General features: G+C 59.0%; 50 protein-coding genes (2 of these 50 cut by a window edge). 29 read left to right on the top strand and 21 right to left on the bottom strand.

Going from position 1 to position 57,671, the window contains the following annotated elements; genetic code table 11:
* From trpA to HDF09_RS16860, 5 genes are all read left to right on the top strand, one after another.
* On the top strand, positions 1-107 hold the end of the coding sequence (gene trpA, locus HDF09_RS16880) for a tryptophan synthase subunit alpha (protein WP_183768459.1). The gene continues 655 nt to the left of window position 1, outside the view; 107 of the gene's 762 nt are visible here — the last part of the coding sequence; its start codon lies beyond the left edge, outside the window; it ends in the stop codon at positions 105-107.
* Between the two features lie 115 nt (positions 108-222).
* Positions 223-486 (top strand): chorismate mutase, encoded by a 264-nt coding sequence (locus tag HDF09_RS16875; RefSeq protein ID WP_183768457.1) that lies wholly within the window; start codon positions 223-225, stop codon positions 484-486.
* A gap of 87 nt (positions 487-573) precedes the next feature.
* Entirely contained in the window at positions 574-1,593 is a 1,020-nt protein-coding gene (aroF, locus tag HDF09_RS16870; RefSeq protein WP_183768455.1) for a 3-deoxy-7-phosphoheptulonate synthase, read from the top strand.
* Positions 1,594-1,611: 18 nt separating this feature from the next.
* A complete protein-coding gene (locus HDF09_RS16865; protein ID WP_221270186.1) occupies positions 1,612-2,466 on the top strand; it encodes a prephenate dehydrogenase in 855 nt (284 codons plus the stop codon).
* A gap of 49 nt (positions 2,467-2,515) precedes the next feature.
* A complete protein-coding gene (locus tag HDF09_RS16860; RefSeq protein WP_406704915.1) occupies positions 2,516-3,757 on the top strand; it encodes a threonine ammonia-lyase in 1,242 nt (413 codons plus the stop codon).
* A 37-nt stretch (positions 3,758-3,794) separates the two neighbouring features.
* Here the strand turns inward: HDF09_RS16860 and HDF09_RS16855 are convergent, their stop codons facing one another.
* Positions 3,795-4,430: an energy transducer TonB gene (locus HDF09_RS16855; protein ID WP_183768453.1), complete on the bottom strand. Its 636-nt coding sequence runs from the start codon at positions 4,428-4,430 to the stop codon at positions 3,795-3,797.
* Between the two features lie 48 nt (positions 4,431-4,478).
* Positions 4,479-5,678, bottom strand: a complete 1,200-nt coding sequence (locus HDF09_RS16850) for a D-alanine--D-alanine ligase (protein ID WP_183768451.1) — start codon at positions 5,676-5,678, stop codon at positions 4,479-4,481.
* A gap of 292 nt (positions 5,679-5,970) precedes the next feature.
* Between HDF09_RS16850 and HDF09_RS16845 the strand changes: the two genes are divergently transcribed.
* Together HDF09_RS16845 and HDF09_RS16840 are read left to right on the top strand one after the other, a co-directional pair.
* A complete protein-coding gene (locus HDF09_RS16845) occupies positions 5,971-6,381 on the top strand; it encodes a DUF3253 domain-containing protein (RefSeq protein ID WP_183768449.1) in 411 nt (136 codons plus the stop codon).
* A gap of 51 nt (positions 6,382-6,432) precedes the next feature.
* Complete coding sequence (locus HDF09_RS16840; protein ID WP_183768447.1) at positions 6,433-6,888, top strand: MmcQ/YjbR family DNA-binding protein; 456 nt, start codon at positions 6,433-6,435, stop codon at positions 6,886-6,888.
* A 152-nt stretch (positions 6,889-7,040) separates the two neighbouring features.
* Here HDF09_RS16840 and HDF09_RS16835 read toward each other — a convergent pair whose 3' ends face one another.
* Entirely contained in the window at positions 7,041-8,543 is a 1,503-nt protein-coding gene (locus HDF09_RS16835; RefSeq protein WP_183768445.1) for a B12-binding domain-containing radical SAM protein, read from the bottom strand.
* 269 nt (positions 8,544-8,812) lie between these two features.
* Between HDF09_RS16835 and HDF09_RS16830 the strand changes: the two genes are divergently transcribed.
* From HDF09_RS16830 to HDF09_RS16820, 3 genes are all read left to right on the top strand, one after another.
* A complete protein-coding gene (locus HDF09_RS16830) occupies positions 8,813-9,853 on the top strand; it encodes a cytochrome P450 (protein WP_183768443.1) in 1,041 nt (346 codons plus the stop codon).
* Positions 9,854-9,970: 117 nt separating this feature from the next.
* Positions 9,971-10,426: a VOC family protein gene (locus tag HDF09_RS16825; RefSeq protein ID WP_183768442.1), complete on the top strand. Its 456-nt coding sequence runs from the start codon at positions 9,971-9,973 to the stop codon at positions 10,424-10,426.
* Positions 10,426-10,827, top strand: a complete 402-nt coding sequence (locus tag HDF09_RS16820) for a DUF1801 domain-containing protein (RefSeq protein WP_183768440.1) — start codon at positions 10,426-10,428, stop codon at positions 10,825-10,827. Before HDF09_RS16825 ends, HDF09_RS16820 begins: the two co-directional genes overlap by 1 nt.
* Positions 10,828-10,846: 19 nt before the next feature.
* Here HDF09_RS16820 and HDF09_RS16815 read toward each other — a convergent pair whose 3' ends face one another.
* Complete coding sequence (locus tag HDF09_RS16815) at positions 10,847-11,233, bottom strand: DoxX family membrane protein (protein ID WP_183768438.1); 387 nt, start codon at positions 11,231-11,233, stop codon at positions 10,847-10,849.
* A 90-nt stretch (positions 11,234-11,323) separates the two neighbouring features.
* Between HDF09_RS16815 and HDF09_RS16810 the strand changes: the two genes are divergently transcribed.
* The 8 genes from HDF09_RS16810 to HDF09_RS16775 all read left to right on the top strand — a co-directional run bounded on the left by HDF09_RS16810 (position 11,324) and on the right by HDF09_RS16775 (position 18,333).
* Complete coding sequence (locus HDF09_RS16810) at positions 11,324-12,127, top strand: SDR family NAD(P)-dependent oxidoreductase (protein WP_183768436.1); 804 nt, start codon at positions 11,324-11,326, stop codon at positions 12,125-12,127.
* Between the two features lie 11 nt (positions 12,128-12,138).
* On the top strand, positions 12,139-13,011 hold the full coding sequence (locus tag HDF09_RS16805; RefSeq protein WP_183768434.1) for a hypothetical protein: 873 nt from the start codon (positions 12,139-12,141) through the stop codon (positions 13,009-13,011).
* 63 nt (positions 13,012-13,074) lie between these two features.
* A complete protein-coding gene (cysK, locus tag HDF09_RS16800; RefSeq protein WP_183768432.1) occupies positions 13,075-14,130 on the top strand; it encodes a cysteine synthase A in 1,056 nt (351 codons plus the stop codon).
* Positions 14,131-14,259: 129 nt separating this feature from the next.
* On the top strand, positions 14,260-14,781 hold the full coding sequence (gene fabZ, locus HDF09_RS16795) for a 3-hydroxyacyl-ACP dehydratase FabZ (protein ID WP_183768430.1): 522 nt from the start codon (positions 14,260-14,262) through the stop codon (positions 14,779-14,781).
* Positions 14,778-15,563, top strand: coding sequence for an acyl-ACP--UDP-N-acetylglucosamine O-acyltransferase (gene lpxA, locus HDF09_RS16790; protein WP_183768428.1), 786 nt, complete (start codon positions 14,778-14,780; stop codon positions 15,561-15,563). The genes fabZ and lpxA overlap by 4 nt, the downstream gene beginning before the upstream one ends.
* 50 nt (positions 15,564-15,613) lie before the next feature.
* Entirely contained in the window at positions 15,614-16,771 is a 1,158-nt protein-coding gene (locus HDF09_RS16785) for a Gfo/Idh/MocA family protein (RefSeq protein WP_183768426.1), read from the top strand.
* Between the two features lie 21 nt (positions 16,772-16,792).
* Positions 16,793-17,659: an LpxI family protein gene (locus tag HDF09_RS16780; RefSeq protein ID WP_183768424.1), complete on the top strand. Its 867-nt coding sequence runs from the start codon at positions 16,793-16,795 to the stop codon at positions 17,657-17,659.
* Positions 17,660-17,784: 125 nt separating this feature from the next.
* The gene (locus HDF09_RS16775) at positions 17,785-18,333 is read left to right on the top strand and encodes a peroxiredoxin (protein ID WP_183768422.1); all 549 of its coding nucleotides are present in this window, start codon (positions 17,785-17,787) and stop codon (positions 18,331-18,333) included.
* A gap of 76 nt (positions 18,334-18,409) precedes the next feature.
* Here HDF09_RS16775 and HDF09_RS16770 read toward each other — a convergent pair whose 3' ends face one another.
* The 3 genes from HDF09_RS16770 to HDF09_RS16760 form a co-directional block, all read right to left on the bottom strand.
* Entirely contained in the window at positions 18,410-19,222 is an 813-nt protein-coding gene (locus tag HDF09_RS16770) for a hypothetical protein (protein ID WP_183768420.1), read from the bottom strand.
* 157 nt (positions 19,223-19,379) lie between these two features.
* Positions 19,380-21,260 carry a transglycosylase SLT domain-containing protein gene (locus tag HDF09_RS16765; RefSeq protein WP_183768418.1) on the bottom strand — a complete coding sequence of 627 codons (1,881 nt, stop codon included), beginning with the start codon at positions 21,258-21,260 and terminating at the stop codon, positions 19,380-19,382.
* Between the two features lie 147 nt (positions 21,261-21,407).
* Positions 21,408-22,691 (bottom strand): GAF domain-containing SpoIIE family protein phosphatase, encoded by a 1,284-nt coding sequence (locus HDF09_RS16760; protein ID WP_183768408.1) that lies wholly within the window; start codon positions 22,689-22,691, stop codon positions 21,408-21,410.
* A gap of 240 nt (positions 22,692-22,931) precedes the next feature.
* On the opposite strand from HDF09_RS16760, the gene lepA reads away from it, so the two are divergent.
* Positions 22,932-24,734: a translation elongation factor 4 gene (gene lepA / locus HDF09_RS16755; protein WP_183768406.1), complete on the top strand. Its 1,803-nt coding sequence runs from the start codon at positions 22,932-22,934 to the stop codon at positions 24,732-24,734.
* A 423-nt stretch (positions 24,735-25,157) separates the two neighbouring features.
* Here the strand turns inward: lepA and HDF09_RS16750 are convergent, their stop codons facing one another.
* Positions 25,158-25,838 (bottom strand): OmpH/Skp family outer membrane protein, encoded by a 681-nt coding sequence (locus HDF09_RS16750; RefSeq protein WP_183768404.1) that lies wholly within the window; start codon positions 25,836-25,838, stop codon positions 25,158-25,160.
* 211 nt (positions 25,839-26,049) lie between these two features.
* Complete coding sequence (locus HDF09_RS16745; RefSeq protein ID WP_183768402.1) at positions 26,050-26,760, bottom strand: OmpH/Skp family outer membrane protein; 711 nt, start codon at positions 26,758-26,760, stop codon at positions 26,050-26,052.
* 1,045 nt (positions 26,761-27,805) lie between these two features.
* On the opposite strand from HDF09_RS16745, the gene HDF09_RS16740 reads away from it, so the two are divergent.
* Positions 27,806-28,945 carry a response regulator gene (locus tag HDF09_RS16740; RefSeq protein ID WP_183768400.1) on the top strand — a complete coding sequence of 380 codons (1,140 nt, stop codon included), beginning with the start codon at positions 27,806-27,808 and terminating at the stop codon, positions 28,943-28,945.
* A gap of 154 nt (positions 28,946-29,099) precedes the next feature.
* Here HDF09_RS16740 and HDF09_RS16735 read toward each other — a convergent pair whose 3' ends face one another.
* From HDF09_RS16735 to HDF09_RS16725, 3 genes are all read right to left on the bottom strand, one after another.
* A complete protein-coding gene (locus tag HDF09_RS16735) occupies positions 29,100-29,468 on the bottom strand; it encodes a histidine triad nucleotide-binding protein (protein ID WP_183768398.1) in 369 nt (122 codons plus the stop codon).
* Entirely contained in the window at positions 29,468-30,784 is a 1,317-nt protein-coding gene (locus HDF09_RS16730; protein WP_183768396.1) for a M48 family metallopeptidase, read from the bottom strand. Before HDF09_RS16730 ends, HDF09_RS16735 begins: the two co-directional genes overlap by 1 nt.
* A gap of 82 nt (positions 30,785-30,866) precedes the next feature.
* Positions 30,867-31,325 carry a DUF6249 domain-containing protein gene (locus HDF09_RS16725; protein WP_183768394.1) on the bottom strand — a complete coding sequence of 153 codons (459 nt, stop codon included), beginning with the start codon at positions 31,323-31,325 and terminating at the stop codon, positions 30,867-30,869.
* 99 nt (positions 31,326-31,424) lie between these two features.
* On the opposite strand from HDF09_RS16725, the gene HDF09_RS16720 reads away from it, so the two are divergent.
* From HDF09_RS16720 to HDF09_RS16705, 4 genes are all read left to right on the top strand, one after another.
* Positions 31,425-31,982, top strand: a complete 558-nt coding sequence (locus HDF09_RS16720; protein ID WP_183768392.1) for an RNA polymerase sigma factor — start codon at positions 31,425-31,427, stop codon at positions 31,980-31,982.
* Positions 31,967-32,308, top strand: a complete 342-nt coding sequence (locus HDF09_RS16715) for a hypothetical protein (RefSeq protein ID WP_183768390.1) — start codon at positions 31,967-31,969, stop codon at positions 32,306-32,308. The genes HDF09_RS16720 and HDF09_RS16715 overlap by 16 nt, the downstream gene beginning before the upstream one ends.
* A 157-nt stretch (positions 32,309-32,465) precedes the next feature.
* On the top strand, positions 32,466-34,223 hold the full coding sequence (locus HDF09_RS16710) for a metallopeptidase TldD-related protein (RefSeq protein WP_183768388.1): 1,758 nt from the start codon (positions 32,466-32,468) through the stop codon (positions 34,221-34,223).
* A 113-nt stretch (positions 34,224-34,336) separates the two neighbouring features.
* Entirely contained in the window at positions 34,337-35,908 is a 1,572-nt protein-coding gene (locus HDF09_RS16705) for a metallopeptidase TldD-related protein (RefSeq protein ID WP_311719779.1), read from the top strand.
* 36 nt (positions 35,909-35,944) lie between these two features.
* On the opposite strand, the gene HDF09_RS16700 is transcribed toward HDF09_RS16705, so the two are convergent.
* Positions 35,945-36,727, bottom strand: coding sequence for a septal ring lytic transglycosylase RlpA family protein (locus tag HDF09_RS16700; RefSeq protein ID WP_183768384.1), 783 nt, complete (start codon positions 36,725-36,727; stop codon positions 35,945-35,947).
* The gene (locus HDF09_RS16695) at positions 36,727-36,978 is read right to left on the bottom strand and encodes a hypothetical protein (protein ID WP_183768382.1); all 252 of its coding nucleotides are present in this window, start codon (positions 36,976-36,978) and stop codon (positions 36,727-36,729) included. Before HDF09_RS16695 ends, HDF09_RS16700 begins: the two co-directional genes overlap by 1 nt.
* Before the next feature lie 313 nt (positions 36,979-37,291).
* On the opposite strand from HDF09_RS16695, the gene HDF09_RS16690 reads away from it, so the two are divergent.
* Together HDF09_RS16690 and HDF09_RS16685 are read left to right on the top strand one after the other, a co-directional pair.
* A complete protein-coding gene (locus HDF09_RS16690) occupies positions 37,292-38,194 on the top strand; it encodes a hypothetical protein (protein ID WP_183768380.1) in 903 nt (300 codons plus the stop codon).
* 302 nt (positions 38,195-38,496) lie between these two features.
* Complete coding sequence (locus HDF09_RS16685; RefSeq protein ID WP_183768378.1) at positions 38,497-40,605, top strand: radical SAM protein; 2,109 nt, start codon at positions 38,497-38,499, stop codon at positions 40,603-40,605.
* 77 nt (positions 40,606-40,682) lie between these two features.
* Here the strand turns inward: HDF09_RS16685 and HDF09_RS16680 are convergent, their stop codons facing one another.
* From HDF09_RS16680 to HDF09_RS16665, 4 genes are all read right to left on the bottom strand, one after another.
* Positions 40,683-41,711, bottom strand: coding sequence for a TolB family protein (locus tag HDF09_RS16680; RefSeq protein ID WP_183768376.1), 1,029 nt, complete (start codon positions 41,709-41,711; stop codon positions 40,683-40,685).
* Positions 41,712-41,820: 109 nt separating this feature from the next.
* Positions 41,821-42,384, bottom strand: a complete 564-nt coding sequence (locus tag HDF09_RS16675) for a hypothetical protein (protein ID WP_183768374.1) — start codon at positions 42,382-42,384, stop codon at positions 41,821-41,823.
* A 220-nt stretch (positions 42,385-42,604) separates the two neighbouring features.
* Complete coding sequence (locus HDF09_RS16670; RefSeq protein WP_260181400.1) at positions 42,605-43,369, bottom strand: YcbK family protein; 765 nt, start codon at positions 43,367-43,369, stop codon at positions 42,605-42,607.
* Between the two features lie 196 nt (positions 43,370-43,565).
* Positions 43,566-44,486, bottom strand: a complete 921-nt coding sequence (locus tag HDF09_RS16665) for an ornithine cyclodeaminase family protein (RefSeq protein ID WP_221270185.1) — start codon at positions 44,484-44,486, stop codon at positions 43,566-43,568.
* A 203-nt stretch (positions 44,487-44,689) separates the two neighbouring features.
* On the opposite strand from HDF09_RS16665, the gene HDF09_RS16660 reads away from it, so the two are divergent.
* From HDF09_RS16660 to HDF09_RS16650, 3 genes are all read left to right on the top strand, one after another.
* Positions 44,690-45,277 (top strand): DUF480 domain-containing protein, encoded by a 588-nt coding sequence (locus HDF09_RS16660; RefSeq protein ID WP_311719773.1) that lies wholly within the window; start codon positions 44,690-44,692, stop codon positions 45,275-45,277.
* A complete protein-coding gene (locus tag HDF09_RS16655) occupies positions 45,274-48,309 on the top strand; it encodes a PAS domain-containing sensor histidine kinase (RefSeq protein WP_183768370.1) in 3,036 nt (1,011 codons plus the stop codon). The genes HDF09_RS16660 and HDF09_RS16655 overlap by 4 nt, the downstream gene beginning before the upstream one ends.
* Before the next feature lie 188 nt (positions 48,310-48,497).
* A complete protein-coding gene (locus tag HDF09_RS16650) occupies positions 48,498-50,360 on the top strand; it encodes a glycoside hydrolase family 2 protein (protein WP_183768368.1) in 1,863 nt (620 codons plus the stop codon).
* A gap of 418 nt (positions 50,361-50,778) precedes the next feature.
* Here HDF09_RS16650 and HDF09_RS16645 read toward each other — a convergent pair whose 3' ends face one another.
* The 3 genes from HDF09_RS16645 to HDF09_RS16635 all read right to left on the bottom strand — a co-directional run.
* Positions 50,779-54,372 (bottom strand): TonB-dependent receptor, encoded by a 3,594-nt coding sequence (locus HDF09_RS16645; RefSeq protein WP_183768366.1) that lies wholly within the window; start codon positions 54,370-54,372, stop codon positions 50,779-50,781.
* Positions 54,373-54,893: 521 nt separating this feature from the next.
* Positions 54,894-55,574 (bottom strand): Fe2+-dependent dioxygenase, encoded by a 681-nt coding sequence (locus HDF09_RS16640; RefSeq protein WP_183768363.1) that lies wholly within the window; start codon positions 55,572-55,574, stop codon positions 54,894-54,896.
* A 163-nt stretch (positions 55,575-55,737) separates the two neighbouring features.
* Positions 55,738-57,671 carry the 3' portion of a TonB-dependent siderophore receptor gene (locus tag HDF09_RS16635; RefSeq protein ID WP_183768361.1) on the bottom strand. Its footprint extends 718 nt past the window's final position, so the window shows 1,934 of its 2,652 coding nt (coding positions 719-2,652); its start codon lies beyond the right edge, outside the window — the gene reads right to left on this strand; it ends in the stop codon at positions 55,738-55,740.

The following is a 57,671-nucleotide window of genomic DNA, read 5'->3' as shown; positions in this document are numbered from 1 at the left end:
CCGATGCGGCCATTATCGGAAGCGCTATTGTGGCTCTTATCGAGAAGACTCCACCTGCCGATGCCGCGACTGCGGTTGGGCAGTTCATCGCGGGGTTGAGAGCATGAGGACCGCTGAGTTGTCCGGGCAAAGCGGCGCGATGGGACGTTTATCATTGTCTGTACAAAATACTTTGCAGCGAGCTGCGTTCAGGCGTGGTCGGCTGCACTGCGAGGCGAATGGATGGATATCTCCGACTGGAGACGGAAGATTGATGAGCTGGATGTTGAGATCGTTCGACTCATCAGCCAGCGGGCAGAGGCTGCACGCGCGATTGGCGAGATCAAAAAGACCGCGGACCTGCCGGTCTATGAGCCTCGGCGGGAGCAGGAGGTCTTCGACCGTGTCCGCAAGGCGAATCCGGGACCGTTGGCGGACGCTGAGTTGCTCCATGTCTACGAGCGAATCATTGACGTGATGCGGACGCTACAGCGAAGAGATCTTTAGCTGGCCCGCACGGGAGCCGGAAGTTTGCAATCTGCCGGATTGATTTGTAGCTAATTTTGTTACGTAAAAGAGAGTGAAGCGAAGAAGATGATAGTTGCGATGCATGACCAGGCGACGGAAGAGAATATTCAGCAGGTGATTGAACGGATGGTGGAGCTTGGCTTCAACGTTCACCGGACAACGGGCGCGGTACAGACGATTCTGGCGGGTGTGGGGACGCCGGAACACTTCGACGTCGCCGAGTTCAAGGTGCTGGCCGGCGTCTATGACGCTTATCGGATCTCGTCGCCATACAAGCTGGCGGGGCGGAGCTTCCGGCCGGAGGGAACCACGGTTACGTTTCCGAACGGCGTGGTGGTGGGCGGAAAGGAAGTGGTGGTGATGGCGGGGCCGTGCTCGGTGGAGTCTCGGGAGCAGATCCTGACCAGCGCGAAACAGGTTGCTGCTGCGGGCGCGAAGTTTCTGCGGGGAGGCGCGTTTAAGCCGAGAAGCTCGCCCTACAGCTTTCAGGGTATGGGGCTGGATGGGTTGAAGCTGTTGCGCGAGGTCTCGGATGAGACCGGGCTGCTGGTGATCACAGAGGTGATGGAGATCTCGCAGATTGAGCTGATGCTCCCCTTTATCGACTGCTTTCAGGTGGGTGCGCGCAATATGCAGAACTTCAATCTGCTGCGCGAGCTTGGGCATGTGCGCAAGCCGGTGCTGATGAAGCGCGGGATCTCGGCGACGATTGAAGAGGTGCTGTTGAGCGCGGAGTACATTCTCTCGGGCGGCAACTATAGCCTGATGCTGTGTGAGCGGGGGATTCGGACGTACGAGACTTATACGCGGAATACGATGGATATCTCGGCGATTCCGGTGCTGAAGAAGCTCACGCATCTGCCTGTGCTGGGCGATCCATCGCATGGCGTTGGGATTCGCGATCTTGTGCCGCCGATGGCTCTGGCGAGTGTCGCGGCTGGGGCGGATGGACTGCTGATGGAGATGCATCCGAACCCCGATAAAGCGATGAGCGATGGAGCGCAGAGTTTGTATCCTGAACAGTTACAAAAACTGATGGCGCAGCTGAAGTTGCTGGCTCCAGTGGTGAACAGGGTCATGGCGTAAGGCGAGGATTCGGGCATAATGGAGCGGGTTTTCATCATTGGGACGGGATTGATTGGCGCTTCGACGGGCCTGGCGCTGCGTGCGGCTGGCTTTGGGGGGCGCATCGACGGATGGGATACCAGCCAACTCGAGATGGCGTCCGCAGTGCAGATGGGTGCGATCGACGGCAGGGCGGCGAGCCGCGAGAACGCTCTGGAGCTGGCGAGGCTGGCGGATGTAATTGTGCTGGCGGTGCCGGTACTTGCGATCAAAGACTGGATGCAACAGCTGGCGCCGGTGCTACGTTCGGGGCAGCTGGTGACCGATGTCGGGAGTACGAAGCTCGAGATTGTGGAGTTGGCGCGGGAGTTGTTCCCTGGAGACAGTACGGCTGTTTTTCTCCCTGGACATCCGATGGCGGGCAAAGAGTCCGGAGGGGCTTTGCTGGCGGAGGGAGGACTTTTTGACGGCGCTATGTGGTTGTTCACGCCGATCACGCTCGAGATGACCGCGATGGAGAGAGAGTGGCGCGGATGGATTGGGTGCTTCGGGTCGCGGATGCTGGACATGGATGCGACGCGGCACGACGAGATGTGCGCGTGGGTGAGTCACCTGCCGCAGATGCTCTCGACTGCCCTGTCGGCGCTGCTGGAAGAGAGGTTTGGCGATGCTCCGGAGATTGCGGCGATCGGGGGCCGTGCGCTGCGGGAGACGACGCGGTTGGGAGCGAGCCCGTACAGCATGTGGCGGGATGTCGCGATGACCAACTCGGGGCCGGTCGCGGATACTCTGCTCGCGCTCGAGCAGCGGTTGCAGCATGTGCGGGAGAATCTGCGGACGCCGGAGTTGCGGGATGAGTTTACGCTGGCAAACCGGTTTCGTCAGCGGCGATGATTAGTTTTTTACGCTAGAAGATTGATGTTTGCGAGTTTGAAGAGAGATCATGATGCCTGTGAAGGATTCGATAAGCCAACTGAGTATCAGCCTTGCCGATGTGGCCGCAGCGAGGGAGCGGGTGCGTGAGGCGATCTACTACTCGCCCTGTCCGCACTCGCAGATGCTGTCTGCTCTAACGGGGCAGCAGGTGTATTTGAAGCTGGAAAACCTGCAGATGACGGGCTCGTTCAAAGAGCGCGGGGCGCTGAACCGGCTTGCGCTGCTGACGCCGGAGCAGGCTGCACGGGGGGTGGTCGCTGCCAGCGCGGGGAACCATGCACAGGGCGTTGCCTATCATGCGACGAAGCGGGGGATTCGTGCGCTGATCGTGATGCCGCTGGCGACGCCGCTGGTGAAGGTTACGGCGACGCGGGGATTTGGAGCAGAGGTGGTGCTGCACGGGGCCAACTACGACGAGGCTTGCGAGGAGGCTACCCGACTCTGCGAGGCGGAGGGAATGACGTTTATTCATCCGTTCGACGATGCGATGGTGATGGCGGGGCAGGGCACGATTGGGCTTGAGTTGCTGGAGCAGGTGCCTCAGCTGGAGGCGGTGGTGGTGCCGATCGGCGGCGGCGGCCTGATTGGCGGGATCGCCTGCGCGATCAAAGAGTCGCGGCCCGAGATTCGCGTGATCGGGGTGCAGACGTCCAGATTGCCTTCGATGGTGGAGGCGCGGACGTTGGGTCATCCGGTGACGCTGGAGGCCTCGACCACGATTGCTGATGGTATCGCGGTGCGGCGTGCGGGAGATGTCACGTTTCCCGTGGTCGAGCGGTATGTCGATGAGATTGTCACGGTGGACGAAGATGAGATTGCTTCGGCGATTCTTGTTCTGCTCGAGCGCGAAAAGACGCTGGCCGAGGGTGCGGGAGCGGCGGCGCTGGCGGCGTTATTGCAGAAGAAGACGACGTTGAACGGGGCGCATACCGCGGTGATGGTGTGCGGCGGAAATATCGATGTGACGTTGCTGAGCAGGATCATCGAACGCGGCCTGGTGCAGGATGGAAGGATGATCCGGCTACGGATTCACCTGCTGGATAAGCCCGGGGCGCTGGCGGAGCTGACGCTGTTGATTGCGAAGTACCGCGCGAACATCGTGGATACGCTGTACAACCGGGCGTATTACGGTGTGAACCTGGGCGATACGACGATCGATATCACGATGGAGACGCGCGGGCGAGAGCAGGTAGAGGAGTTGCTGGCTGCGATGACTGCCGGCGGTTACAGGTACAGCCAGGTGGTCTAGCGATCTGGGCTTGGCGTCTGGGCCGGCGCTTTGGCGGTCAGGCCTTTTCGTAGTGGAAGTGAAGCTCCTGCTCGCTCGCTACGGGCTGGCCGTCTTTGGTGGCGGGGTGGAAGGTCCACTGCTGGACGGTTGCGATGACGTTTTCGTCGATGCCGTGACCGAGGCCACTGGTCATCTTGATGTCGGCGATCTTGCCTGTGGTGTCGATGACGATGTCGAGGATGACGTCGCCTTTGGTGCCGCGGGGAAGGGCGGTGAGGTCGGGTTTGGGCGTGGGAAAGTAGCTGAGCAGGGCGATGTTGATGTTGCCCGAGCCGAGGGAGTCGGCGCCTGCGGCAGAGTCTGGCTGGGTGGAGGCTGGGGAGCTGATGTTGGGAGAGGCGGTGGCGTCTTTCGGCTTTTGCGTGGGTGTCGTTGGCAGCGGAGTGGTGGATTGGGCCTGTCTGGGCTGGGTTTTGGGGTTGGGGGCGGAGGTTTGTAGCGGGGCCTTGCCGGGGGAGTACGTCAGCAGGAGATTGGTTCCGTGGGGGCTGCCGGGTAGGCGGATGGGGGCGATCCATGAGGCGCTCTGGTGGATGAGCGCGGCGAGGAGGAGCAGATGGAGGAGGGAGGAGGCCAGGGCGTAGTTCGGCGTGCGGCGTGGAGCTGTGACTGGTTTACCGTTGGTGTCCATGCCTCCTCCTTTCTCTTTTTCTGTCATGTGACCGCGATGCGATTGTGGTTAGACGCGGGTAAAGGTGGTCTGTTGTTTTTCTTCGTGGCGTTCGGCGGCAAGGGCTATGAGGCGGTCGATGAGTTGTCTGTAGGGCATGCCGGTGGCCTCCCATAGCTTGGGGTACATGCTGATGCTGGTGAAGCCGGGCATGGTGTTGATTTCGTTGAGGTAGATGCGGGCGGGTTTTGATTCCCTGCCCTTCTTGTTTACAACTGCTGGATCCATGAGGAAGTCGACGCGGGCGAGGCCGGCGCAGTCGCAGGCGCGGAAGGCGGCGATGGCCATCTCGCGGATCTGTTTTGATTCGGACTTGGAGAGCTTGGCCGGGATGATGGGGATGGAGGTGTCGGAGTGGTACTTGGCGTTGTAGTCGTAGAACTCGGCGCCGGGGACGATCTCGCCGACGACGGAGGCTTCGGGGGAGTCGTTGCCGAGGACGGCTACTTCGAGTTCGCGAGGCTTTGCGCCGGGGCCGCCGACTCCCTGCTCGATGATGAGCTTGCGGTCGTAGCTGGCGGCGAGGTCCATGGCGGGTGCGAGTTCGCTGCGGTCGTGAACTTTGCTGATGCCTACGGAAGAGCCTAGATTCGCGGGTTTTACGAAGACGGGATAGTCGAGCTTCTTTTCGATGCGCTTGATGCAGCGTTTGGCGTCGGCCTTCCACTCGCTGCGCAGGAGGTTGACGTGCGGGGTTTGCGGCAGGCCGGCGGCGGCGAAGAGCTGCTTCATGGCGGACTTGTCCATGCCGGTGGCGGAGCCGAGGACGCCGGAGCCTACGTAGGCGATGTCGGCTAGTTCGAAGAGGCCCTGGATGGTGCCGTCTTCGCCGAAGGTACCGTGGAGGACGGGGAAGATGACGTCGAGGGATTGGGCGAGGGAGCCGTTCTGCTGGGCGAGATTGGCGCTGGCGCGGAGTTCGATTGATTCGGTGGTGGCGCGTTTCTTCTGGATTGGCGCGGGTTTTGTGTTACCTGCGAGGAGGTGCTGGGCGGCGGCGGAGGTGAGCCACTGGCCTTGTTTGGTGATTCCTATGGGGATTACTTCGTATTTTGACTGGTCGATGGATTTGAGGATGGAGGCGGCGGAGAGGAGGGAGACCTCGTGCTCGCCGGAGCGGCCACCGAAGAGGATGCCGACGCGGAGTTTTTTGGGGGAGGGCTTGCTGGTCTGTTTGGTCTGCTTCTTTTGTTTCGTCGTTTTCGTCATGGATAGGTACAAGTCTCTCCTAAATTTGGAGGGTTCCGCGGAAAAAAAAATGTTGGGTATCGAAGTGGTCTTTTGCTGGGGGTTTTGCGAATTCTGGTGTGTTTTGTAGTGGTTTTTTGTGGTGAAGTTGTGGTGATTTGCGTGGCTGATGTGGTGTTTTAGCCGTCACTTTCGAGGTCGAAAAAATACGCCAACTTTTTGTAAGATTTTTTCAGGGATTTGCACCGGGCGCGTGGTGGCTCTGCGGCTCCCTGCATCTTCTTTTTTATGGGTTCCCTGCTCGTTCTTTTTTATGCCGGACCGTCGACGCAAACCCGAACGCACTACTCCGCACAGGGACAAGATCTGCAAGACGTGTGGGCGCAGCTTTGCGTGGCGCGAGAGGTGGGCGCAGGACTGGGATGTGATCAAGTACTGCAGCGATGAGTGCAGGGGGTATAGGCCGGGGGAGTTGGACGCTGAGCTTGAGGCGGCGATCCTTGAGCTGCTGGCGGAGCGGGGGCAGGATAAGACGATCTGTCCGTCGGAGGCGGCGAAGGCGGTGGGTGGGCTGGAGAGTCGGCGGGACTGGGAGGGTCTGATGGAGCCGGCTCGGGCTGCGGCTCGGCGGTTGGTGGCTGCGGGGAGGATCGTGGTGACGCGTCATGGGCACATGGTTGATCCTTCGACCGCGAAGGGAGCTATTCGTTTGCGGTTGCGTTGAAGTTTACGGTTGCGGGGCGAATTTAGATCGGCCGCGTTTTATACTCCGGGGATGGATATTGAACGGATTCGCAGCTATCTGCTGGGTCTGCCGCATGTGCTTGAGACGGCGCAGTGGGGTGGGCTTGTCTTTTGGGTGGGAGATAAGGCGATTGGCGGCAAGATGTTTGCGATGATGCGACTGGACGAGAACGAGAGCCTGGAGCGGAGTGAGAAGAGCCGCGTGATCTCCTATTCTGCAGGGCCGGAGCGCTACTCGGAGTTGATTGAGGTCGATGGAATTTTTCCTGCTCCTTATTCGGCTCGTATTTTTTGGGTCGCGGTGTCTGGTTGGGATGTGTTTCGCAAGACGGAGTGGGAGCGGGAGCTGAGTGCGGCGCATGCGCTTACGCTGGCGAAGCTGCCACCGAAGGTTCGGGCGGTGCTTGAGATGCCTGCGGCTCAGCAGAAGCGGTTGATCGCGGAGCGGAGGAAGTTGTTGGCTGCGAAGGCTGCTAGAGGACGGTGAGCCTAGAAGCTCTGTCCTGCCGGACTGGCGCCCTGCGCGGGCAGCGGTCACTTCGTGACTTGTATACCCCTTCGGTTGGCGCTCCCGTTGGTCGCGAGCCATCTTTCTTCCGGCCAACGGGAGGACCCACCGCATTGCTGCAACTGCGGAGATCAGCAGACCTTCGCGGCCCCGACCGGAAGCTCCTGTCCTGTAATGAGGGAACGGCGTCTCACTAAATGCTCTGATAGCTTTGAGAGCCATAGCTCCCAAGGAAAGGAAAAAAGACTCCATTGAAGCCGCCAACGAATCGTCGTTTCGAGTATCAGGTTGAATACTCGTTTTGTGAACGTAGCTTCCTCAGAATGCTTGCGCAGCTGATTTAGAAGAAGGAAAAAAGAGAGTACCCGCTCGAAGTGGCTAAACTCGGGCCCTTGGAGCCAGGGTAAAAGATTCGCACCCAGTGGCATATCCATCCATTCCTGCAGGGTCTTCGGTTCTACCACTCCCAGTTCGCGAAGCTGAGGCCAAATAGGAATTCCGGGGTAGGGGGTGAAGATGTTGGGTGAGAAGCGCATGTTGCCGAATCTTCTACCGATATCGCTCATGGTTCGGAAGGTAATCAGCCGATCCTCATCGGTTTCGCCAGGATAGCCAAGGATGAGATTGAAGGTGACGCGAATGCCGGCCAGGCTCGTCTTGCGCGCTGTCTCGTACATCTCGTCGACGCGCTGGTGCCGCTTATTCATCAGCTTCAGTACGGCTTTCGATGTGGACTCTGTGCCAAAGCCCATATGAGTGACGCCGCTGTCAGCCAGTAGTTGAACCTCTTCCTGACTCATGCGGCAGATAAAATCGGTAGAGGCCTGAAAGGTCCAGGTGAACTTTACGCCTGAGTCACGAATGCCCTGAGCGATGGCAATCGCCCGCCGCAAATCGACGGGAAAGTTGGAGTCGAGCAACGCGACGTGGGTAATACCATACTGCTTGACAAGCCCAGTCAACTCTCCAACGACATGCTCCGCTGAATATGCATTGAAGCGTCGCTTATAGACCACCATGTCGGTGCAGTAGTTGCATGCATACGGACAGCCTACGCTGGTTGCGTAGGCCAGCTCTCGTTTTCCGGAGGCCTTTTCATAGGCATCGAAGTCGATTAGCTCGTAGGCGGGAAGAGGAAAGGTGTCGATTGGTTGCACGCGCCGTTCGAGGTTTTCGATCAGGCGGCCGCCCTTCTTCCAGGACAACCCCTGAATGAAGTCCAGAGGCTTGTTGCCGGCAAGCGCCTCTGCAAGCTCGACGATCGTGATTTCACCCTGCCCACGCACCACCACATCGACGAACTCTTCTTGAAGAGTCGACTCCGGACAGAGTGTAGGATGCCAGCCGCCAAAGACGACGCAGACATTAGGCGTATGTTTTTTGATGTGTTGGGCAGCCTCGATCGCACCGCGAATCATTGGGCCGGTTAGCACAGAGATACCTATGCAAAGGGCGAATTGGCATTCTTCTTCAATACGCAACAGATAGTTGGGCTCGATCGCCGCATCAATCAGGACAACTTCGAATGACGCGGCTCGAAGAGTACCAGCTAGAGCAAGAAGTGAAAGGGGCGCTCCAAGAGGTGGTCCGTCGTATGGCGGATAGAAGAGGACGACCTTTCCACGTGTCATCATGGCTGATCGGTACCACACTTTCCATCTGAGGATCGGTCGCTAAGCACAGAGACGTGTCAGCCTGGTGTAATCGTGTTGTAAGCAGATTGTCATCGGTGTCCTGCATCGCGCATGTGGCTGTAATTATGAAGCATGTCGCGTATCTCGAGGACTGCACTAACGCCTGGGCCCTGTTATGCACTCCTGTGATCGGCGGCAGTCTTTTTCGCGGAGGACGAGTTGCTATGAGTCTCTCGGATCCTGTCGTACACGAAACTACGAACTCTCCAATGCAGGAGAGACGGTCTGCGTCGGAAGATGATTGGTTAGGGGCTCGCAGTCATCCACGAGTTCAGCCTGCTTATTTCGATTCGAAGGCCGATTGTTGGATACTGAGCCGTTACGCCGACGTCGTTGCAGCACTTCATTCTCCCGAGCTCTTGTTGGTCGGCCCTTCGCACAAGAAAGGCGAGTTGATAGTCGATGAAGATGCCAGACTTGGTATGAGATTAGAGACACGCGAGGCACTTTCGTCAAAAGTATTGCGCTCGGTGCGAAGACAGATGTTCGAAGATGCCAGAGCGCAGCTTGCAAGTCTCCACTGGGGACAGCCTGTTGATCTGATCAAGGATTACGCAGAGCCTGTCTGCCTTGCGCTTGCGCTGCAAGTGACGCAACCCTCCTGTAATGACATCGACTCGCTCAATCAGTTGGCCAGGCAGGTCTCCGCCTCGTCCGCCGACCCCTTTGCGCTTGAACTTAAATCAAGATCCAAGGCGGCCTCTGCGGCGTTGTGTCCTTACTTTGCCTCAGGCCCAATGCCTTTGCGTGAGTCTGGTTTTGTGGCACTCTCGCAGACCATGGTGCACCTGCTGGGGAATGTATGGTTCGGGCTCATCAATCATCCTGAAGAATGGAGTCGTCTTCATTGCCAACCTGCTCTGATTGCACGAGGGGTAGAGGAGTTGTTGCGCTTTGCTGGATTGACGCGATTTGTCTATCGACGAGCCCAGGCAGATACGATGGTCAACGGAATCTGCATTCGCCATGGAGAGCGGCTTACGCTACGCATCTTCGCAGCGAACCGAGACCCTGATCGCTTTTCCAATCCAAACGAGGTGTCTGTCATGCGTCGGGGCCTGGGACAGGTCAGCCTTGGCGCTGGGCGGCATGCATGCGTCGGGGCACCACTTATCCGCACCGCCACTGTTGCCGCCACCTACACGCTCGTCGAGCGTCTTCCAAAGGTGCGCCTTCTCTCGCCTATAAGCTGGCGCGGTGGCGATGGCTTCCGATCGCCCTCCTCTTTACCTGTCGTCGCTTCTCTGTAAGAGATTGCAGCCACGTAAGTATCGCCACACGATTCAGCGCGTATCGAGAAGGGCCATTGGATTGGTACTGATAAGTCGGCTTGTCGTCGCGGACGTCTCGTTGCTACCATGCCAGCCATGAACAAAGTTGCGCCATTCCTCTGGTTCGATGACAACGCGGGAGAAGCCGCCGAGTTTTACCTCAGCGTCTTCCCGCATGCGCGCAGGCTCGATGAGCTGCGTTCGAAGGGCGTCGGTCCGTGGCCCGTGGGCAAGATTGCCACGATCACGATCGAGCTGGAAGGCCAGGAGATGGTCTTTCTCAACGGCGGCCCTGCGCATCAGCTCAACCCGGCCTTCTCGTTCTTCGTCCGCTGCGACTCGCAGGAAGAGATCGACGGCTACTGGGACAAGTTGATCGAGGGCGGCAAACCGATGGCCTGCGGCTGGCTGACAGACCGCTTCGGCCTGTGCTGGCAGATTGTGCCACGCAATATCGGCGAGTTGATCAGTCACCCCAAAGCGATGGAGGCCATGATGGGGATGGTCAAGATGGACCTGCCCGCGTTGGAAGCCGCTGCGCGCGAGAGCTGATGAGAACGGAGTTGCTGCGATTCGACGGCGCCGTCGAACACGATCCCTCCATCGATGCTTGGATGAAAGAGCATGGCGGGGAGTTGGGATTCATCGCGCAGGAGTGGTTTGAGAGGATGCGACGATGCGGGGACGAGGTCCGGGAGCTTGTGCATGACGGATGTCCGGTGGCGTGTCTGGGAGATGCGCCGTTCGGCTACGTGAATGTCTTCGCTTCGCACGTCAACGTGGGATTCTTTCATGGCGCAGCGCTGGCGGATCCGGCGCGCTTGTTGCAGGGCACCGGCAAGTTCATGCGCCATGTGAAGCTACGACCGGGAACGGCAACAGACGCCGCATCGCTCGGCAGGCTGATCGAGATGGCGTACTCGGATATAAAGGCTCGCGTAGAGAACGGGTAGGCAACAGCCGCGGAGGTAGCTAGGCTCGGCGGCCGTCTGAAGTGAAGATTCCTTCGAAGGCTGGCCAGTAGGCCCAGATGAGGAAGAGCTCGAGGAGGGTGCAGAACAGGCCCATGCCGATGCCGGACGGCGCCAGGGTGATGTGAAAGACGAGGATGTTGACCAGGATTGGGCCTAGGATCACCAGGCCTACGGGGACGTAGCGGCCTACGATCAGCAGGATGCCAGCGATGGTGTAGAGGAGGCCGTGGAAGGTGAGCCAGCCGTGGGTGTACATGAGGGTGGCCATGACTCCGGCGTCTCCGGGGATGGTTTGCATGGGGATGAAGTGGAAGAAGGCGTTGAGACCAAATACGAGAAAGACTAGTCCAAGCAGGATGCGTGCGATGAGGACGGCGATTTTCATAGGCGGCTAACTCCTTCGAGGGGATCTGGTAGAGAATTCTCTGTGTGTGGTTGAATGGCGTCAAGAAGAATCATGGGATGTGTCTAATCTATGTTGAATAGCGGTAGCTCTGGTGTCACGATGTCGCTGGCCGGGAGGGTTGCGCTGATTACGGGCGGCTCGCGCGGGATCGGCGCGGCGACGGTGCGGATGTTTCGGCAGGCGGGGGCGAAGGTGGTCTTCAACTATCGGTCGGCGGCGAAGGAGGCCGAGGCGATTGTGGCGGAGTGCGGCGGCCCTGAGGTGTGTCGCGCGGTGGAGCAGACACTTTCTACCCCGGAGGACGGTGCGGCGCTGGTGCGCGCTGCGGTGGCGGCGTTCGGGCGGGTGGATTGCGCGATTCTGAATCATGGCGTGTGGCCTGCGCAGGATGCGCCTATCGCCGAGATGACGAGTGCACAGTGGCGTTTGACGATGGGGACGAATCTGGATAGCGTGTTTGGGGTGGTAAGGGCTGCTGTGGCCCAGATGAAGGTTCAGCCGCAGACCGGCTCTGCGCGTGGGCATATTGTTTTGATCAGCTCTACGGCAGGGCAGAGGGGCGAGGCGTTCCATGCCGACTACGCGGCTACGAAGGGGGCGCTGATCAGCTTGACCAAGAGCCTTTCGACGGAGCTGATCGGCGAGGGGATTTATTGCAACTGCGTTGCGCCGGGGTGGGTGGCGACCGATGCTTCGGCTGGGGTGCTGAACGATCCAGAGGTCTCGAAGAAGCTGCTGTCTCTGATTCCGCTGGGGCGTCCGGCGCATGTGGAGGAGATTGCTGCTCCTGTACTTTTTCTTTGTACGCCGTTCGCTGGGTTTATCTCGGGCGAGATCTTCAATGTGAATGGCGGCGCGGTGCTGGTGGGATGAGTGGAGTCTCGATGAAGCAGATTGTGGTTAGAATCGGCGTTGCGGTTGGGCTTGGATTGAGCCTTGGATTGGGGACGACTCAGTCGCTGTGGTCGCAGGCCAGCGAGATTCCCAGCGCTGCTCCGGTGACGCCTGCGGGACAGACGCCGGAGCAGCGTGGACACAAGCTGCTGGATGAGATGGTGGAGGCGCTGGGCGGGGACGCATGGCTGCATCGGCGCAATATGCGCGAGCTTGGGCATGTTGGGCGCTTCTTTCGGGGCACGCCGACGGGCATCGTGATTGACTTTACTTCGACGCGCCAGTTTGCGACGGCGAATCGGTTCGAGGCGCTGCGGGTGGGATTTATTACGGACAAGAGCATTCTTCTGCCGGGGAAGAAGATCGATATTGTGCAGATATGGACGGCGGGCAAGGGGTACGAGGTGACCTACAAAGGCCGGACCGAGCTGCCGAAGGATCAGGTGACGGACTTTTATCGGCGGCAGGAGCACTCGGTGGAGGCGGTGGTGAATACGTGGCTGAAGGCTCCGGGCGTGGTGGTGGTGTATGAAGGGACGAGCATGGTGGAGCGGCAGCTGGCCGAGAAGGTCTCGATTCTTTCTGCGGAAAACGACGGGGTGACGCTGTACCTGGATGCTACGACGCACCTGCCGCTGCGGCGTACCTTTGAGTGGAGGAATGAGACCTTCAAGGACTTCGACGAAGACGCGGAGGAGTATGCGGACTACCACACGATCCAGGGGCTGCCGACGGCGCTTACGATCAGCAGATATCACAATGGGGATCTGGCGAGTCAGACGTTTCTGCTGAAGGTGGAGTATGACGTGGATGCTTCGCCGGATATGTTCAATCCGGATGTGTTGTTGAAGAAAAAACAGTAAGAAAAAACAGTAAGAACGACCGGGCCTGAGTAGACTCTGTGCAGACCAAAGGAGCGAGACGATATGAAACGGAAGTTCGCAAATATTCTGGAGACAGTGGGGAATACGCCTGTGGTTCGCATCAACAAGCTTGCGCCGCCGGATGTGGATCTGTATGTGAAGGTGGAGGCGTTCAATCCGCTGGGGTCGGTGAAGGACAGGCTGGCGCTGGGCGTGATTGAGGACGCGGAACGGCGCGGGACGCTGAAGCCGGGGCAGACGGTGATTGAAGCTACGAGCGGGAATACGGGCATTGGTCTGGCGATGGTGTGCGCACAGAAGGGGTATCCGCTGGTGGTGGTGATGGCGGAGACGTTCAGCATTGAGCGGCGGAAGCTGATGCGGTTTCTGGGGGCGAAGATTGTGTTGACGCCGGCGGCGGAGAGGGCGGTGGGAATGATCAAAAAGACGAATGAGCTGGCGGAGAAGCATGGGTGGTTCAGGACGCTGCAGTTTGAGAATGAGGCGAATGCGGAGATGCACTCGCGGACGACGGCGCAGGAGATTCTGAGGGATTTTGAGGGCGACCGGCTGGACTACTGGGTGACGGGGTTTGGTACGGGTGGGACGCTGAAGGGAGTGGCGCGGGTGCTGGCGGAGAAGCGTCCGGAGACGAAGATTGTGGTGTGTGAGCCGGATGCGGCGCCGATGATCTCGAGCGGGGAGGCGCAGCCGCGGAATGCGGATCGGACGCCGTCGGGGAGCCACCCGGCGTGGACTCCGCACCCGCAGCAAGGGTGGAGCCCGGATTTTATCTCGAGCCTGACGCAGGATGCGATTGATGACCACAGGATTGATCAGGTGCTGCGGATTGGGAACGCCGATGCGATCAAGTGCAGCCAGGAGTTGGCGCTGAAGGAGGGGATCTTCGTGGGGATTACGTCGGGGGCGACCTTTGCCGGGGCGCTGAGGGTGTGTGCGGAGGCGGCGAAGGGCTCGACTGTGCTGTGCATGCTGCCGGATACTGGGGAGCGGTACCTGAGTACGCCGCTGTTTGCGGATATTGCGGTGGATATGACGCCGGAGGAGCTGGAGATCTCGCGGTCGACACCGGGGGCGCAGCTGCAGGGGGCGGGGTGAGTCCTGCCGGACGGGCCCGCTACGCGCGGGGCGATCACTTCGTGACCCCTTCGGTTGGCGCTCCCGTTGGTCGCGGAGATAGCAGTTTCGTTCGATTGGCGTGGTTCGGCGTTTATACTCATCCTTGCCATGAGTGAGACTACGACGGATCAGATTGCCGACGAACAACCAGCGGCACGCACTACGATGGACATTCTCGAGATCATGTCCCTGCTGCCGCACCGCTATCCTTTTTTGCTGATCGACCGCGTGGTCGAGATGGAGCGTAAGCAGCGGATTGTGGCGATCAAGAATGTGACGATCAATGAGCCGCACTTTCAGGGGCACTTTCCGGACTACCCGATCATGCCTGGGGTTTTGATGGTGGAGGCGATCGCGCAGACGGGTGGGGCGCTGCTGCTGACCGAGATTCCCGACCGCGACCAGAAGCTGATGGTGTTTACGGGGATTGAGAATGCGCGGTTTCGCCGGCCGGTGCTGCCGGGGGATCAGCTTCGCATCGAGGTGACGGTGCTGCAGTGGCGGAGCCGAGCGGTGAAGATGCTGGGGAACATCACGGTGGATGGCAAGCTGGTGTGCGACGCTACGGTGATGTGCCAGGTGGTGCCGCGAGTGGTGAAGAAGGCTGCGCCGGAGACTCCGGCAGAGTGAGCATCCATCCGACAGCCATCGTTGCGGCGGGTGCGCAGATTCCTGCGAGCTGCACGGTTGGTCCTTACTGCACGGTTGGTCCTGATGTTGTGCTGGGCGAGGAGTGTGAGCTGGTCTCGCACGTGGTGCTCGATGGGCACCTTACGATGGGACGTGGGAATCGTGTCTTCTCGTTTGCATGCATCGGGATCTCGCCGCAGGATTTGAAGTATGCGGGGGAGCCGACGCGGGTGGAGATCGGCGACGGCAATATGATTCGCGAATATGTAACGATTTCGCGCGGGACCAAGGGTGGCGGGGGAACTACCAGGGTTGGGAGTGAGTGCCTGATTATGGCGTATACGCACATTGGGCATGACTCGCAGATTGGTAATGGATGCATTCTGGCCAACTCGGCTACGCTGGCGGGACATGTGACGGTGGAAGACTATGCGGTGGTTGGGGCGCTGTGTCCGGTGCATCAGTTTTGCAGGATTGGGCGGTACGCTTACATCGGCGGTGGGACGACGATTACGCAGAACGTTCTTCCTTACTCGCTCACCTCTATAGAACGGAACAACCATGCTTACGGGCTGAATAAAGTTGGTTTGGAGCGGCGGGGATTTACGCCGCAACAACTGAAGGAGCTGCGCGCGGCTTATCGCACGCTGCTTGCTTCAAAGCTTAATATCTCCGATGCGCTGGCGGCCATTCGCGAGACGATTGCCTCCGGCGGCGCGGGAGAGCATGTTGCGTATCTCGCGGACTTTATCGCCAACAGCGAGCGTGGGATTATCAAGTAGGCGCTTTAGGTAGTGTCTGGCACAGAGCATCAGATTGGAGTTGGCCCGTTATGATCTTGTCGGTTTCGAATCGTTTCGTCCTCGCTGCTTCCCTTTTTGCTGCAACTTTTTCTTTTTCTGCGAGCGCAGAGGCGCAGGCGGCTCCGCCTCTGCGTGTGGCGATCGTTGGACTGGTTCATGGGCACGTGCAGGGTTTTCTGGGGAAGCTTGCGGCTCATCCTGAGATTGCGCTGGTGGGTGTCTCCGATCCGGACCCGGCGCTGCGCCAGAAGTATATTGCGAAGACACACCTTCCTGGGAGTATGTTCTTCGCGACCGAAGCGGAGATGTTGAAGCGTACGCAGCCGCAGGCGATTCTGGTTTACACCTCGATTGCGGGGCATCGTGCGGCGATTGAAGAGGCTGCGCCGCTGCATATCGCTGCGATGGTGGAGAAGCCGCTGGCCACTACGGTGGAGGACGCGCTCGCGATCCAGGCGCTCTCGGAGAGGTACAACGTTCCGGTGCTGACCAACTACGAGACGACCTGGTACAACTCGAACACCGCTGCGGTGAAGATGCTGGAGGAGGGGAAGATTGGCGATCTGCGCAAGCTGGTCGTGCATGACGGTCACGAGGGGCCGAAGGAGATCGGGGTTGATCCGGAGTTTTTGAGCTGGCTGACGGACCCGAAGCAGAACGGCGCTGGGGCGCTCTTCGACTTTGGTTGCTATGGAGTGGATCTGGCTACGTGGATCCTGCATGGGGAGCTTCCGATTTCCGTGACCGCGGTTACGCTGCAGATTAAGCCGAAGATCTATCCTAACGTCGATGACGACAGCACGGTGGTGCTGACCTATCCTCATGCGCAGGCGATACTTCAGGGCTCGTGGAACTGGCCCTTTGCGCGCAAGGATATGGAGATCTACGGGGCGACCGGGTATGTGGATACGGTGTATGAGGATGCGGCGCCTGGTGCGATGCTTCGCGCTCGTTTGACCGGGGAGAAATCCGAACACGTTGAGACTGCGCCGCCGCTTCAGGCACCGCAAAATGATTCGCTGAACTATCTTGCCGCGGTTCTGGCTGGGACGGTGAAGCCGCAGCATGATTTGAACTCGCTCGACACAAATATTACTGTGGTTCGGATTCTCGATGCTGCGCGACGGTCTGCGCAGAGTGGCAGGACGATTTATCTTGCTCGTGAAGTTGCAGAAGCGGCCAAGTAGTCTGTCTCAACCTTGGAGAAAATGACTTTATCGGACGCACCTGAGAAGTTGGGACTGATTGCAGGGAACGGACGCTTTCCGTTTCTGCTGCTGGATGCTGCGCGTGCGCATGGGTTGCAGGTTGTGGTTGTGGCGATCACTGAGGAGACCGACCCTGAGATGAACGACCGTGCGGCTGCCGATGCTGGGGTTCGCGTCCACTGGCTTTCGCTTGGGGAGCTCTCGCGGCTGATTGAAACCTTTCGCGCAGAGGGTGTGACGCGGGCCGTGATGGCTGGACAGGTAAAGCACAAACAGATCTTCTCGAGCATTCGGCCGGACTGGCGGCTGGCGAAGCTGTTGCTGAATCTTCGCACTCGGAATACCGATATGTTGCTGGGTGCGGTGGCTAAGGTTCTTGGCGATGAGGGGATTGAGCTGATCTCGTCAACGCAGTATCTGGAGCCGCTGCTGGCGAAGGCTGGTGTGCTTACGCGGCGGACTCCTGATGCGGAGGAGGAGAAGGACGTCGTCTATGGACGCACGGTGGCGCAGGCGATTGCCGGGTACGATCTGGGCCAGACGGTGGTGATTGCGGCGCAGGCGTGCGTGGCCGTGGAGGCGATGGAAGGAACGGACGCTACGATTGCACGCGCCGGGGAGCTCTTTCGTACGCTTGGAGTGGGAGACGAGACTACGCTTCGCCGCGCGCTTACGGTGGTGAAGGTGGCCAAGCCCAATCAGGACATGCGCTTCGATGTGCCTGTGATCGGCGTCGCGACGATCGAGGCGATGAAGGCCGCGGGGGCCACCTGCCTTGCAATTGAGGCAGAGAGAACGCTGATGTTTGATCCTGCGGCGATCTTCAGCGCAGCGGACGAGGCCGGGATTACGATCGTCGCGATGTAAAGATCTTGTCACCGCTCTGTAAAGGGTTGCATTGGAAGGGTAAAATTGCCGTCAGGACATTCGGTGCGCGTCTAACGCGGCGGCCATTCGTCTACAGCTAAGAGAACGACACAAGGGGAACCACCATGCGCAAAGCAGTTTGGATCGCAGCAATCATCGGCGTAGCAGCGGCGTGCGGCGTAGGTATCAGGGCGAATGCAGCGCCCGCCGCAGACACAATACAGGCTGGAGCCGTGGCGCCCAACTTTACCCTGCCCTCGCAGGAGGACAAGCCGGTCAGCCTGACCGACTACAAGGGCAAGTGGGTCGTGCTCTACTTCTACCCGAAGGACCAGACGACCGGCTGCACGATCGAGGCGCATAACTTCCAGCGCGACATCGCGAAGTATGACGCTCTGAACGCGGTCGTTCTGGGTGTGAGCCTGGATACGGTGGAAGGGCACAAGACGTGGTGCTCGAAGGATACGTTCAGCTTCAAGCTGCTCGCTGATCCGGATCACAAGGTGGTCGATCTGTATGGCGTCCCGGTGAAGAACTACGGCGTGATGAAGTTTGCCAATCGCGAGACGTTCCTGATCTCGCCCGACGGCAAGGTGGAGAAGGTGTGGGAGAAGGTCGATCCGAACGTCCACAGCACGGAAGTTCTGGCTGAGATCACGGCCGCCAAGAAGTAAAGACTTATCAGCAGACGCAAAAAGGCCCGGGCTCTCAATTGAGGAGTCCGGGCCTATTTGCTTGCCTTGGTGTTAGTTACTTCTTTTTTGGAGCAGCCTTCTTTACAGCCTTCTTTACGGCCTTCTTTGCAGGAGCCTTCTTGGCCGCCTTCTTAGCAGGAGCCTTCTTTGCTGCTGCCTTCTTCGCTGGTGCCTTCTTTGCTGCTTTCTTAGTTGCCAAGGTAGTACCTCTCTTCTTTAGTTTTTTACTGCTTGCAGTGCCCTTGTTGCCGGCCGCCTTTTTGGGGGCGACCTTACCGCCGCGCAGAGCACTAACCTTCTTCGCGGCAGATTTCGATTTGGCGGCGGCCTTCTTTGGTGCGGCCTTCTTCGCCAGAACTTTTTTCACTGCGGACTTCTTTGCCGCAACCTTCTTAGCTACGACCTTCTTCGCGGCCTTTTTGGTTGCTGCTTTCTTCGCAGGAGCTTTCTTTGCTGCTACAGCCTTCTTCAGCGGCGCGGCCTTCTTGGCTGGCGCAGCTTTCTTGGCTGGCGCAGCTTTCTTGGCTGGCGCAGCCTTCTTGGCTGGCGCGACCTTCTTGGCCGCCGGCTTCGGAGAGGACTCGCTCTTCACCGGCAACACCGACTCTCTGGTTGGCGGCTCATAGCTGCGCACCGGGGAGGGGGGCAGCGCGAACAGCTTCGCCTCTTCGGCGTGGGGATCGTCGTCGGTGTCTTCTTCGTCGAGCTGAGCTTCATCATCGTCCGAGGTCATCGTGACCTCTTCTTCTTCTTCGTCATCGTTGAAGCGGCTGTGCAGATCGTCCTGTTCGTCATCGTGTTCATCGCCGAAGTTATGATCGTCATCGGCTGCAGCTGCGTGAAGCTTGATGGTGTCGTCGAACATCATTTTTGTTATCCCTCACTGCTCTCTACTTCTATCGTTCTCTGCGTTGCCTTACCAGCTTCGATGCAACAAGAAACATCTTTACTTCCCGGGACGAGATTCTAGCAACAGGATGCATCCAAGCGCTACCGAAGGCAAGCAATCTTTTTCACGAGGTAGCTTATCGTGTAGCTTTCTTTTTCGTTTTGGTCGTTGAACTCGGCCTGGCTGCACCCGCAGTCTTCTTGCCTGCGGTCTTATTTTTCGTTGACGCTCCACTTGTCTTCGAGCCAGTGCGCCCGCTGGCTGGATGCGCGGAACCCTGATGAACACTGGTCGAAAGAGTGCGCGCGCCTCTTCTTCTGCGAGCCCCTCTGCCGCGCAGGTGCGTTCCGGGTGCGAGCTTCACCGGCTCGGCGACGGCGAGGGAGTAGCCGGGTCGCACGGTGCTTGAGCGGAGGTGATTCCATCGCCGCAACTCTTCGACGGAGACGCCGAATCGGTCGGATACGGTGACCAGCGTGTCGCCACGACGCACGGTGTATCGCTGCGGTCGCGTGCTTTGGGCGACGGTCACCGGGATGACGAGCTCGTCTCCGGCATCGACGCTGTCTGTCGCAGAGAGGCCGTTCGCGGCGTTGACGTCGCTGAGGTGGGCATGCAGCGAGGCGACGATGCCGTCGAGCGACTCGCCGGAGCGGACCACGTGAAAGCGCCAGGTGCTGCGTTTGTCCTCGGGGATCTCCTTGAGGCGCTCGGTGAAGACGTCGCGCGTACCGATGGGGATGTGCAGATCGAAGGGCATGTCTCCCGGCGTGGTCATGCGCAGGAGGCTGGGATTGAGGGCCACGATCTCCGGCAGGGAGGAGTTTGTAACGTCGGCGACCAGGCGCAGATCAATCGCGTAGTCGATCGACACGGTATCGGAGACGACGGGTTCGTTAGGCACCATCTTGTCGAGGCCGTACTTCTCGGGGTTCTTGGCCATGATGACAGCGGCGAGGATCTTCGGGACGTAGTCGCGGGTCTCCCTGGGCAGCGCGTTGCGGCGATAGAGCTCCCAGAAGTCCGCATAGCCGGTTCGCTGCACGGCACGCTGCACGTTGCCTGGACCCCAGTCGTAGGCGGCCATCGCGAGATACCAGTCGCCGAACTGGTTGTAGAGGGACTTCATGTACTTCGCGTAGGCGATCGAAGATTTTTCCGGATCGAAGCGCTCGTCGAAGAAGCCGTTGCGTGCGAGACCGTAGGCGCCGGTCGGCATGAACTGCCACATCCCCCCTGCGCCCGACCTCGAATTGAGCGCCTGGGGCTGAAAGCCTGATTCGGCTACCGCGAGGTAGATGAGGTCCTGCGGGACGCCCTGGGCCGTGAGCGCCTTCTGGATCATGGTCTTGTATTTTCCGGCGCGCTCCATGCTCGCAAGCATGTGGGCGTGGAAGGAGGGCGAGTTCGCAAAGTACCCGATGTAGCCTGCGACCTGATCGTTGATGACGAGGGGAAGGTCGGACGCGGTCTGCAGCTCGGCCTTCAGCTTTGCAGTGAGCTCGGGATTCGCGGGGAAGGTGAGGTCTTCGGCGGTGTCGAGCGGCGCCTCTTCGATCTTCGGGGAGAATCCGTTGCCTTGCTTCAGCGCTGCCATCTCGAGCGAGTTGACCGCGTTCAAGAGATGGTCGAACTCATCGGCGAGTTGCGGGTCGGTCTTGAGGTCCATGCCGCTGGTGAGCATGAGGTCGACGGCAGAGTCAAAGTCGAGCCGCGCGGAGTCGAGACGGCCGGCGCGATAGTTGTCTACGCCGCTGCGATAGGCTGCCTCGGCGGAGTTGATCAGCTGCTGCACCTTGAAGGCCCGGGCAGAGTTGTCGACAGACTGCGCGGTGGAGGGAGCGGCCTGCGCGGATTGCGTTGGGGCTGCAGCTGATTGCATGATCGTCGGAGCGGTTGTCGAAGCGGGGGCGTTGCCGGGCGAGGCCTCCTGATCCTGCGGACAGCCCGTCAAGAGTACGAGCGGCAGACACGCCACCACGAGTGCCACCGTTCGCACCGAATCGCTTAAAGTCATCCGCACCATCTTCGCTTTTCATTGTAAGGGGTGCAAGAAGCAAATTCGCGGGCGCTGTTGGAATAGAACCTTTGGGGATGCGAAGGGGCGCTCTCAAAGTAGAGCGAGGCGAACTGCTGCCACAGTCCGATCAACATTCCTTTCGGGTTATCGGCTTCGGATCAGAACCGCAGTCGCGTCATCGGTGTGATTCGATCCGTGGCTGAATCTGCACACCTCCTCGATGAGCCCCTCCACGCAGGCCGAGGGCCGCAGGAAGTGATCGACCAGCCGCGCTGCGCCGTACTCTTCGTCGCTGCGGTTCATTGCCTCGGTGATGCCGTCCGTATAGAAGAGGAGTTGAGTGCCCGGCTTGAGAGTGACCTTGTATTCGGGATACGTCGTCGTGCCGAGTCCGAGCGGCATGCCGGTGTCGATGTCGAGGAAGGAGCACTCTCCGTTGATGAGGAGCGGACGCAGATGTCCGGCGCTGGCGATGGTGATCTCGCGGGATCGCGCGTCGAGCACGCCGTAGATCATGGTGACGAACTTGCCCATGGGAAAGTCTTCCATCAGGATCTGATTAAGCTGCATGAGCGTTTTTCCCGGAGAGGGATCGAGCTTGACCAGCGAGCGCAGGATGGCGCGCGTTGCCGACATTAACAGGGCCGCAGGCATTCCTTTGCCGGAGACATCGGCGAGCACGATTCCGCAGCGATCTTCGCCAAGATCGATCAGATCAAACCAATCGCCAGCGAGGGTTCCGGCTGGATTCCACGCGGTTTCAAAGGCGAAGCCACAGACCAGCGGGACAGCCTTGACGAAGAGCGATTGCTGAACAGCGCGGGCGTCGTCTGCTTCACGCTGCATCTGCTCGCGCTCGTGGCGCTCGTTGCGGAAGAGTCTGGCGTTTTCGATCGCCACGGCGATGTGGCCGGCCAACGCCTCCATGACGGCGATCTGGTCGTCCGAGAAGGCGTTGATCTGCTTGTGATCGACGCACAGGGCTCCGATGACCTCGCCGTGAAGCAGGAGCGGAACTGCAACTTCAGACCGCGTGTCGAGTTCGCAGGCCACGTAGTAGGGATCGATTGTTACGTCTCCGGCGTAGCGCGTCACACCGGTTGAGGCGACATGGCCGACCATGCCTCGTTCGCCGATCTTGAGGCGGTCGCCTTTGCAGTAGGTTGAGCATCCACGCACGCCGTGAAGCACCATCTCGTCGCCGCCCGCATCGCGCAGCCAGACGGAGACCTCTACGCAGCCGATCGCATCGGCGATATCGTTTACAACGCGATCGAACAGGACATCGAGGTCGAGGCTGGAGGTGATGAGTTGCGCCGCCCGCTGCAACTTCATCAGGGCCTGGATGAACTCGCAGGAGGAGTGAATGTTGTGGGGAACTGCTTCGAGGGCATCGAACGCATCAAGCGGGGGGAACTGGGTCGCCATGGTGTCCTCCTTGGCAAGGACTGGACAGGAATCTATGCCCGTTTGATGTTGCGGTCAACGCCGCGATGCAAAGTTTGAGCTTCTGAACAGGCCCGACTTTGGAATTGCCGTCGAACGAGATTGTCCGCTGCCTGCAAGTCGTTATAGATCAATGCGGCCTGACCACTACCGCAATCTGCCGTTCCTGCTTGTAGCAACGCATGGGTGTTAAGATGGATATTGAGGCTACCCAGCTACAAAATGGATCCAAGTCACATCCGCAACTTCGCGATCATCGCGCATATCGACCATGGCAAATCCACCCTTTCCGACCGGCTCCTGGAGCTGACCGGTTCGCTGACCTCGCGCGAGATGCAGGCCCAGGTGCTGGACGCCATGGATCTGGAGCGCGAGCGCGGCATCACGATCAAAGCCCACACGGTCCGCATGATGTACAAGGCACACGATGGCGAGACCTATCAGCTGAACCTGATCGATACGCCGGGCCACGTCGATTTTTCCTATGAGGTTTCGCGCTCGCTGGCATCGTGCGAAGGGGCTCTGCTGGTGGTCGATGCGTCGCAGGGTGTGGAGGCACAGACGCTCGCCAACGCCTATCTAGCGATCTCGAACGGACTCGAGATTATTCCGATCATCAATAAGATCGACCTTCCCAGCGCCGACATCGAGCGCACGAAGGAGATGATTGAGAAGTCCGTGGGGCTGCCTGCGGATGATGCGATTGCCGTCAGCGCGAAGACGGGGCTGAATGTCGCCAGCATTCTTGAGGCTGTGGTGACGCTGCTGCCGCAGCCGGAGGGCGATCCCGAGGCGCCGCTGCAGGCGTTGATCTTCGATAGCTGGTTTGATCCCTACAGAGGCGTGATTGTTCTTGCCCGCATCATCAACGGCAGGCTGCGCAAGGGGATGAAGATCAAGGTGATGTCGAATGGCAAGATGTTCGACGTAGAGAGTATGGGCGTGATGACGCCGAAGCCGGTTGAGCTTGCGGAGCTGAGTGCAGGCGAGGTTGGTTTCTTCGTTGCCACCATCAAAAACGTTGCGGATACCAAGGTCGGAGACACCATCACTTCGGTCGAAAACCCCTGTGCCGAAGCGCTGCCGGGTTTTGAAGATATCAAGAGCATGGTGTTCGCAGGGCTGTATACCGTCGATTCGCATGAGCACGCGATGCTGCGCGACGCGCTTGAAAAGCTTCGCCTCAACGATGCTTCATTTTCGTTTGAGCCTGAGTCTTCGGTCGCGCTTGGGTTTGGGTTTCGCTGCGGCTTTCTTGGGCTGCTGCACCTTGAGATTATTCAGGAGCGCCTGGAGCGTGAGTACGATCTCGACCTGATTACGACTGCACCGGGGGTGCGCTACAAGATCACGATGACCGACGGCAGCGCGCGCGAGGTGGATAATCCCTCGCGGTGGCCGGAGACGACCGAGATCGAACAGATCGAAGAGCCGGTGATCATGGCGAAGATTCTGACGAACGAAGAGTACGTTGGCGGGATCTTGAAGCTGGTGGAAGAGAAGCGCGGACGGCAGCAGAACATGGAGTATGTCTCGGACACGCGCGTTCTGATTACGTATGAGCTTCCGTTGAACGAGATTGTGCTGGATTTTTACGATCGTCTGAAGACCGTCTCGCGCGGATACGCTTCTCTCGACTATCAGCTTGCGGGCATGTGGGTTTCGCCGATGGTGAAGATGGATATTCTGATTGGCGGCGATCCGGTCGATGCACTTTCGATCATCATTCACAAAGACTTTGCGCAACAGCGAGGCCGGGCGCTGGTATCGAAGATGCGGGAGCTGATTCCGCGACAGATGTTCGAGGTCGCCATTCAGGCCGCAATCGGCTCGAAGGTCATTGCGCGTGAGACTGTAACCGCGATCCGGAAGAATGTAATCGCGAAGTGCTATGGCGGCGACATCAGCCGGAAGCGTAAGCTGCTCGAGAAGCAAAAAGAGGGCAAGAAGCGGATGAAGCGGATTGGAAAGGTCGATATTCCGCAGGAGGCTTTCCTTGCGGTCCTCAAGGTCGGCGAGGAGTAGCCTGATGGCGCAGCTGTTTCAGGCGGCTTCGAGTGTTACGCAACTTCCTATTGAACGAATGCGATCTGTCCTGGAGATTTGCGTGCAGTTCCGGCACAGATCCGGTTTAGATGCGGGAATATGTAACCTGGTCGTAACGTTGATCTGTGGAAACCCTTGAAACAGCGTTAGTTGCTGAGAGTCGCATATCGTTCGTGCTCGTAACTTTGGCAAACGCCTCTCAATATGCTGATTCCTATGCACTTACGGAGACATTGCGGAAGTAGCCGGGTTGATGGAAGATGAGATTCGCCGATCTTTCCCCATACTTTGGTCCCCGCAATCCACAGATTTTTCCACAGGGGTCCTGTGCTTAGCCCCAAAAACACGCACAAAGCAGCGAGGAGATGGCTCCTCGCTGCGTTTGACGTGAACTTCTGGAAGTTACTGCTTCGGTGCGGCGGGCTTCGGCGTTGTCGTTGGACGCGGACGAGCTGTCGTGGGGGCCGGGGAAGACGGTCCGGACGGGGCCGGCGCAGCGACACCGGAAGAGGTGTTGTACGCGGTCACAACAGCCTGGGTCACGTCGATGCTCTGGTTGGCCCACATCACGTTGCTCTGCTGGCTGCTGACATCGAGGAGCAAGGTGTAGCCATTCTTGCTGACGTAGTCCTTCAGCGTGACCGAGACCTTGGCGGCCACCTTGCCGTAGGCTTCCTGCAGATCCGCGTTGTAGGCGGTCTGGGCATCCTCGGCGTTGCGGTTCAGCTCCTTCTCTTTGGTGTCGATGTTGCGCAGGCGAGTAGCGCGCTCTTCATCGGAGAGAGTTGCGGGAGCACTCTGCAGCTGAGCCTTGAGCGAGTCGACCTCCTTGGAGAGGGTGTCGATCTGATCCTTCTTGGGCTTATACTTGTCCTGAATCTGCTGGACGGCACGCTGGCCTTCGTTGGTGGCGAAGACCGCCTGCTCAAAGGCGACCAGCGCGATCTTTGCGGGGATGGCCTGGGGCTCAACGGCCGCAGGTGCAGCGGTGGCAGGAGCAGGAGCTGCAGCAGTCTGGGAGACTCCGGCGGTGGTCATCAATCCGGCGCCTAGCGCGGAGATAAGAACGAGGGTGCGATTCATGCGGTCTGTGGTACTCCTTCAAAATTTCGATCTCTTCGGTCGGTCGATGCTTGTTACAAAATTTTTGCCTGTTACAAATCTCTGGATAAACTGATTCGGCTTATCGACCACATCGTCTTCGGCGACTACGGAGGTCAGCTTTCAAAGAGATTAGCTTCGAACAGCCAACTCTCCGTAGATTCTCCTTAGACGAACTCTGTCATGCCCGGGGTTACTGCTTCGGCAGCGCAGGCTTCTGAGCGGCCGAGGCGTGCGGGTGAGCGGCGGGAGAAGGCGCGGATGGAGTTGGCGGTGCGACGCCGGAAGACGCGTTGTACGCATCCAGAACTGCGCGGGAGATATCGGTGCCCTCGCTGGTCCAGAGCACGCTCATCGAGCCGCCCTGCTGGCCGGTGATATCGAGCAGCATAGTGTAGCCGTTGTCCTCGACGTATTTCTTCACGACTGGCGCGAGCTTTTTCGCAACCACACCGATGACCTGCTGCTGCTCGCCGGCGACGGCCTGCTGTGCATCTTCGCCATCACGCTGGAGCTGTTTTTCCTTGGTGTCGATGGTACGCAGCTTCGAGGCGCGTTCGGACTCGGTAAGGGTTGCCGGGGCGCTCTGCAGCTGCTTCTTGAGGGTATCGATCTCCTGTGCCTTGGCCTGCAGCTCTGCCCCTTTGGGCTCGTACTTCTTCTGCAGGGCCTGCAGGGCGCGCTGTCCTTCGTTGGTTGCGGCGGCGACCTGCTCGAACTCGATGGTTGCAATCTTCGCGGGGACCGCGTGTGGCGCGACCGGGGCAGGTGCTGGGGCCGGAGCAGGTGCGGTCTGGGTGGGAGCTGCAGCGGGTGCAGCCGGTGTGCCAGCGATCTGGGCCACTCCGGCAGCGGATGTCATTCCCGCAGCGAGGGCGGTAACAAGAGCAAAGGTGCGATTCATGCGGTGTGTGGTACTCCTTCAGGGATTGATCAAACCTTGTACGGCTTCTGGCGCACCATCGCGTGCCGTCTGGGCCGTTCCCTCCATCCACTCGATCAACGCACCCTTGAGACAGAGCACGCCCATCTTTGACCTCGCTCGGACCGACTGCTGTGAGGGCAAATCGGCGGCAAAACGAGAGGGCTGCCGGAACACATAGATTATAGGGTCCAGCCAGAGCAGGGTCAATCGAGCCGATTCGCCAGCAGGCCCGGGGCTGACAGGCTACGGAAAGATGGACTGGGATTGAGGCAATATACTGTTTTTCAAATTTTCCAGATGAGGCCTGGCAGCTTCTCCGGGAGATTGCCAGCGTATAGCTGGCTCTGCTTTTGGCGACCGAATTGCTCCTTCATGGAAGGGAGCACGTTGGATTGAATCCGGTGTGTGCCAGGTACGGCCCCGGCTCAGCAGAAGCTACACCCAACCGATGGTGTGGACCATAAGCCCGGAGGTCTGCTTCCTTCATCGGAAGTCTTTCAGGAGGCCAGTGACTGGCCATTTACTGTAGAAGGGCCGCTTAGCGAAGCGGTCCTTCTGGTTTTTGAACAGATCTTTTGGCTTTGAACAAATCGTGCCCAGGAAGTCGTAGAAGAGAGTTCTTGCCAAGTGGCTTCTTTGGGCGTACCCTAGGAGTTGCCTTGTGAACCGGCTGTGGGTGCCGATCGCTGTGTGGTCATCAGAAAGCTACGAATCGGGTAGGTTTGACGACCGAAGACACAGGATTACAGTAGACCGGATTTGTCGGACTCTGTCGCAAACAGGTAGAGGGTGAAAATCAGGTTCGCCGCTGTCTGGCGCTCCGGGCTGTGCGTAACCGGCAGATTGTCCGTGTGATTGCAGCCGAATACCAATAGAAGACGTCCGTTCGAGTAAAACTTGAGACCGTTTCATCCGACGCTGCAAAACCGGTTTGGTTCCTCCTCCGTGAGTTTCACGGGGAAGGAGAGGCCTTCTGCGTGGGAGAGAACGTTAATTGCGATCTAAAGCAATAGGAAGTGGAAGCATGACTTCAGAGCAGAATGTACCCGAGGTAGATTCTCACCAGGGTTCGACAATGTCTCCCGGCCAACAGGACGGGGAGGCGCAATTTGCCGGGCAGAACATCCCGCACGGCATGGGTCAGTCTAAAAGCAGCCGCCGTCGCCGCAGGAAGCGGAAGAGCAAGGGTGGAGACTCCCCTCAGGGCGCTCAGTCCGGAGTCCAGTCCGGCGATCAGAGTGCCGGGCAGCCGGTCGGCTCCATTCAGGGCGCTGCCGCTCCACAGACCTTTCAACCGCAGGGCGGTCAGGGCTTTCAAGCTAACGCTGGCCAGCAGCAGAACGGCTCCTCCTCCAGCGGCAAACGCTGGAAGAAGAAGTTCCGGGATCGCGACCGTCAACGCTCGCCTGAGAACCCTGGCAACGTGGCCAGCGGCAGCAACAGCGGCGGGTTCAGCAGCAATGGCGGCGGCTATCGCGATCGCGACACTCACCAGCCCGGCAATAACAGCGGCGGCTTCAAACGCAAGGGGGGCGGCGGCAAACAGCAGCAGCGCGGTCCTCGCAGCTTTGTCGGCCCCATGGATCACAGCTATCGCGCCGTGAACGGCAACTTCGCCGACACTCCGCCTTCGACGATGGATTCGCACAACGGCAACTACCAGGGCCGCAGCAACGGCCATGGCGGCGGACGCAGCTACCAGAGCGACTCTCAGCCCATCGACTACTCGCAGGGCCGCGCCATTCCGATTGCCGAAGACGCCCCGACGAAGATCTTCTTCTTCATCGAAGACCTCTTCTTCATCGCCAAGATCTCTGAGACCGCGCGCAAACTCGGGGTCAAGGTCGCCTTCGTCAAGAACGACAAGGAGGCAATTGCCTCGCTGGTCGGCGGCGAGGAGGAAGATCGGCCTGGCCTGATCGTCTTCGACCTGAACAATGCGAACGCCAAGCCCCTGACGCTGATTCCCAAGCTGAAGACCAAGCTGAAGCGCAGCACCTCGATCATCGGCTTTCTGTCGCATCTGCAGGGAGATCTCAAGGCGAAGGCCGTCGAAGCGGGATGCGATACGGTGATGCCGCGTGCAGCCTTCTCGCAGAATCTGCCGAACCTCCTCCGCCGGTATGGCATGGAAGAGGAAGAAGAGCCTAACTTCAATATGTAATGCGGTCCTGCCGGACGGGCCCACTACGCTTGCCACCCCACGAACGAAGACCTGTTCGCGGGGACCCCGATTCGGGCGGTCACTTCGTGACTTGTATACCTTTTCTGGGTGGGATGAGCTTCGTTGGTCCTCCCGTTGGTCGGTGGGAAGTCCGCTACCCTGGCGGCCAGTTCATGTGCCTGCCGCCGAGAAGATGAAGATGCAGATGATTCACGGTCTGGCCGCCATCATCGCCCGTATTGACGACGATTCGGTAGCCTTTGCTGAGCTTCTCTGCGCGCGCGATCTCGGCCGCCGCAGACATCAGGGAACCTAACAACGCAGAGTGTTCCGCCTCCGCCTTCGCGGTGGAGGCGACGTGCTGCTTGGGGATGATGAGCAGATGCGTCGGGGCCTGCGGATTGATGTCGGGGAAGCCGATGCAGAACTCGTCCTCGTAGACGCGGTTTGCCGGGATGTCTCCTGCGACGATCTTGCAGAAAAGACAGTCGGAAGATGCGAGATTACTCGGCGGGATCTTCATTATGGTTGAAAGTACTTTGGATGCTGCCCTGCTGTCCAGGGGTCGTAGGCTAGTGCGAAGGCGGCTCGGCTTGCAGTCGATGGGTGCCCGTCAGACCAAAAATCGACCAAAGGATGCGGGGTTGGGTCGTCGAGCGAGTTCTCTCCAAGCTTCTGAAACCCTTGCTGGGTGGTGGTTTGCGGATCGGAGACGATGCCGTGGATGGCCTCCTGCCCGTACACATCGGCGGCGTGCTCGATCGAGCGGCTGAAGCTGTTTTCGATCGGCTCGGCAAAAAAGTTCAACACGTTGAGTACGAGTACCAGCACCGCCACGCAGGCCCAGTCGTTCTGCGAACGAATCTTCCATCGCGAACCGTATCTCGCCAGCAGCCACCATGTCATTCGCTGCCCTGCGAAGAATCCGACGAGCAGCAGAACGGCACTGAACAAGACGCCCTGCACGATGTGATGGAGCGCATAGTGGCCTAACTCGTGGCCGAAGACGCCGGCGAGCTCATCGGGCGTGGCCGCGGCGATGGTCGTATCCCAGAGTACCAGGCGCTTCGAGGGGCCAAAGCCGGTGACGTAGGCGTTCATGCTCGTGACTTTGCTGCTGGCTCGCATGAAGAACATTCTGTCGGGAGGCAGGGTGACGCCACTGCGCGCGACTACTCTCTCCAACTGCGCCACCAGTGCCGGATTGCGTTGCTGCAATGGCTCGAACTTGTTGAAGAGCGGATCGACGAGGATCGGGGAGAGAAAGACGCCGAACAATACCGCGACCATCGTCGGGATCCAGAACCAGAACCACCAGCGCTTCGGCGACCACTGGATGACCCAGAACAGCACCATCACCAGGATGCCAGCCACGATCCATTCGAGCAGAAAGCTTTTGCCTAGATCGGCGAACCAGCTTCCCCAACGCTGTACCGAGAGCCCGTATGCGAGCGACACATGGTGTCCGTAGAGCCGTAGAGGCGCGTTCAGCAGCGCGGTAAGCAGCAGGAAGAGAAAGACGAAGACGAAGCATTGACCCCAGCGGCTCCTTGTCACCCTCTCGGCGACGTCGCGGAGGCGCGATGGCACACCCAGCGCCAGCAGCAGAATAAGCTGCAGGATTCCCCATCCTTCGCCTAGAAGATGCAGCGCGGTGCGGTCGCGGAACAACTCCTTCGCCAGCTTGACCTTGTCCGGTGGCAGCGTGTAGGCCGTGTGATTCTGTGCGGCCTCCCGCAGAGCTCGCGCCTCAGTGGGGGTCGTTCCGAGGGCCTTCGCTGACGGAATCGTGATTGCGAAAAAGCTGATCAGCAGAAGCAAAGCTGCACGTACATTCATCAATCAAAGGCTCCATCCTGATGAAGCCAGTGTGCATGATTCGTCTACGCGACGCAAAAAGATCAACCGGCGGCGGCGGAACCTATCGTTCCGATCCAGCCCCTGCGGACTCGGCGCCGATCTCCAACCCGAAGCGCGATAGTTCGCGCTTCTGCAGGTTGTAGTCGATGAAAAAGCCTATCCCGATAGCCAGTGGAATGATGCCGGCGGCCGACCCTGCCAGGACATCCCGCTCGTGCACAATGACGCTGAGCGTGATAAAGAACAGGATCAATCCCAACCCAACCGAAACCAGGATAATTCCTGCACGGCGTGCGTTGCCGAGGCTGCGCAGAGGGTCTCTGACGCGCTTCTCCTCGTCGCCGGAGCCCAAAAGCTTCTCGATCTCGGCGATGGGGACACCACGCGCAATCATCGCCATACGCTGCTCTGCCTTGTTGCGGCGTTGCTGGGCCTCGAACCAGATGCCCGAGACGATGGCGATGGCACCGACGGCGCAACCGGCTACCGGCACAATAAACGGACTTGATAGAAAATCCATAGACTACCTCCTCTTTCTGCCCGCGTTAGACCGGGAGGCACTCCGAAAGTTTCACTCGCCGGAATGAAACTTTCGGAGCACTCTATTGTCTAACCTCGCTTGGACGTCGATCTCACCTTCGAGCAGCTGGTACGCGACCATCAGGCGATGGTCTTTCGCACGCTGCTGCGTCTGACGGGTAGCCGCGAGCACCTCGATGATCTTGCCCAGGATGTCTTTCTGCGCCTCTATCGAGCGTTGCCCAGCTTTCGCGGCGAAGCGCTGATTACTACTTATCTTTACCGGATCGCGGTGAATGTTGCGCAGGACGAGTGGAAGCGCCGCCGCCGCGATGACCGCTCCCACGTCTCGCTCTCGGACGAGACTTCGGCGTGGGAAGAGCGTTTGGCGCACCCCGACAGGAACGCGGAACAGCAGATCGAGGAACGCGAATTCCAGCAGGTGGTCGAGGAGCAGTTGCAGCGGCTCAGCCATATTGAGCGAACGATCCTGATTCTTTATCATCAGGAAGAGCGAAGCTACGAGCAGATCTCTTACGCGCTGGGAATGCCGATCGGCACGGTGCGGACCCATCTTCACCGCGGACGCAAGAAGCTTCGTGAAGCGATTCAGCAGAATCAAACCAGTGAGAGGAGAACGGCATGTCAGACGAATTGATGAACTCGCAGCTGGTAAGGGCCTACGACGAACTGGACCGACGCGTTCTCCATGCTCTGGAGACTGCGCCCAGGGTGGAAGTTCCCGCCGATTTTGCCGCTCGCGTCGCTGGCAGACTTCCTGCCCAACGCCCTGTTTCGCTCACTGCCACTCACTACGGCCGGAACGCGGTGTTTCTTGGCATGATTCTTACGCTGGTCATCCTCATCGCTGTGACGCTGTACAACGGCAGGCACGCTAGCTTTGGACTGGCGGAGTCTGTTCTTCTCGCGCAGTTCCTCGCGCTGACGGTGTGGCTTAGCGTGCGGCGCCACGGCGTCGAATAGGCTGTCGACAAAACCCTCCCGGCTGCGTCCAATCCTCAGTCGTCTGCGGAGAAGATGCACGGCGTGGCATGAGTTGCAAGGCGTTACACGCTGGAGCGGCACTTCCGATACACTCGGCAGCAGGCGTATTTTGCAGGCGAAACGAGTTTCCTTTTCCATGAAGAGACAAAGAGCGGTGGTGGCCGGTGTTGGGTTTGCCGGTCTGGTAGCGGTGACGATTTCGTCTGTTGGTACCAGTGCAGTGGCGGCAACCCGCAGTGAACCCGCGCCGGCGGCGGTGCTGATCGATACCATGGAGTCCGAGCTGCATCGGGCGATGAGTTCGCTGGGGAACAGCGCGACGGACGCGACCCAACAGCCGAAGCCCTACTTCCTCAGCTACGCCGTCTCGGACAGCGACAGCATGAGCCTTACCGCGCAGTTCGGGGCGATCACCGGCTCTCGCGAAAACCATCGTCGCACCGCCGATGTGCAGGTTCGTCTTGGAACTGCTGCTGAAGACAACACTCACGGCGACCACAGGAATAGCGCACTTACCACCATCCCCTTGCCGCTTGCCAACGATAGCGACGCCATCGCTCGCACTCTCTGGTTCGCCACTAACCGCGGCTATGGCAAGGCGCTGGACGGCTACCTGAAGGTGAAGACGGAGCAGCAGGTCCGCGCAAAAGAAGAAGATGCCTCCGCCGATTTTTCGAGCGAGACGCCGGCTTCAGCGATCCTTCCTCCCTCGCCGTCGCTGGTCGTCGACACTGCTGCGTGGCAGACCCGCCTGCGTGAACTCTCCGGATTGTTCAAACAATATCCAGATGTCTTCTATAACAACATTGCACTTGAGGCGACCACCGAGACCGACTACTTTGTCTCGTCCGAAGGCGCGAAGGTGGCGACACCGAACCATGTTGCGCGTCTTGTTATCGTTGCCCGTACCCGCGCTGCGGACGGCATGGATCTCTTCCGCGCCGAGACCTTCGAGGCCGACGAGGTTTCGCATCTGCCGGATCAGAAGACGCTGATCGACAAGACACTGGCCATGGCAAAGAATCTCGAAGCGTTGCGCGCCGCACCGGTTACCGAGCCGTTCAATGGTCCTGCGATCCTCAGTGGCCGCGCGTCTGCTGTCTTCTTTCACGAGGTGCTTGGACATCGCCTTGAAGGCCAGCGCCAGCGTGGCGATGACGAGGGGCAGACCTTTACCAAGCTGCTTGGCAAACAGATTCTTCCGCCGTTTCTCAGCGTCTCCGACGATCCCACGCTTACTGACTTTCACGGTGTGTCACTCAGCGGCCACTACAGCTACGACGACGAGGGCCAGCAGGCGCGTCGTGTGGACCTGATCAAAGACGGCGTCCTCGACACCTTCCTGATGTCGCGTCTTCCGATCGCCAGCTTCTCCACCTCGAATGGACATGGACGTGCCGAGACCGGACACATGCCGACGGGCCGCCAGGGAAACCTCATCGTCACCTCCTCGAAGACCGTCAGCGACGCGGAACTGCGCGAGATGTTGAAGGCTGAGGCGAAGAAGCAGGGCAAAGCCTACGGGCTCTACTTTGAGGACATCTCTTCGGGCTTTGCTGTCACAACGCGCCGGTCGCCGCAGGCCTTTCAGGTGATTCCGCTGGTTGTCTACCGTGTGTATGTCGATGGCCGCCCGGATGAACTCGTCCGCGGAGTCAGCATTGTGGGTACACCGCAGGCGGCACTGAACCGCATCCTCGCCACCAACGACAAGCAGGATATCTTCAACGGAATCTGCGGTGCCGAATCGGGGAGCATTCCCGTCAGCGCCGTGGCTCCGGCAATGCTCGTCAGCGAGATTGAGACTCAGCGTCAAGCTCAGGGAACGGCGCGGCCGCCTATTCTTCCGCCCCCTGGAGCAACTACGGCTACCGACGAAAAGGGTGGCCAGTAATGAAATTACTTAATCAGTTACAAATTGGCGGCTTTTCCGCGATTCTCTTTTTGGCACCTCTTTTTAGTTCAATTGCGGTTACAAATTCTGCAGGTGCAGAGACTCCTTCCCCGGTGAACGATCCCCTGCTCCACGCGATGCAGGTAGAACTTGAGCGCGAGAAGGCTCTGCTGCTTCCCGGGATGCAGCACCCCTACTTCGTGGAGTATCGGCTGGACGATCTGGCCTCGTACGAGGCAGTCGCCAACTACGGTGCGCTCACCCGCGAGGAGGAGAACCATCAGCGCATCGTCCGAGTGACCGTGCGCATTGGAGACTATGCCGTGGACAGCAGCACCAGCCGCGGCGACGGCACGCTCGAGCTTGCGCCTACGGACGACAACCCCGAAGCGCTGCGGTACGCGCTCTGGACGGCGACCGACACCGCCTACAAGAATGCGCTTCGGGCTTATTCGGCCAAGCAGGCTGCGCTGAAGCAGTTTCAATCCCTGCAGGCCCAACCCGACTTCGCGCAGGCCAAGCCGGTTGTCCAGGTCTCGCCCGTCGTGACGCTTGAGCTTGATCGCGACGAGTGGAAGCGCCGCATCATCGAAGCCAGCGGCCTCTTCGTCTCGGACCCCCAGGTTCGTCCCTTCGCCGAGCACGTGCAGTATTCGACCGCGAACATTCGTGGCATCGCGCTCAACCGCTACCTCGTCAACACGGAAGGAACGGTGGTGCGCCAGGGCTACACGGGTTACGACGGAGCGATCAGCGTCGGTGGCCAGGCTGCGGACGGGATGCGCCTGAGCCGCGATAACGGCACCATTGCCGTAAACCCAAAGGAGCTCGAGAGCGCTGCGGCTTTTCACAGACGCACGATTGAGGACCTGAAGAGTCTCGAGGAGCTTCGCAACGCGCCGGTGGTTTCAGCGGACGACTACCACGGGCCTGTGCTCTTCAGCGGTGACGCTTCGGCTGACGTCATCGATCGGCTGCTTGTGCCCAACATCGAAGCCGATCGGCCCGAGATGGGAACGACTGCACGCACCACCGGCGCTTACTCCTCGAGCTTCAAGGCACGCGTGCTTCCGGAGATGCTCAGCGTCACCGACGATCCGCTGCAGCCGAAGTTCGACGGCAAGGCGCTTCTTGGGGCTTACAGCATCGATGACGAGGGCGTTCCCGCGCAGTCGGTCGATATCATCGTCAACGGCAAACTCGAAAACTTTCTTATCGGACGGGAGCCCATCAAAGACTTTGACACCTCGAACGGTCATGGACGCGCCGCTCCCGCGCAGGCTGCTCACTCCCGCGCCGGAGTCATTCTGGTCAAGGCGAGCCAGCCTTTGTCGCGAGGTGAGCTGAATAAGCGCCTCCTCTCGATGGCGAAGGAGCAGGGTCGCGACGTCTACTCGGTCGAAACCCTCGGCGGCGAACTTCTGCCGCGCCTGCTCTATCTCGTGCATCCTGACGGGACGCGCCAGCTCGTGCGTGGTGCGATCTTCGACGAGCTCGACAATCGCAGCCTGCGCTCCGATATCGTCGCGGCCGGCAACGACCCTTACGTTTCGAACTCGCTCGGCACCGTACCGCAGACCACCATCGCGCCGAGCCTGCTCTTTGATGATATTGGCGTGAAGCGCGCGACCCTGGAGCAGCAAAAGCTTCCGTACTACGAGCCGCCTGCGCTGCCTGGCAAGTAGAGTTCGCGGACGTCTCCTCGCATGCGCATCAACTGGCTAGTCGGTTCGAATCAGATAGGGTGCGGCGGCAGGATCCTTGGGGTGAATGCTGTCGGCGACCTCAGTGGCGTTGCTCTTGTTGGGGAACTTCGGGCTGATCCTGACCCAATGCCCTGTCGGCCCTGGGAACTCGATCACCTTGGCGGTGGCGTAGCGCCGCATCATCTCTTCTTTCAGCTTCACGGCGTCAGACTCTCGCGCGAACGCTCCGACCTGCACGCACCAACGACCGCCGGGATCGGCGTTGGCGCGAACCGGTGCGGCGAATGCCTCAACCTTGACTCTGGCGACACCGGCGCGATAGACCCCGGTTGCCTTGGCTGCCGCGAGCGAGAGATCGATGATGCGGCCATGCACGAAGGGCCCGCGATCTGTGATCTTCACGACGACCGATTCGTTGTTGGTCAGGTTCGTCACACGCACCATCGTCCCCATGGGCAGGGTGAGGTGCGCGGCGGTCATCGCGTTCTGGTCGTAGACGGTGCCGTCAGCGCCTTTTCGCCCGGCGTAGGGAGGCCCGTACCAACTGGCCATTCCGACTTCGCTTGAGACGGGCTTCCCAAGATTGCCCGGGACCGGAGCAGGCGGGGGTGACGCCTCGGCAGCAGTCCCATCTGCGGTTGGGTTTCGCGGAGAGCGAGAGTTTTTGCCGTGGCTTGAGGCCGTCGTCCCGGCCGGTGGAGGCGGTGGCCGGTACGCCCGCGTTGTCTCTTTATGGCAGCCGCTGATCGTCAGCGCGCACGCCGACAGCACTGCGACAGTGCCAAGCCGGAATCTCATCACGGCTTCGGCACGTCCTTTGGTGGTGGCGGGGGAGGAGCAGACGATCGGCGCGCCTGATCGTCCATTCGCGACGCGAGCTTGTGCAACTCTGCCGCAGCGGTTCGCAGGGCTTCGGAGCTGTTGCGGCGCACGCCCGGCACCACCTCGTCATTGATGTACTTCACGACGTTCTTCAGATCTGTCTCGAGATGCGTCGCCGCATCCCGCAACGGCTGCTCCCACGATCGTTTCGGCTCTTCGGTTGCCATGTGCGGACCTCTACCTCTTGATTAGATGACGCGGAAAACGCAAGCGTCAACGTTCATCGCATCTGCGTGCCGGGATGGTAACGCCGGTAACGACGGGCATGGCTCGACCGGCCGGGCCAAATACAACTTGCTCTTACGTTCCTGCGTCCGTTATACATAGGCAAACGCTCACATCATGTCGTTCACGTCATGGACCAGCCACTGCTCTTTAGCCGGAGGGCGCAATCTGCTCACCTTAAGAAGCCTGACTGATCTTACTTTCATGGGATGGTCGGATGAACGCACTGATTGGGGTCGCGTAAGCATGCGTTGGTTGCTGATGATAACGTTGCTGCTGGTTGGCGCGAAAGCCCACCCGCAGACACCGGCCCCGACTCCCCCAAAGACACTCGCCACCCCCTCCGAATCGACCTCAAACGATCTTCCCGACGCTCCAGGCGCAGTCGATCCTGCTCAGAGCAATGTCGTCGCCATAGCCCAGACCTCCTTCCAGCAGACCGGCGATGGCGTCAAACCCTGCAACGCCTTTCGCGCCATGAAGATCATCCACTACAACCCCAATCGCCTCGGTGAGATCCCCAGCCCCTGCAGCAGTCTCGTCTATCCCTATCAAAAGTTTCTGGGAACGGACATCATCATCCCAATGACCTGGCAGGAGAAAGGCTACCTCGCCCTTCACGAGCTCGCCGACCCCGCCAACTTCGTCACCATCGTTGGGACATCCGCTATCTCCGTGGCCGCTGATCCCGACTCTGCTTACGGCCCTGGCCTCAAGGGATTCGGCAAATCCGTCGGCGTCAGCTACCTGCAGGACGTGACGGGCCAGTTCTTCGGAGCCTTTGCGATCCCTGTTCTGTTCCATCAGGATCCGCGCTACTTCCGTATGCCGAAGGCCCCCCTGTCAAAGCGAATCCTGTACTCGGTCTCCCGCACCGTCATCTCACGCCACGATGACGGCCGCTCCATGCCCAACTACTCCGTCCTGTTCAGCTATCCGATTGAGGCGGTCCTGGCCAATCAGTATGTGCCCGGCGTCCACAACGACGCCTCCTCTACCGTGACTCGCATCCTCACCGGATACGCCCTCGATCCCGCCAACAATCTGCTCAACGAGTTCCTCCCCGATGTGGCCAGCCGCGTCCACGTCCGCATCATCTTCGTGCAGCGAATCCTGAACAACGTCGCCAACGGAAGCAGCGGCGTCAACCTGCAGTGATTTATTTATCGCAAAACTCCGTCCCATCCACCGCCTCACGTCGCCATTCAATGCAGATTATTGCCGTTCGATACCACATGCTTCGATATGGCCCTCTGGCTGGGTACTGTTAAGAGGTGAGTCAAATCAGATCGCCGCTGCATCTGACAGGAAAAGCAACAGATAGCTCGAATCAAGATGCACACCTCTTGCGACATGAAGCTTCAGATCAGCAGCCTGAAAAACGAATCGAAGTAGATAAAATCAAGTAACAAATCCAGAAGATATCAAGACATCAGACGGACACTCAGGAGACAAAGTAAATGCCGAAGGCCAAAATTGCCGAAAAAGCTCTCACCTATGGAGCCAAAGCAGGTTGGGCAGTATTCAACAAGCTGAACTCGTTCAGCCCCAACGCCAGCTTCACCCCAAAGTGGAGCGACAAGCCGCTTCTCAAGAGCTATCAGAAAGAGAAGCCGCCCCTCGGCTGGCCCCGCACCACTGACTCCCTCTGTCCGAAGTGCATCCCGGAGATTCGTCAGCAGATCGTCGACGGCAAGCTCCCCCACGAGATCCTGCTCAACGAGAAGGTCGGTGAGATCAAGGCGCAGATCATCGAGCGCAACGGCGAGATCCTGATGGTCAAGGATTGCCCGATCCACGGCCACTTTGAAGACCTGATGTCGATCGACACCGCCTTCTTCAAGCACCTCGAAGAGGTCTTCCCCGGCCGCGACATCCGCGCCCACAACGACGAGAAGCTGCACAACCACGGTACATCCACTGTGACGCACGGACGCGGTTCGGTTCTCACCATCGACCTCACCAACCGCTGCAACATGATGTGCGATCCCTGCTTCATGGACGCGAATCAGGTCGGCTTCGTCCACGAACTCACCTGGGACGAGATCAAGACCATGCTCGACAACGCGGTCACCATCAAGCCCAAGCGTCAGATGTCGGTTCAGTTCTCCGGCGGCGAGCCCACGCTCTCCCCATACTTCCTCGACGCCGTCTCCTACGCCCGCAAGGTCGGTTACACCTCCGTTCAGGCCGCGACCAACGGCATCGAGTTCGCGAAGTCGAAGGAGTTTGCCAAGGCCGCTGCTGAAGCCGGTCTCCGCTACGCTTACCTCCAGTTCGATGGCATCGGCAACGCAGCCAACTCGCACCGCAAGGTCGGCAACGCATTCGATGTGAAGCTCCAGGCCATCCACAATCTGCACGAGGCTGGCGTCGACATCGTCCCCGTCACCACCATCGTCAACGGCATCAACAACGAGCAGGTAGGCCGCATCATCGAGTTCGCGCTCGACAACCCGAAGAAGATCAACTTCCTCTCCTTCCAGCCGGTCAGCTTCACCGGCCGCGACGAAGACATCTCGGACGAGCGCCGTCAGGCTCAGCGCTACACCCTGTCGCACCTCGCCCACGATGTGAAGAACCAGACCGGCCTCGGCGAACCGACCCGCGACTGGTTCCCCATCTCCTTCATGTCCACCTTCTCCGACTGGGCCGACCTCGTCCACGGACCCGATCGCGACTGGGGCCAGCTCTCCTGCGGCTGCCACCCGAACTGCGGTATCTCGATGGCCCTGATGATCGACAAGGAGACAAAGGAAGCAGTTCCCGTCACCGCGTTCATCAATGCGGATCGCCTCGCCAAGGACGTCGCCCGCATCAACGACGCCGCCCGCGGCAAGTGGCTCTCGATCATCGGCGTCACGCTCGCGCTGCTTCGCAACTACAAGCCCGAGGCTGCACCGACCCACTTCAAGATCAAGGACCTGCTGCAGAAGTTCGATAAGAGCTTCGGCGCGACCGGCCGTAGCTACGGCAAGGTCACTGCAGACCGCACCATGGCCGACATCGAGAAACGCCGCGGCGATCGTTGGAACTTCCTCTTCATCGCCGGCATGTGGTTCCAGGATCTCTTCAACTACGACTTCCGCCGCACCGAGCAGTGCATCATCCCCTACGCCACACAAGAGGGTGAGATCAGCTTCTGCGCGTACAACACCGGAGTGGGCTGGCGCAACATCATCGAGAAGATGCACATGACCTCCACCCTCACCAAGTGGTACGAGGAGCATGGCCGTCACGAGATCTTCGCCGGCGGCAAGAAAGTTGGTCTCGAAGCGGAGATGAAGTACGACCTGGTCCTCAACGACGAGCACGTCAACGCCGCCGCCAACGACACCTTCGACAAGTCCGGCATCGCGAAGAACTCTCGCGAAGAAAAGATCCGCGCACGCGATGCGAAGATCAAGCAGGACGCCGAAAACGCCCGCATGGCCAAGCTCTACCGCAAGGAAGTGCTCCAGGAGCCCGACGCTCCTGCCGGCTTCATCTCTGTCGGAGAGATCAAGGCCGCCCCAGTAGCCAAGGCCGAGGTCGTCCAAAACATCGAAGAGACCGTCTCCGGCGACTAATCAAGAGAATCAAAACCGATGCAAAAGAAGGCCGCCAGCAATGGCGGCCTTTTACTTGTTGCACTCAGTCGCCATGTTCAGAGCTTGGACTGCGAGGAGGTCGCCTCCTTCAGCTCCGGACTCAGCGAGATTACCCATATGTTGGAGTTGCTGTTGTCCCAGGTTTGGAGACGCTGGTAGTCCTCATTGGCCTGCTCACGTGTACGAGGGTAGTGGACTGCCAGCGTGCGATCGCTGCTGAAGTAAACCGTTCGATGATCCGCGCCAAAGCGCGGATCATTGTCTTCACTTGAGCCATTCGCGTCGTCGCCGGCGTATCGGATCGGCACGATTGAACCCCAAACACCGCCTTGGTTGTAGACGATAAACAGATGCTCATGCGACGTATCACCGGGTCTGAGACGTTTACTGGTGAACACCAGGAACGACTGATCGGGAGCTATCTCAGGATCGACGTCCTTCACGCTGCCATCACTGAAGGAAAGAGGCTCCGCATTGCGATAGGCCCCGTTCTGATACTGCGAGCGAAACAGACTCAGCTCCTTTCCCTTCACCGCAGCCGTGAAATAAATGCTTCCATCCGCCGCGACACTCGGTCGAAAGATCCACTGGAAAGAGTTCACTGACTCAGGAAGCTGCACAGGCGCGCTCCAACCTGATCCAACGCGATTGACCCTCCAGATGTGGGACGCAATGGGGGAGCTGCCCTGTTTGGCTTGAGGAGAATCCGCAGTGAGCGGGCGCACCGAAACAAAGACAAGATACGAACCATCCGGCGAGAGAGCAGGTGAGGAATCGGACCATTCGCCGGAGAACGATGCAACCTTAGGCTCGGACCACCCACCCTTGAGCCGATGCGATTCGAGAATAATGGACCAGTGCGCGCTACTTCGAGTGAAAAAGAGCGTACTTCCATCCGGAGAGAACGTCGGCGAACCATCGTTGGCAGGGCCGGAGATGATGCCCGGAGCAAATACCTCGGGTGCGGGGAGCGCAGTGTCCTTCGCTGATGTCTGCTCAACGATAGCGTTGGCGCATGGTTGCAGGCAAATGGCAAAGAAACAGAAAAGACCCGCGACAAGTACGCGTGGTCGTACTTTGGACATAGAGATCTCCTCGAACATAATTAGGGAGCCCGGCTAAACTGAATAACTAATTGACTAGTCGTCGTAGACGAACGATATGGAGCGAAGTTAGCAGTTGTTCGATGCAACTTCATCGCTTCTGTCGGGTACTCTTTGCCCAGATCTGCATTACAGCTCTGGCCCTCGACTTCATCGCGAGAGTTCCTTCGCGTAAAAACCTCTCGGCCATCTCCTCCGCCTCATCGCGCAACGAAGCCTCTTGCATCGCAAGCAGCCCCAGTCCCTCCACTGCGGAGCACCTCACCACGTTGCTCTCATCCTGAGCCAGCAGCGACATGGTACGTGCCGCCCTTAACCGCTGCATGTGAGTATGCGCGATCCTCGGCACCACCAGCCCCAGATGCCACCGCATCCGCGACTCCTCCGCAGGCAGCGTCTCCAGCAGACCCGCGAGTTCGTCGGCATAGTGCTCCAGCAGTCTGCCGTCCTTCTCTGTGATCCGCCGCGCAACATCGGCTGAACGCTTGCGTACCTCTACGTCCTCGCCGAAGAGCTCCCGCACCAAAGAACGAACCGCTGACCTGTCGGCAAGGATCTCCCCGGCGAGGTCGCGCGCCATTGCCAGACCCCATCGCTTCACCCTGAGCCGTTGCCCCAGAGACTCCATGCGGCGAAGTATAGTCGACGTTCTCACCCGGCAACTCGCGAGCACATCGACCAGCCAAACAGTCTTGACACCGCTGCTACAATTAATTCAGGAAGCACGGGAGGCCCGGCACAATGCCGGGCCTTCCTGCTTGGCCTTCTGTTCGGAACAGGGACTACCTGTAAGTCCAAAGTTAAAATATTTGCTTTGAAGACTTTGCACACTTTTCGTACGGGTGGGGGAGGGTGAAAATCCAGCTACAGGCAAACTACATCCCTGTCGCTCTGGCGGTACGATACCGGCGTCCTGGCTTGCGAGGAGTTGCGCCAAAGGCCCACTCGCGCACCGGACCGACATCGACGTGGACGAACTGCGATACGGGATAGTAGCCGACTCCACCGGCGTGGAGCGAGAGCGCCGTATTCCTCAGCTGTGCGGTCGAAACTCCCGGTACACGAAGGTCGATCGCATGACCTTCCATGTGCTGGCTGTGCTCGGCGACGCCGGTCTTTACCGACGAGTGCCGCAACGCCTCATTCGTCTCCGGTGTTCTGTATCCGCAGACAACCTGGATGACGCCACTAACCCGTCCGAGCCGCGACATCATCGCATGCAATACATCGAACTCTTTTGGTTCATAGCGGACTACATCCTGTGTGTAGTGATCGCGCAGGAAGTAGTTCAGCTTCTCGAGCGCCTCAGGAACATAGGTGTCGCCGATCCGGTAGATAACATCGAGGCTCTCGCCGGTGTGCAGATTTGTCATCCGCAGTTGATATGGCTTGCCGTCGTCCGACAGCTCGCTCGAGGCCACCCCCGAAGAGATCTCATCGGGCATCACACCCGGCACCACCTCTTCGCCTGTGATCGCAACCGGATGCGTTTTAGTCCGGGCGGAGGTATGGAGAGTGCTGCGCAGACCGGCGTGTACCCGGGTACGCACGGTCCTGGCCCACGACGAACCGCTCATCCCAAAGATCAACATCGTGGTGGCCGCAACCGCTGCAAAGCCCTTCGTGCGCAGTCTCCGCATCCAAACTCTCCCGTGTTCAAGTGTTCGAATGCCGGCCCCCAAATGCGGTCCGCGATTCGTCATTTCGTTCTTCCAGTTTATCGGACTCATCTCCGAATAGCTGAGGTTGCTTCTGTAACTTTAGTGTCATATTTGAACGGCTTCCAAACTTCCTAACCCGTTGTCCTCGAAGCCGTAACCATACCTCTATCAATAATTAGCTTCTGCCAGCTCCGACCACGCGGTCATACACGAGTTTCGCCGAGGCTATGTCCTCGATGGCAATTCCGACCGATTTGAACACCACGGGTCGATCACCACTCTCCAACTCCCCGCCTTGCAGCAGCTCTCCAATCTCAGCACTCACCTGCGCCTTCGCCAGCAAAATATCCCCGGGCTCTCGCAGGGCGGCTTCTCGGGACTCGACCACAACGGCTCCCTGCATCGCCTCTTCGTCGAGCTCCCTGCGGTTTGGTGTTACGGCACCGACCGCGCAGACCATCGCGTCTTTCTTGAGCCATCGGCCAAACAGCACCGGCTCGGGCGAACTAGTCAGCGTCAGCACGACGTCGGCGCCGGATACTGCCTCCTCCGCCGTCGTACCCCGTGCCCCAACCTCCTCGGCAAACCTCCTTGCGTTGCCCTCGGTCCGGCTCCAAACGCGAATCTCTTCAAACTTTCGGACTCGCGACAGCGCCCGCAGATGGGACCGGGCCTGAACTCCGCTTCCAAGAATACCCAGCACCTTCGCCTCGGGCCTTGCGAGCAGGTCGACGGCCACGGCCGATACCGCCGCCGTCCTCATCTCGGTGATCAGCCGCCCGTCCATCATGGCCAGCGGCTCGCCCGTGTCGGCACGAAACAGTTGAATCACCGCCTGATGCGTATGCTTCCCTCTATCGGCGTTACCTGGGTAAAATGTGACCATCTTCGCACCCATCACGTCTCCGTAGACGGCCGGCATCACGGCAAACCATCCGGCGTGTGCGGCCCCGGAGTATGTGGCCACCGACATTACCGTTCGCAGCGGCTGCACCACGCGACCGGCAGAGAAATCCTTCAGCGCCTGCCGCATCGCTGGAATCAGCTCGTCATAGGAGAGCAATGCCTTTACTTGGTCTTCATCGATAGATAACACTCGGCCGCTCCTCAGATCGTCCTCCATTATCGAACGAGCCGGATCCCGCGTGCTTGTGGCACCCTAGTAGATATGCAGCTCGACCCCATTCCGCTTCGCGTCCTCGGCTCTCTGATTGAAAAAGAGATCACCACGCCTGAGAGCTACCGCTCTCGCTCAACGCCCTGGTCAATGCGTGTAACCAGCGCTCCAGCCGCGAGCCCGTGCTGGAGCTGACGGAGGAGGAGGTTCGGCAGGCGCTCCATACCCTCGAAGATCTTGCCCTCACCACTCCGGTCCGCGAGGCCCGCGTCCCCAAGTACGAGCATCGTATCCGGACGGTCCTCAACCTCCGTCGCGACGAGACCGCCGTCCTTTGCCTGCTGATGCTGCGCGGTCCTCAGACGCCTGGCGAGCTTCGCAGCCGCGCCGACCGCCTCTTCACCTTTGATGATCTTGTGGCCGTTCAGTCCACCCTCGAACGCCTTGCCACTCGCTCGGCGACGGACGAATCGACGCCGGAAAAGAGCGTTCCGCTGGTGACGGTCCTTCCTCGGCAACCTGGCTCCCGCGAGGCCCGCTACGCTCATCTGCTTGGCGCGCCGCCGGACCTTACGGCTTACCCAGCCGAGCGCGTGGAGCGAGCAGAACCAGGCACCTCCACCGCTCAACGGGTTACTCACCTGGAGGCTGAGATCGCGAACCTGTACGCAGCCATTCAAACTCTAACGTTGCGTATGGACCGTCTCGAAGCCAGCCTTGAGGAGCAAGCAGAAGCATCTGGGTCTGGCGACGATTCCTCTGTAATATGAAGTTCGCCCCTGCCTGCGCCGCTATGCCTGACTCCATCGCCAAAGCGCCTGTCACTCTCAATCGCCGGGCTCAGTTCCGGCGTGAGAGCGATGCTGAGAACGACAGTCTCGCGCGGCTGGTGGCACGGCTGCCGGAGGCGATCCTCTGCTTTGACCGCAACTGGGTGATCACCTACGCTAACGCCGAAGCGGTTCGAGTCAGCCACATCCAGCCGTCGGATATCAACTCCAAGACCCACTGGCAGCTCTTTCCCGAGACCGTCGGCACCGCTCTCGAGCGCACCTATCGCACCGTGATGCAGACGCGCATCGCCCAGCATGTCGAGCACTACTACGCTCCCGTCGACGTCTGGGTTGACGTGCACATCCTCCCCACCGACGAGGGCGTCGCTCTTTATTACCGCGACCTCACCGACCGCAAACGCGCCGAGACTCTTCGCGACTCGGCGGTTCGTCAGCTGGAGCAGATCTTCGATGCATCGCCAGACTCCATCGTCTGCATCAATCGCAACTGGATTTGCACCTTCGCCAATCGCGCCGCGCTCGACATACTCAAAACCGACACACTCATCGGTGAAAATCTTTGGGAGCGCTTTCCGTCAAACCAGAAGGAGCCCTTCCGCTCTCACTACCGCACCACGATGGACCGGCGCATCGCCACTGAGTTCGAGGCCTACTACCCCGAGCCGCTCGACATCTGGTTCCGAGTCTCCGCGCGTCCCTTCGAAGACGGCATCATCATCTTCTCGAGCGATATCACCGACCGCAAGGGTGCAGAACTGCTTCGCAATGCGGCCGCCCGCCAGCTCCGTCAGGTTCTCGAAACTACCACCGACGCTGTCGTAAGTCTGAACCATCATTGGAACTTCACTTTTCTCAATCGCCAGGCCAGGCAGCTTCTCAGTCCCGTGGGCGAGCTCCTGGGTAAGAATCTGTGGGAGAAATTTCCCACTGCGGCCCACCCAAAGAGCGACACCCGTTATCACTTCCATCGAGCCATGGATAACGGCATTCCCGGCGAGTTCGAGGCCTTTTATCCGGAACCATTCAACATCTGGTTCTCGATTCAATGCCGACCTTACAGCGACGGCATGGTCCTCTTCTTTCGCGACGTTACGGCTCGTCATCAATCCGATCAAATCCTCAAGCGGCAGCAGGATCTTCTCGCCTCCGTCCAGCAGACCGCTCGAGCCGCGACCTGGGACATAGACTACGCTACGGGCATCGCCACCTATGGGGCCGGCTCTTATCCCGTCTTTGGCCATCCTCTTGCCGACATCCCCGACGCGCGCGCCTTCAAGAAATTCCTTCTCCCCAGATACCTTCCTGCGATTGCTGCAGCAGTGCAGGCTGCCGTCGAGACTGGCCAGATGATCGTTGTGGAATGCCAGATACAGGCCGCAGATGGCCGGGTTCTCTGGATCGAAAATCGTGGCCAGATCATCTTTGTCGACGGCAAGCCAGTCAGCCTTCGCGGACTTACCATCGACATCACCGACCGCAAGAAGAGCGAAGAAGCCCTGGTCACGAGCGAGGCCCGTTACCGCGTACTGGCTGATCTGAATCCGCAAGCCATATGGATGGGTGCGCCAGACGGCAGCATTACCTACGCCAACCAGGGATTCCTCGACTACGTCGGACTCACGATCGAGACACTCGGCGGGGATCATTGGCTCAACGCCTTCCACTCCGAAGACCGGGAGCGTGTCACGCAAGCCTGGGCTCACTCCGTCGCTACTGGAGCCGAGTATGATCTCGAAGCCCGCCTGATCCGCGCTAAAGACGGCTCTTCTCGCTGGTGGTGGCTTCGTGCTCAGGCTGTTCGCGACGACTCAGGCGAGATTCTTCACTGGCTTGGTGTCGCCATCGACATCGACGACCGCAAGACGTCCGCTGAAACGCTCCAGCGACGACAGGAAGAGACCGAACGTCAGCGTTCCGAACTGGAGTCCATCTACCAGACCGCTCCCGTCGGGCTCGCTCTGTTCGACGCGGCCACTCTTCGCTATCTGCGGATCAATGATCGCCAGGTAGAGATCATTGGTCTGCCGCGAGAGAAGATCCTCGGCCAGGTGATCACCGACGTTGTCTCCCTTCCGGGGCTTAAGGAGCTGCTCGAGACAGCGGCCTCCGGCAGGCCGGTCCGCGGTCAGCTGTTGCATGGCGAACTCCCCGGACGTCCCGACGAACAACGTTCGTTCAATGTCAGCTACTCTCCGGTCTTCGCAGCAGACGGTTCGGTCGAGGCTATCGCCGCTGTCGTGCTCGAGGTTACCCTTCAGAAGAAGGCCGAGGCTGCTCTCATTCAGAGCGAAAAACTGGCCGCAGTGGGTCGCCTGGCCAGCTCCATCTCCCACGAGATCAACAATCCGCTCGAGGCCATTACCAATCTGCTCTACCTCATCAACCTCTCCGCCGATCTGCCCGAAAACACACGCGAGTATCTCCACACCGCGCAGGGCGAACTCTCCCGCGTCTGTCAGATCGCCACGCAAACGCTCCGCTTTCATCGTCAGGCCGTGCGCGCCACACAGGTCAACGCTGCGGATCTCGTCGATGCCGTCCTCAATCTCTATCAGGGTCGGCTCGCCAACTCGCACATCAAGGTGGAGGCCACCTACAAGACAAGCACTACGATACTCTGTTTCGAAAATGACATTCGACAGGTCCTCAACAACCTGATCGCAAATGCCATCGACGCCATGCGCGTCAGCGGTGGCCGTCTTATTGTCCGCGCCCATGACGCCACCGACTGTTCTCCGAACTCCGCGCAGTCGCGGCACGGCATTCGCATCACGATCGCCGACACCGGCCACGGCATGGCGCAGGCGGTAAAGGCTCGTCTCTTCGAGCCCTTCTACACCACCAAGGATCTCAACGGTACAGGCCTCGGCCTCTGGATCTCCGCCGGCATCGTCACTCGGCATCAGGGCCGACTCACTTATCGCAGCAGTGAGCATCCGATCCACCACGGCACCATCTTCTCTCTGTTTCTTCCCTGGGCAGAGGTTGATTCGCCCAGTTCTGCTTAGGCGGTCGCAGCCAATCCGCCGATTTGCTCTAGTGACTATCGCCCTTCTGACCGCTTGAGGTATCCACATCTTCCCGCTATAAATCTCTCTCATTGGGCAATTGTTCAAAGATCGAAGTATTATGGCTCGGTAGCTCTTTTCTGCGCACACCCGCGCGAACTACCGCATCACGACCGGAGAACATCCTCATGCAGAAGTCCGCAACCCGCAGCATCCTGACCGCCAGCCTTCTCGCCGTCGGATTCAATACGCCGGCCTTTTGCCAGACGAGTCCCCAAGCCAACACTACCCTTCTCGTAGACATTGACCATCGCCCCTCCACTTCTCTGAATGGCGACTGGCGCACCATCGTTGACCAGTATTCGACCGGCATCTACACCCTGCATCAGGAGCTTCGCAAAGACGGCTTTTTCATGAATGCCCCCTTCGACCCGAGCGGCCATCCACAGGACTACAACTTCGCCAACGCGGCCACTCTTCGCGTCCCGGGCGACTGGAATACACAGCGTCCAGAGCTCCTCTACTACGAGGGGCCGATCTGGTACGAGAAGGATTTTCAGCACACTGCCGTGTCGAATAAGCACACCTTCCTCCACATCGGCGCGGCTAACTATCGCACGTTCGTCTGGGTCAATACCAAGAAGATCTGCGAGCACGAGGGTGGATTCACCCCCTTTGACTGCGACATCACCGCTGCTCTCCACGACGGCAGCAACTTCGTCGTCCTGTCGGTCGATAGCACTCGCATCGCAGAGGGGGTCCCTACGCTCCAGACGGATTGGTGGAACTATGGCGGCCTTACGCGGGACGTATCCCTTGTAGAGGTTCCCGATCAGTTCATAGACGACTACGACCTCCACCTCAGCCGCACAGACCGATCTGTTATCGAAGGCTACGTCCACGTGGAGGGTGCACCGGCCGGTACTCCAGTCACCGTCACGATCCCCGAGTTACATGCCAAGATTGAGTCAACGGTCGACGCGAACTCGCGGGCAGCGATCAGCATTCCCACAAAATCGCTTAGCCTGTGGTCACCCGAAGATCCCAAGCTCTATAAGGTCGAAATTTCCTCGGGCCCTGACAAGATCGAAGACACCATTGGCTTCCGCACCATCGAAACCCGTGGCACGCAGATCCTCCTCAATGGCAAACCGGTCTTCCTTCGTGGCATCTCCATCCACGCGGAGGCGCCTTACCGCACGGGCCGCGCTTACACCCAAAAGGATGTCGACACGCTCCTCGGCTGGGCGAAAGAACTTGGCTGCAACTACGTTCGCCTCGCACACTATCCGCATGATGAACGCATGACCCGCACCGCGGACCGTCTTGGCCTTATGGTGTGGTCCGAGATTCCGGACTATTGGGCGCTCCAATTCGACAATCAAGCGGTGCTTGCGAAGTCCAGGCAACAGCTCTCTGAGATGATCCGCCGCGATCGCGACAAGGCGTCGATCGTGCTCTGGTCGGTCGCGAATGAGACGCCAAACACCGAAGCCCGCACGAAATACCTCACGGCTATGGTCGATCTCGCGCATCAGCTTGATCCCACGCGTCTGGTCACTGCGGCTCTTCTGGTTCGAACGGAGAAGACTGCAAGCGGTTCGAATAAGATCGTCGACGACCCGCTTGGCAAGGCGCTGGATGTTATTGGTACGAATGAGTATATCGGCTGGTATGAGCAGCACGCGGAGGGGGCGGATACGACGACGTGGGACATTCGCTACGACAAGCCGCTGATCATGTCCGAGTGGGGTGGTGACGCAAAAGCCGGCAACCATGCGGCTTCCGGCGATACTCACCCGGCATTGTGGACTGAGGAGTATCAGGCTGAGATCTATCGGCACCAGATTGCGATGCTCAACAAAATCCCTCAGCTTCGCGGCACAAGTCCCTGGATTTTGATGGACTTCCGGTCTGCTCGCCGGGTCAACCCTGGACTTCAGGACAACTTCAATCGCAAGGGGTTGATCTCGGATCAGGGCGTCAGGAAGCAGGCCTTCTTCATCCTGCAGAAGGCGTACAAAGACAAGACGCTTGGAAGGGCAGAGTAGCCGAAGTTCAACTTGCAAAAAAAATGCGGAGCCATGGTTGGGCCTGGGTTTCGCATTTTTGCTGGTGTTTTAAGGGGTGTTTTAGAAAAGCATGCTGCGTAGAGGTGGTTTTTTGCTGGTGTGAACGTGGTGAGATGCGTGGTGAACGTGGTGAGAAAACAGTCGTTCGCACGGTGCGGAAAAATACGCCACGGATTTCAACTTTATTTTTGATCGGCTGTGCGCGGATGGTCCCTGCCGGGAAGTTGAGATGCACTTTTGTCCTGACACCGGCCATCAGGCGGTCCGCTGAGGAGGATTTGAAGCTGCTGTTTCACTGGGTTTCGTCAGGGAGAACCCACGGTTGGTGGGTTGAATGACAAGGAAAAAGGGTGGAGACCGAGGTCTCCACCCTTTTCGTTTGGACTGCTTTCAGGGGTTAGAAGTTCAGCTTGAGTTGGAACTCTGCGGTGCGAGGACCTCCGATGTCGGAGGTACCCGAACCACGCTGAATACGGTTCTGATCATGACCAGCGAAGGTAGCCGGACCATTTACCAACCCGAGGATGTTGTTCGGGTCGCCTCCTTCGGTGTTCACGTTTGCCAACGTGCCATTGCTGTAGTCTTTGAAGTTTGAGAAGTTGCCAACGTTATAGAACGCGATTGCAGGTACCAGAGACATTCCCTCCCGGAAACGACCCAGCCGGATCGGATACGAGACGTTCACATCGAGGCTGCGGTAAAAGGGGTTCTCCGGACCCTGGGCCTGCGCCTGGGGCGCAATAGACTGTTGTACGGCCTGCAGCGCCAACAACTGCCCCGGAGTGAAGAGACCGGCTGAAACTAGTGCGGAGCCTGCCGGAGTCGGTTGACCGGCGTGAGTAGCGTTGTACTGATTGATCAGTTTGTTAAGGTTATTCCCTTTGTATTGGTGCATGAAGTAGCCGGGGTTGGTCCCCGGGACCAGATCGCCGGTGGTTCCATCGCCGGTCACATCCGTAAGGAAGATACCGGCTGTCGCAGTGCCATTGATCCCGCCAGTATCCAGGTTCAGGTCCGATGCTGCGGCTGAATAGAAGTGGCCAATGATACCCAGCTGAGGGCCATACTTAAAGGTTCCCGATCCACCGAAGGATATCTGATGAGTATGATCCAGTCCATTCCGGCCCTGGTAAGCTGTTGGATTGTCATAGTCGTAGGAGAGAGAAGAGAAGAACTGATCGCCAATGCCGGTATTGCCCAAGTTGTTCCCTGGATTTGCTGTCGAGACGATCCGTGAGAACGAGTAGGAGACCTGCAGGTTGGAGCTCATGATGCCAGGAAGCGGGTGCGCCTTCTGCTCACGGAAGACAACCTGAAGGGCATCGTAACCGGACCGACCAGCTGGAAGCAGGAAGAGCCCTTGACCGAGCACAGGATTTGCGCCCGGAAATGCCGCTCCCGTTGCCACCGTCTTGCCGGCATAAGAGGCTGGATTGTTCCCGAGGAAATTGGATCCTGAATCCAGACCGTTCCCGGCGAAGTCTATGATGGAAGCTCCGGCCGCGATAGCGCAGCTGATGGCCGCACTACTGGATCCTCCCGCACAGCCGAACCCACTTGTAGTTGTAGCGATTGCGTTCTGAGCGGCTGTTTTGTTGAGGAAGCGCGCCGCGCCAACGTGGTTTACATCGATATTTTGTGCGATTTTGAGGGTCGAGTTATGCACATAATCGACCGAGACAATACCGCCTTTGAAGATCTCACGCTGAATACCGCCGTTCCACTGCTCTGAATAGGGCGTACGGTAGGGCGCTGCATAAGCCCCAGTAGCCGTCAGAGTGTTCCCTATGTAACCTCCATTGGTTGCCGGACCAACTGCCTTGGTTGAAGCCTGGAACTCGCTTTGTAGATTGACAAAGTGCGGAGCCGCCTGACCCAACGGCAAGTTGCAGATGTCGGCGATGTTGACTCCGCCATCCTGCGTGACAACCGTCCCGTCTGGCAGGGTAAGCGTGTTGGTGCCGCCGCACAGGAAGCCTTCGTTGAAGAAGAGGCCCTTCTTGATCAGATTTGCGCGGGCATTGGTCGTGTTGTTGAAGACATCGCTCTCATAGAAGATGCCAAAGGCCGCCCGCACCACCGTTTTGTGATCACCAGGGCTGTAGGCAAAGCCGAGTTGAGGGCCGAAGTTCGCATAGGGCTGATGGATCTTCTTACCGAACCCGGGTTGAAACTGATCGAGTAGAGGTGCGTTACCCGTGCATGGAGCAGGGAGCGATGGGTCTACATCTGAGCAGAGCGGGGTGGGCAAGTCTTGATTTGCGCGGTCTGTATCGATGCTCCAGCGGAGACCCGCGGTCAGCGTGAAGTTGGGTGTGAGCTTCCAGTTATCGGACGCATAAGCACCCTGACGCCAGTCAAAGGTACCGCCTCCCGGCAGGTTGAAGCCAGGATTCTCGGTAAAGAACCCCTCTCCGTTTCCTAGCCGAAGAGTAGCAGTTGAGTATCCTTTCAGAGGATCAGATTTGCAAGGTCCCTGAGTAGGGTCGTTGTTGCAGTTTGCGAGCAAGGTGGATAAGGACAGGCTTGCCCGAGGAGCTAGACCGAAGAAGTTTGCAAACCCACCGCCCAAAATGCGATTGACACTATAGCCATAACGCAGGAGATGCTTTCCCTTGGTCCAGCTCCCGTCGTATCGGAGCTGTTTGTCTGACTGATAGGTGTTTTGTGGGGCGTCGACGTTCGGACCAGAATAAAGGCCAGCCGCAGCCAGACGGAAGTTTAACCCGGGATAACCGGTATAAACCGCTGAATTTCCTATAGTACCGTCCACCAGCAGGTTGTGGAATTTCTCATAGCTGCCACGAAAAGAGTGGGTAAAGTGTCCAGTGGCGAAGTCCGCACCACCCGCGATGCCAGGGGTATTGTCGCGGTTGTTATAAATCTCATAACCAGCGCCGAAGTTGGAACTGGAGAGATTGACATCGTAGTTGGCGCGAACGAAGAAATGTACTCCCTTCGGTCCGTTGTAGTCGAGACGAGCGGTTGAATAGGTCTCGCGATAGGGAGAAGGGATAGATGGGAATGCAGCTTCAATCGCTGCGAAGGTCGGAGACAACTGGACGGCGACCGGCGACTCCTGCTTGATTCGCTCAGCATTGCCAAAGAAGAAGAGTTTATCCCTGATGATCGGGCCGCCGATGCTTCCGCCAAACTGATTCCGCTGGAAAGGGGTATCAAGACCCCCTACCGTTCTCGCAAAGAGTGCACTGTGATCTTGGAATTGATAGAAGGCCTGACCATGGAACCGGTTGGTTCCGGAGTTGGTCGAGACTAGAACTTGACCGGTCGAGGTCACGTCGCCGGAGACGTCTTGGGTAGAGCGGTTGAGCTGAAAGTCTCCGATCGCACCCTGCGAGACGTTGAAGATTGTCGTGCCGACTGTTTCGTCTGTGATGTCCTGCCCATCAAGCAGGATGCGGGTGGTTCGGCCGGAGACTCCGCTGGTCGAGATAGCCGAATAGCCGGCTTTCGTTGGATCGAAGGATTCTCCGCTCTGAAGGATGACGCCCGGCTCAATCTGCGCAAGATCGAGAAAGTTGCGGCCATTTACCGGAAGCGAATCGATTTGATCTTTGGTGATAACGTCGCTGACGCCAGCCTGCTCAGTATTGACCTGAAGCGCACCCGCACTGACCTCGACCGTTTCAGCAGAAGAGCCCAGCGGTAGTTTGAAGTTGCCGCTGGTGGCGGTCCCGGTGCGGATAACGGTCTTGATAGAAAGATTGCTGAAGCCCGCCGCGGCCACATTGACCGTGTAGTTACCCGGGTTGAGTGGGCCGACGCTGTAAAAACCGGCTGAATCGGTCGTTATTTTTTTGACAGAACCGGTGTCTGGATCGGTGATAGTCACGGTTGCGCCGGGAACGACGGCGCCTGAGGGGTCCGTGATCGTTCCTTGAATCGATCCGCCGTTTACCGAGGTGGCTTGGCCGTAGCTCAGCATCGCAGTGGCGAACAGCAACATAAACAGCGTAAAAAGCTTTTTCATCTTTCAGCACTCCTGGGTTCGGGACGGAACAGCCCTAGCGTCGGGGATTGATTCAGTCTGCCGCTTCCAATGTGCATGCATCTTTAGGGCCATTGCGGGATAAATTCTTTTCTGCCGAAATTTTCTCTATAACCAAGGGGTTTCCCCGGCCCTCAATAGGAAGAATCACTCTTATGTCTACCTAATTTATGGAATAAGAGATTTTTGCCTCCCGAAAACTGTATTGACATAAATCACTCTCCACGGGCAGATCAGATGGGCCTTATACACTTGTTTGATAGATAAGTTTCGATAAATCCTAAATCCTATTTAAATGAAGTCAAAAAAAACGTTCACGCCAATTGAATCGTCCAAAAGAGATTCCGGCTTGACCTACTTCTAGTGCAACTAACGCGCCGCGTTGACCGTCCGCTTGATCCGCGATACGGGGTTAGGCTTTGATCCTTCTTTACGACGAAGGCCTATGCACCGTCCTCATTCTCTATAGAGGACATCATCTATAGAGAACGTCGTGGTGAAATCTACATCTCGGCCCAGCGGCGCAAGAGATTGTGGTAGATACCGGTCAGTTGTACGGTTGTGGCGTTGCCGGGACTCTCGAGCGCCAGGCGCTGGATGGCCGTGTCGAGGTCGTAGAGGAGGGTTCGGTCGGCGTCGCTCCGAATCATGCTCTGTACCCAGAAGAAGGAGGCTACGCGTGCACCTCGGGTGACGGGGGTGACACGGTGCAGGCTGGTGGCGGGATAGAGGACCATGTGTCCCGCGGGGAGCTTGACGGAATGAACGCCGTAGGTGTCTTCGACGGAGAGGTCGCCGCCGTCATACTCGTCCGGGGCGGAGAGAAAGAGCGTGGCGGAGATGTCGGTTCTGATGCGCTGGCCGGTGGAGGCGTTGGCGCGAATCGCAGTGTCGACGTGGGTGCCGAAGTGGCCGCCGCCGGTGTAGCGGTTGAACATCGGGGGAAAGACCCGCAGCGGGAGGGCTGTCGACATAAAGAGCGGCGACCGGGCCAAGGCTCCGAGAACCACCTCGCCTAACTTGACCGCTATGGGATGGCCCTCGGGGAGTTGGAGGTTCTCCTTGACGCTTTGGGCCTGGTAGCCGGCGGTGACCTTGCCGTCGACCCACTCGGCTGCGTCGAGCGCTGCTCTTGCGTGCTTTAGTTCGGTTGCGCTCAACACGTCGGGAATCGTAATCAGCATGTCTTGCTCCTTTTGGCTTAAGAAGTTGTCCAGAGGCTGTCCTGCCGGACAGGCCTCCTGCGCGGAGGGCGGTCACTTCGTGACTTGTATACCGCTTCGCTCGGTCCTCCCGTTGGTCGGAATCGGCTTCTCTTCCCGACCAATGCCCGACCGGCAGGACAGTTTAGAACTTGAAGTTGATTCCGATCTGCGCGTTGGCTCCGGCGCCTGGAATCAAGTGGCTGGGATGCGGCAGATCGATGTAGTAGCGATTGAGCAGATTGTTGACGTTCGCCTGCAGCTCCAGGCGATCGGTCAAAGGCCGCCGGACCATTGCGTTGAAGATCCAGTAGCCGGGAACCTGCTTCATCTCTGTCGCGAGTACCTGGTAGTGAACGGCTGGTGCTCCGCTTGCGGTGAGATAGCTGATGGGACCGGAGTAGGCGGTCGGGACATAGGGGACCGTGGAGCTGGCGGTGCGGCTGGCTACGTAGTTTCCGCCCAATCCAACGTTCAGCCGCAGCGGGAGGCGGTGGGTCACAAAGAGGTTGAAGGTCTGTTTGGGTACGTTGGCCAGGGGGAATCCGACGGAGGTAGGGAAGAATTTTGAGAAGATAACGGCGCTATCGAGGTACGCATATCCGGCGACGATATCCATTCCCTCCGGCAGCCTTCCTACCAGCGAGAACTGCACGCCTTTGACTAGTTGGTTTCCTGCTGCCACGATGTTGTTCGAGTTCGTCGGGTCGGTCTCGCGTGCATTGTCCTTCTCGGTCCTGAACCAGGAACCTTCGGCCAGAAGCCGCTCGTTGAGGAAGCTCCACTTTGCGCCGACCTCGTAGGTTTCATTTTCCTCTGGAGCTGCGGAGCTGTTGGCGAGGCCGATGCTCAAGCTCAACGATTCGGCTGCGGGATTGAAGCTGGTTCCGTAGTCGAAGTACACAGTTCCCCGGCTCGAGGGCTTGTAGACGAAGGCTGCGCGGTAGCTCGGCTGCTCGTCGATGCGGCTGATGGGCGCGACTGGCGCCGTGACGGTTCCGCCTGTGGGAGGGGTGGGTTGATACAAATTGTAACCAGTATCGAACCTATCCCATCTGACGCCGCCGCTCGCTTCGAAGAGGCGTCCAAGCTTGATGGTATCGACAAAGTAGATCCCGACACTTTTTGCTTTTGTATGCACGATCGAGCTGATGTAACCGGTGCCTCCGAACGGCTGCTGGGCATTTGGATCGATCAGGTTCGCTGTGGGCACGGTGTTGACCTTGTTGATGGTGTAGCTGGTTCTGATCGGGTTCGAGATCTCCTGCCCGCCCTCCACTCCAGCTACCAGGGCGTGCTTTGTGCCGAACGTTTTGAAGCGCGCCGTGACCTCGGTCTGGTCCCACAGGTCGCCTTCGACGCTTTTGGTCTGGATCTGATTTCGGTTGACGATGATCTTGCTCGGATCGCTGGCGGCAGTGTAGGCACAGGGTAATGCTGTGTTCACGGCCGAGGTGGGCAACGACGATACGAATCCACCGACCGGCACGCTCGCCGGGGCGTTCGAGCAGATCTGCGGCTCCGTGATCTGAGCCTGACGGGGATAGTTTGCGGCACGTGCGATGGTATGGAGATTCAGGTTGGGCGAAAATTCGTGCTCGGCCTTGAACGTCAGAATATCGTCGTTTGTCTTGAGGTAGTTTTCATCGGGGAAGCCGTAGTAGCTATGCCGAATGGACCCGGGTGCGACTGCGTTGTTGAACCACGGCAGCCCGTAGTCCGGCGTATCGCTCTCGGTCATGTGCAGGTAGCTCAGGGTCGCGCGCGTCTTTGTGTTCAGTCCGATTGAGACTGAGGGCGCGATGCCGAACCTTCGTACCTCTGCGTAGTCCCGGCCAGCGACACCGCCCTCCTGCCCCATGAGGTTGACGCGATAGGCCGTGCCACCCAGCACATCGAGCTCCGGTTCGTTGATGTCCGCCGTGAGCCTGCGGGTCTTATCGGTGCCGAACTGTGTCTGCACATTAACGAACTGCTGCACGACAGGAACCTTGCTCTCCTGGTTAATGACTCCGCCGGTTGAACCGCGTCCGAACTGGATGCCTGCGGGCCCTTCAAGCGCCTCGACTTGCTCGTAGT

Source organism: Edaphobacter lichenicola (genome assembly GCF_014201315.1).
Lineage (GTDB): Bacteria > Acidobacteriota > Terriglobia > Terriglobales > Acidobacteriaceae > Edaphobacter > Edaphobacter lichenicola_B.
This window is presented reverse-complemented; position numbering and strand designations above follow the sequence as displayed.

What these genes read in the sequence shown, in the direction of transcription:
- HDF09_RS16875 (WP_183768457.1), top strand. Translation starts at nt 223, where the DNA reads ATGGATATCTCCGACTGGAGACGGAAGATTGATGAGCTGGATGTTGAG.
- aroF (WP_183768455.1), top strand. Translation starts at nt 574, where the DNA reads ATGATAGTTGCGATGCATGACCAGGCGACGGAAGAGAATATTCAGCAG.
- HDF09_RS16865 (WP_221270186.1), top strand. Translation starts at nt 1,612, where the DNA reads ATGGAGCGGGTTTTCATCATTGGGACGGGATTGATTGGCGCTTCGACG.
- HDF09_RS16860 (WP_406704915.1), top strand. Translation starts at nt 2,516, where the DNA reads ATGATGCCTGTGAAGGATTCGATAAGCCAACTGAGTATCAGCCTTGCC.
- HDF09_RS16855 (WP_183768453.1), bottom strand. Translation starts at nt 4,430, where the DNA reads ATGGACACCAACGGTAAACCAGTCACAGCTCCACGCCGCACGCCGAAC.
- HDF09_RS16850 (WP_183768451.1), bottom strand. Translation starts at nt 5,678, where the DNA reads ATGACGAAAACGACGAAACAAAAGAAGCAGACCAAACAGACCAGCAAG.
- HDF09_RS16845 (WP_183768449.1), top strand. Translation starts at nt 5,971, where the DNA reads ATGCCGGACCGTCGACGCAAACCCGAACGCACTACTCCGCACAGGGAC.
- HDF09_RS16840 (WP_183768447.1), top strand. Translation starts at nt 6,433, where the DNA reads ATGGATATTGAACGGATTCGCAGCTATCTGCTGGGTCTGCCGCATGTG.
- HDF09_RS16835 (WP_183768445.1), bottom strand. Translation starts at nt 8,543, where the DNA reads ATGATGACACGTGGAAAGGTCGTCCTCTTCTATCCGCCATACGACGGA.
- HDF09_RS16830 (WP_183768443.1), top strand. Translation starts at nt 8,813, where the DNA reads ATGCAGGAGAGACGGTCTGCGTCGGAAGATGATTGGTTAGGGGCTCGC.
- HDF09_RS16825 (WP_183768442.1), top strand. Translation starts at nt 9,971, where the DNA reads ATGAACAAAGTTGCGCCATTCCTCTGGTTCGATGACAACGCGGGAGAA.
- HDF09_RS16820 (WP_183768440.1), top strand. Translation starts at nt 10,426, where the DNA reads ATGAGAACGGAGTTGCTGCGATTCGACGGCGCCGTCGAACACGATCCC.
- HDF09_RS16815 (WP_183768438.1), bottom strand. Translation starts at nt 11,233, where the DNA reads ATGAAAATCGCCGTCCTCATCGCACGCATCCTGCTTGGACTAGTCTTT.
- HDF09_RS16810 (WP_183768436.1), top strand. Translation starts at nt 11,324, where the DNA reads ATGTTGAATAGCGGTAGCTCTGGTGTCACGATGTCGCTGGCCGGGAGG.
- HDF09_RS16805 (WP_183768434.1), top strand. Translation starts at nt 12,139, where the DNA reads ATGAAGCAGATTGTGGTTAGAATCGGCGTTGCGGTTGGGCTTGGATTG.
- cysK (WP_183768432.1), top strand. Translation starts at nt 13,075, where the DNA reads ATGAAACGGAAGTTCGCAAATATTCTGGAGACAGTGGGGAATACGCCT.
- fabZ (WP_183768430.1), top strand. Translation starts at nt 14,260, where the DNA reads ATGAGTGAGACTACGACGGATCAGATTGCCGACGAACAACCAGCGGCA.
- HDF09_RS16785 (WP_183768426.1), top strand. Translation starts at nt 15,614, where the DNA reads ATGATCTTGTCGGTTTCGAATCGTTTCGTCCTCGCTGCTTCCCTTTTT.
- HDF09_RS16780 (WP_183768424.1), top strand. Translation starts at nt 16,793, where the DNA reads ATGACTTTATCGGACGCACCTGAGAAGTTGGGACTGATTGCAGGGAAC.
- HDF09_RS16775 (WP_183768422.1), top strand. Translation starts at nt 17,785, where the DNA reads ATGCGCAAAGCAGTTTGGATCGCAGCAATCATCGGCGTAGCAGCGGCG.
- HDF09_RS16770 (WP_183768420.1), bottom strand. Translation starts at nt 19,222, where the DNA reads ATGATGTTCGACGACACCATCAAGCTTCACGCAGCTGCAGCCGATGAC.
- HDF09_RS16765 (WP_183768418.1), bottom strand. Translation starts at nt 21,260, where the DNA reads ATGACTTTAAGCGATTCGGTGCGAACGGTGGCACTCGTGGTGGCGTGT.
- HDF09_RS16760 (WP_183768408.1), bottom strand. Translation starts at nt 22,691, where the DNA reads ATGGCGACCCAGTTCCCCCCGCTTGATGCGTTCGATGCCCTCGAAGCA.
- lepA (WP_183768406.1), top strand. Translation starts at nt 22,932, where the DNA reads ATGGATCCAAGTCACATCCGCAACTTCGCGATCATCGCGCATATCGAC.
- HDF09_RS16750 (WP_183768404.1), bottom strand. Translation starts at nt 25,838, where the DNA reads ATGAATCGCACCCTCGTTCTTATCTCCGCGCTAGGCGCCGGATTGATG.
- HDF09_RS16745 (WP_183768402.1), bottom strand. Translation starts at nt 26,760, where the DNA reads ATGAATCGCACCTTTGCTCTTGTTACCGCCCTCGCTGCGGGAATGACA.
- HDF09_RS16740 (WP_183768400.1), top strand. Translation starts at nt 27,806, where the DNA reads ATGACTTCAGAGCAGAATGTACCCGAGGTAGATTCTCACCAGGGTTCG.
- HDF09_RS16735 (WP_183768398.1), bottom strand. Translation starts at nt 29,468, where the DNA reads ATGAAGATCCCGCCGAGTAATCTCGCATCTTCCGACTGTCTTTTCTGC.
- HDF09_RS16730 (WP_183768396.1), bottom strand. Translation starts at nt 30,784, where the DNA reads ATGAATGTACGTGCAGCTTTGCTTCTGCTGATCAGCTTTTTCGCAATC.
- HDF09_RS16725 (WP_183768394.1), bottom strand. Translation starts at nt 31,325, where the DNA reads ATGGATTTTCTATCAAGTCCGTTTATTGTGCCGGTAGCCGGTTGCGCC.
- HDF09_RS16715 (WP_183768390.1), top strand. Translation starts at nt 31,967, where the DNA reads ATGTCAGACGAATTGATGAACTCGCAGCTGGTAAGGGCCTACGACGAA.
- HDF09_RS16710 (WP_183768388.1), top strand. Translation starts at nt 32,466, where the DNA reads ATGAAGAGACAAAGAGCGGTGGTGGCCGGTGTTGGGTTTGCCGGTCTG.
- HDF09_RS16700 (WP_183768384.1), bottom strand. Translation starts at nt 36,727, where the DNA reads ATGAGATTCCGGCTTGGCACTGTCGCAGTGCTGTCGGCGTGCGCGCTG.
- HDF09_RS16695 (WP_183768382.1), bottom strand. Translation starts at nt 36,978, where the DNA reads ATGGCAACCGAAGAGCCGAAACGATCGTGGGAGCAGCCGTTGCGGGAT.
- HDF09_RS16685 (WP_183768378.1), top strand. Translation starts at nt 38,497, where the DNA reads ATGCCGAAGGCCAAAATTGCCGAAAAAGCTCTCACCTATGGAGCCAAA.
- HDF09_RS16680 (WP_183768376.1), bottom strand. Translation starts at nt 41,711, where the DNA reads ATGTCCAAAGTACGACCACGCGTACTTGTCGCGGGTCTTTTCTGTTTC.
- HDF09_RS16670 (WP_260181400.1), bottom strand. Translation starts at nt 43,369, where the DNA reads ATGCGGAGACTGCGCACGAAGGGCTTTGCAGCGGTTGCGGCCACCACG.
- HDF09_RS16655 (WP_183768370.1), top strand. Translation starts at nt 45,274, where the DNA reads ATGAAGTTCGCCCCTGCCTGCGCCGCTATGCCTGACTCCATCGCCAAA.
- HDF09_RS16650 (WP_183768368.1), top strand. Translation starts at nt 48,498, where the DNA reads ATGCAGAAGTCCGCAACCCGCAGCATCCTGACCGCCAGCCTTCTCGCC.
- HDF09_RS16645 (WP_183768366.1), bottom strand. Translation starts at nt 54,372, where the DNA reads ATGAAAAAGCTTTTTACGCTGTTTATGTTGCTGTTCGCCACTGCGATG.
- HDF09_RS16640 (WP_183768363.1), bottom strand. Translation starts at nt 55,574, where the DNA reads ATGCTGATTACGATTCCCGACGTGTTGAGCGCAACCGAACTAAAGCAC.